The sequence below is a fragment of the Bacteroidia bacterium genome, assembly GCA_039924845.1.
Classification (GTDB): domain Bacteria; phylum Bacteroidota; class Bacteroidia; order DATLTG01; family DATLTG01; genus DATLTG01.
Window position 1 is genome coordinate 1 of record JBDTAC010000086.1, and the last position, 57,671, is coordinate 57,671.

Sequence of the window (57,671 nt, forward strand, 5' to 3'; positions counted from 1 at the left end):
AAAAACTGTTTATGGTTTTCAACCTTAGTCTCTAAAAGTTCGAATCTAAAAGAAATTTACAAGGTATTGGAAGAAATGAATGCACTTCAAGTAAAAACAATCCCGATGGAAACGGGTAATAAATCTACTCGAATTGTAGCTTGGACATTTCTCTCGAAAGAAGAACAAAAAAAGTGGAAAGAAACGAGATGGAAATAATTCACAATCAGAAAACGATTGACAAATTCTAACATAAATAACAGACTTCGTTAAGCGTAGCGTCTCGCTACGCTTTTATTAATCGGCACCTTGCCGAAATATATTTCATAAAATCAATACTTGTATCTTTGAGATAAAAATGACAATAGGTTATCAAATAAAAGAACAAGATCAGCTGTATTTCATTACACTACAAGTGGTAAAGTGGGTGGATATTTTTACAAGACAATGCTATCGAGATATAATCATCACAAATTTGGCATATTGCCAAAAGAACAAAGAGCTTCAAGTATATGCTTGGGTTATAATGAGTAATCACATTCATTTATTAGTCCGCAGTCAAAAAGAAGAGCTTAGTTCAATTCTAAGAGATTTTAAAAGCTATACAAGTAAAAAAATAATAGAAGAAATAAATAGCTGTAATGAAAGTAGAAAAGAATGGATGTTAAAACTATTTAAAGATGCTGCATTTAAGCATAAAAGAAATTCGGAATATCAATTTTGGACACATGAAAACCATGCAGAACACATCTACTCCAATAATTTTATGGAACAAAAGTTAGATTACATTCATAATAATCCTGTTAGAGCAGGTCTTGTTGAAAAGCCAGAAGAATACAGCTATTCAAGTGCAAAAGATTATGCAGGAGAAAAAGGATTATTGGAAATAGAAACAGTAATGATAAAATGGAAAACTTACAAATAAGGCTCGAAGCCTTGTTAAAAGAAAGCGTAGCGAGACGCTACGTTGAACGAAAGAAATGAAATAATGTATTAATAATCTAAATCACAAAAGATGAAAAGAATTATTATATTTCTACTACTGAACTTTGCCGCTTTGGGCTTAGGCGGACTTTTTACAAGCAAGGGCGTTCCTTCTGAATGGTACATTCATTTAAACAAAGCTCCATGGACACCGCCTGGTTGGGTATTTGGTGCAGCATGGACATTGATTATGATTTGTTTCGCTTTTTATATGTCCAGCTTGTGGAAATACTCTGTAAGCAAGAGTTTGATTATTGCTCTCTATGTTATCCAATTGATGTTAAACATCTCGTGGAATCCCATCTTTTTCCAATTTCACGATGTTTTATTTGGACTCATTGTTATTACATTACTCACTCTTTTAATTGGATTCATACTCGTTTATTATCATTCCATTTTAAAGATAAAGTCTACGCTTATAATGCCGTACTTTTTGTGGCTATTAATTGCTACGTCATTAAACGCCTACATTCTAATCTATAATTAGAACTCGAATAATATGAATTTCTTAAGAAAGCATTGGTTTGACATTGGAGGATTTTTAGCCATTATAACTTTGCTATTTATCTATTTCAATTTTAAGACACTTTCCAACTTTCAACTTTTAATGTGGCTAAGTTTGGTTACGCTTTTTTTCCATCAATTAGAAGAATATCGAATTGTAGGAACGTTTCCAGGAATGATAAATACGGCAATGTTTAAAAGCGAAATGCCCGACCGCTACCCTTTAAACTCAAACACGGCTCTTTATATCAATGTAGTTTTAGGTTGGCTATTGTATTCACTTGCAGCGCTGTTTTCCGAAAAAGCCATTTGGTTATGTATAGCTACCATGCTGATTTCATTTGGTAATATAATTGCACATACATTTCTTTTTAATATCAAAGGGAAAACTTTTTATAATGCAGGAATGGCAACCTGTTGGCTACTTTTTGCGCCTTGCATTTATTTTTTTATAACAATCATTTATAATGATCATTTGGTTACCAATAAAGACTATTTAATTGGGATTATACTTGGTATCATTCTAAACATATTCGGAGTTTTAAAACCCATTGTTTGGTTTGCTGATAAAAACACAAGCTATATTTTCGAACAACGTAATTTGTTATTGAAGGATAGAAAAAACATCCAATAGAATTAATTTTACATCTTCTTTCTTTTGTCTTACAAACAAATGAAAGAAGCAAAGAAAAATTCAAGGCTTGGCTTTCTCATTTCATTTTAGCTTCCTGAAAGCTATTCATCGGGTGATTTCCTCACATCCGTTCGGAACTTCCCGAATTCATCACGCTTTCATTTTGCTAAAATTTTATTCGAAATCCGATGCCATTGTTACATTCAACCTCTTTCCCGGACCTTCTCCGAAGGAGAAGAAATAATGAAGGATTTAAAACCGACATCGGATGGCTTGGATTTCTCATTACATTTTAAAAACCTCTCCTTTATTAGGAATCCGATACCGAAAAAGTATTTTCGAAAAATATTTTTTGAACGTGTGTTGGCAATGAAAGCATACGATGCCGTGTTGCTTGTGTGTGAGGAATTATGCTTTCTTGATTTTTTTTTCTTTTTGGATTAAGCCAAAAAGATAATAAAAGAATAAATTGCTACTTATGTTCTTCTGACTTGAAAAAGAACGTAGCTCTTTAATTCGAAATCCGATGCCGCTATTTGAGCTTACAAACTTACCAACCTAACAACTTAAAACTCTCGAACTTAATAATCTATATTGTTGCAAGGAAAATATGCCTTATTTTTGAAACGTAAAGCGAAAATTTTTTTGTTGACTATCTCGCTTTTTATAATGTAATAGATGTAATTGCTCAGGCAATGCTACCGTGACCTAAACGTAACTTAAAAACAAGAATGAAAAAATATTTATTGCTTCTTTTAGTCGTACTGAACTTGTTTCAGAATCTCAACCTTAATGCACAAACCAAAGAAGGCGAAACACTTCTTGACAGTTTGCAAACAGCATTAAAAAACTACGATGCCAAACGTACTGCATCAAATAAAACTACTTATGACAAAGGCGATACCCTGAAGGTAAATATTTTAAATAGTTTAAGCTGGAAGCTAATGAACACAGGCGACTACGCCAAAGCAAAACAAAATGCTGATGATGCCTTGGCTATCTCCGAAAAAGTTGATTTCAAAAAAGGAATAGCAAATGCTTACAATATCATCGGAGTTATTTATGATGATCAAGGCAATTACCCTGATGCCTTGAAAAATTATTTTGCAGCTTTAAAAATAAGAGAAGACATTGGCGACAAAAAAGGAATCGGAAGCTCATACAATAACATCGGAATGGTTTATAGAAACCAAGGCAATTACCCTGAAGCTTTGAAAAATCATTTCGCTTCTCTGAAAATATATAAAGAAATTGGGTACAAACATGGAATTGGTAGCTGTTACATTAATCTTGGAATTATTAATTTGGAACAAGGCAATTACGCGGATGCTTTGAAAAATAATTTTGCAGCTTTAAAAATAGAAGAAGAAATTGGCGATAAAAATATAATTGATCTTACATACAATAACATCGGACTTGTTTATGACGATCAAGGCAATTATCCTGCTGCTTTGAAAAATTATTTTGCTGCTTTAAAAATAGCTCAAGAAATTGGCGACAAAAAAACAATTGCTGTTGCTGAAAATAACATCGGAGATAATTATGACAATCAAGGCAACTATCCCGATGCCTTAAAGAATTATTTTACGGCTTTAAACATAAATAAAGAAATTGGCGACAAACATGGAAGTGCTACCTGTTATATTAATATTGGAAAAGTAAATACTAAACTCAAAAAATTTACTGAAGCAAAAAAATACTTGCTTCAGGGGCGTTCACTTGCAATTGAAGTAGGAAGTAAAGAATATATTAAACAAAGTTACATCTGTTTGTCAGAATTAGACAGCGCCACCGGCAACTGGAAAGATGCCTACCTGCATCATAAATTATACATCCTCTACCGCGATAGTTTGGTGAATGAAGAGAACACCAAAAAAATAGTACAAGCTCAAATGCAATATCAGTTTGATATAAAGGAAGCCACTACAAAAGCAGAACAGGATAAAAAAGATGCAAAAGTAGGAGAAGAAGAAAAAAAACAAGCATTAATACGCAATGGTTTTATTGGAGGCTTTGCATTAGTATTAATACTTGCAGGTGTAAGCTATAGAAGTTACCGAAGAAAAAGAAAAGACAATGTGCTTATTACAAAACAAAAAAAGGAAGTAGAAAAACAAAAACAGTTGGTAGAGGAGAAAAACAGAGAAATAACTGCAAGTATTAATTATGCTTTAAGAATACAAACAGCCATACTACCTTCTAATCGTATTGTTCAACAATATTTAGAAAACTCATTTATCGTTTACAAACCCAAAGACATAGTAGCAGGAGATTTTTACTGGATGGAAACTACAGAGGATTTAGTTTTGTTTGCCGCTTGTGATTGTACAGGACACGGAGTGCCAGGTGCAATGGTTTCGGTTGTTTGTCATAATGCACTTAACAGAGCAGTACGAGAGTTTGGTTTAACAAAACCATCTGCAATACTTGATAAAACAAATGAATTAGTAAAAGAAAACTTTAGCAAAAGTGAAGATGATATTAAAGATGGAATGGACATCTCGCTATGTGCTTATTATCCAAAAACAAAAACATTACAATGGTCGGGTGCTAACAATCCATTGTGGTTATTTAAGAATAACGAACTAATAGAAACTCGTGCAGACAAACAACCGATAGGCAAAAGTGAAAACAACAAACCATTCACCAACCACGAATTTAAATTAAACATTTGTGATACTATTTATATTTTTAGTGATGGTTTTTCCGACCAGTTTGGCGGTGAAGGAGAAAAGAAATTGACTAAAAAGCGTTTCAGAGAATTACTCTTATCCATCCAAAACCAAACAATGCAACAACAAGGTAATACATTAGATAAATTTATAACCGAGTACAGAAAGGAAATGGAACAAACAGACGACATCCTTGTAATGGGTGTGAAAATAGGAAATAGATAACAGTCCCCATTTGCTGAATAGACCCAAAGCCACTTCCAATTTATCGCAAGGCAAAGTTATCTGAAGCATAGTCATACCCACCTGAATTACTGGCACGCACATCTGAATTACAGGCATACACAGATGATTTATAGACATACCCAGATGAATTATAGGCATACACAGATGATTTACTGGCATACCCACCTGAATTATAGGCATACACAGATGATTTATAGGCATATTCATCTGAACTATAGGCACATTTAGCAAAAAGAGAAGCCTTAAAAACTAAACCACACAAAGGATTCACTACTTTTTAGGAAAATTTAACATCTCCAAAGCAATAATCAATTAGCTACCCGCGTTTTTGGACATATTAACAATTTAAACCAAATAAAAATGGGTAAAAGAACAGTAAGAATAAAGGTACCGCGCCATAGGCCGGGAGATTTATTGCGTCTCGCTCAACGTATTTTAGAAAAGAGCACAATTGATGGAGTTAGCTGTCCAATCACTCCAGCGGATTTGGCAAACATGCAATCGCTTATCGATTCCGCGTTAGTTGCCCGAAATCACAGCATCGAGCTGCGCGAAGAAAGTGAAGGCGAAATGCAAGTAGCCCGTGCAGCTATGGGTACTGAGAAGGGGCAAACATCCAGTACTCCGAATACTATTAGTTACCTCGTCTCAAAAATGCGAGATGTGTTAATAGCTACCTATCGTGGTAGAGAGGAGCAGCTTAGCCAGTACGGCTTTAATGTAGTAGTTAATGCCTACGTCCCGAAAGGCAAAGGGAATAAGTCTGTTACCTGACAGATTCGCTTTGTGTATCTGTAAACCACATCCTAAAAGGATGTGGTTTCTTTTTAATATGAAAAGAGGAGGTGTATTTTTCAATAAAATAGCTTACTATTGTAATTGAAATGGCAATCGGATGAAAAAAATATTTCTCATTTTTATTTTAGGCACCGTATTAGTGGCTTGTAACAAAGACCAAAGCGATTCGCAGCCTCCTGTGATTACGATTTCCTCCCCTTATCCAAATCAACTCTTTCATGTAAACGATACCATTATCATAACCGCTAAGGTGAGCGATGAAACACAACTAACAAGTATTTCTATATCCTTAGAGAACGCACAATTGGCGCGAGTAATGCCCTCTGTAAACATTCCTGTAGTATCCAAAAACATGAACTTCACCGATAGGTATGTATTGTCTGAACAGCACTTGTTGTCGGGCATTTATTATGTTACCGTAACCGCTTCTGATGGCTATAACCTTATCAGTGGCTTTCAGAAGATTTCCATTATTGCATCGCCACGCAAACGTATGGGCATTTACGCCCTTACACAACCTTACAGCAGCCAAATAAATGTAGTGAAGATTGATACCCTGTTTCACGCAGCTCAACAAACATCGCTGCTCTCCGATTATTCCGGCTCCGTAATGAATTCCTATTATCAGCAATTAACCATTGCAGGCAGTTACACAGGGCATTTGAATGCGATCAACCTTTCTACAAACACCACGCAATGGTCGCATCCTTCGGGTTCTGGCTCTACACCTTATTTTGAAGGCATTTACAACGATGACACCTTGAGTTATGTGCCGCTCTATAACGGACAAATTTACGCCTATGATGCAAACGGAATGCAGGCTTTTTCAGCAACTGCCGACCCCAACTATTATGGCACACAGCTTTACAAACAAAATGGGATGTTATTTGTTGCGGAGAAATACATTACAGGTACTTCCTACAAATTAGTAACCTATTATTGCCCCTTTGGGGCTAATTTACAAGAAGCTGCGATGCCAATGAACGCCATTGCCATTTGTCCGAAAGACAATAACGATATTTTCGTATTCGGTAACAATGCCGGGCAGGGCGTAATGGAACTATACACCATCAATAACAATGTGTTTTACAGTCCGCAAACATTACCCGCGGGAAAACTGCTTTCTGCCGTAGCCATTGATGCCGATGATTGGCTGCTGGGTTGCGATAACAACACGGTTTATAAATACCAATATTCCATCAACAGTTTAACGGCATATATTACCAATGCACGCGCGTATCACTTGTTGTACGACGACTTAAACAATCAAGTAATTGTAGCGACTAAGAATACCGTTTCGGAGTACAATTATACCACCGCAGCAATGGTGAATACGGTTTCTGTAACGGATTCCATTATCAACATTCATTTGCTTTTCAATAAATAGTTTTTGGGAGATATTGATTTTATCGTTTGAAAAAATTATTTTTCAAACAGGTATTTTCGGTTGTGGGACACTGGGTTTACTCACCATGTAAACGCCAAAAAAGATAAAGATAGCTGCAATTATTTTGAGGAGATTCAATTCGTCTTTCCCGAAAAACAAAGCGATTAAGGTTGCGAAAACAGGTTGTAAATAAATATACGAACTAACAATGGACGGACTTAGTTTTTCCAAGGCATAGGTGTTTAAAAAATAAGTAATAAAGGTTACTACCACTACCACAAACAAAATACAACACCAAACGGAAAGAGAGATATGCGCCCAATGTACCGCCAGCGCATCGGAATACCCAAACGGAATAACGTAAATCATTCCGAATAAAAACATCCATTTCATAATGGCTGTTGCCGGATATTTCCTCAATAAAGGTTTTGCGAGTACAAGGTAAATAGCCCAAGAGACGGAATTCAACAATACCAATAAATCGCCTTTAATTGTTTCGGAGCCGAAAGAAAAGTTTTTTTTGAAAAGTAGTAGAATAGTTGCGCCGATAATGCCAAACAGTATTCCGGAAAATTTCCGAGAAGAGATGCGCTCTTTTAAGAAAAAGGCGGAAAATAAGGCTACTATAATCGGATTCGAAATCATAATAATGGACGCATTAACAGGCGTTGTGATATTTAATCCTTTAAAAAAGAGCAATTGGTTGGCGGCGGCTCCAAACAGTCCGAGCAACATTAATTTCGGAAAATCTTTCTTCTCTATTTTCACTGTTTTGTACATAAGTGAAAACAACCAATACAGAAATGTGGCGCCTACTACGCGCACGAGAATAAACCCGAACGGACGAATGTAATCGGGCATTACTTCTTTGGCAATGGTATAATTGGCAGCGTAAAAAATAGTTACAAAAAACAATGCCAGATGAGCTTTTAAAGCGTTGTTTTTCATTATAGGATTGCTTTTACAGCAGCAATGGTTTGTTTGGCATTACCAATAAAAATACGATTATCCACCACAATAACAGGACGTTTTAGAAACGTATATTCTTCTAAAATATAGTTGCGATATTCTTTTTCGCTGAGCGCTTTTTCTTTTAAATTCAAGGCTTTGTATTTCATCGCCGTGCGACTAAATAAAGCTTCGTAGCTGCCACTCAATTCTTTTAATTGATCCAATTGGGCTGGACTTATTTTTTCGTTTTTTATATCTTGAAAAATAAAATTATCAGCTGCTAAATCAAGCTCTTTGATAATTCGCTGACAAGTAGAACAAGAGGATAAAAAGAATATCTTTCGCATGTAATTAGAAGTAAGCTGCAAATGTAGAAAACTAAATGTGCGTAAAAAAAGCGTCTCGAAAAATTAATTTTTCGAGACGCTTTTTTAAGGACAAAACGGGTTGTTATTTCACTACCACCAAACGTTTTGTTAAAGAAGCATTGCCTGCATAAAGAGTGTAAGAATAAACACCATTTGGCAAACCAGCTACATTCAAATGGATGGAATGTTTTCCAGCTAATTGATCGCCTTGATTTACAGTCATCATTAATTTACCTGTAACATCGTAAATTCTCATAAAAACAGCAGAATGATTAACCAATTCATAATTCACTGCCGTTGTTTGATTGGCAGGATTTGGAATGTTTTGATACAATTTCAAATTTCCATTAGACGAAAGTTCAGGAACTCCCAATGGGGCTAAAATATTCAAGCGAATAAAAGGAACGTTGTTTATATATCCCCAGCTTGGAGTTGAGCCACCAGCAATGTAAACAAATGATGTTTGTATTGGTTGTTGTGTAACCGCATCATTCGCAACAGCTACTTTACCAGAAGAATTACCTCCCACTAAAATACCCGCAAAATACTTTGTTCCTGCTGTAAGTACAGTAGGAGGTATTTGCAAAGTAACCCACTGTTTAGTAGTAGAAGGCCCGCCAACATTGTATTGATTTCCGGTAACTATATTATTAAACGCACTGTCTAATAATACAGGAGAAAAGAATGATCCGTTTGCAGAAGAATCCGTTACAAAAACAGAAATAGACGTTGCTGTAGCTCCGCTTGGGAAATAAAATAAATTAGCCAATTGAGAACCATCAACATTACCATTTGTAAACTGAGCTGGACTGATAAATCCAACACCTGTAGTGTCTCCGTTATCACGTGCATAAACAGAATCTGAAATAGAAAAACGATCTCCTACAATGATGTTGTTAGAGCTATCCAAATCCGTTTGAGTTTGACTTACGCTGAAAGTAGTAGTATAGCTTTTGCCATTAACAGCCGACGGTGTAAAAGTAGTTGGAACTGCTACTGTATCTGCCATTGAAGATGGGAAACTGGCTATAGCCGGAGAAGATTGATTAAAAACAGAAGTAGAACCATCGGAAACATTTGCGTTCAATATCACATTCGTTTCTGTATTCACACCTGAGTTAAACAAAGCACCACGGAATGTAATCGGAGCTACTTGACTCATTGGTGTTTGTGTGTAAAAACCTCCATTTTGATACGAAAAATCAGAATAGGCAGTATTCAATGCCATATCGTCTGCTGGTTTGTCAATGATAGATACATCATCTACTTCCCAAGAATAACCACATCCTGGACCGTTAGCTAAAGAACTCGGGCTGTAAAACTCAAAACGAATCCATACGGTAGATTGTCCTCCCGCAGTGGGTGTAATATCTACTTTTAACGTTGTCGGATTCACTCCGTTTCCACCTCCGCAATACGCATTTCCGACCATACTTGCATTTACTGGATATTTTACCCAAGTGGTACCATCGTTACTTACAAAGACGAAAGTACTGTCTGAAAATCGTTTATACCACTCTTGAAAAACCAAACGCACATTTGCGTGTGCCGATAAGTTAATTGAATTTGCAGTAGTTAAATCTGCTATTTCGTTGCCGCTGCAATCTTGGTTAGAATCAAACCAAGCAAAACCGTTGGCTGCTGTAGTAGAATTTATTTTTCCGATACCATAACCCCCAGAGTTGGTTGGTCCAGCAGTTCCAATTTGCCAATTACCGTAAACAGAATCTGCAGTAAGTGCGTTTCCTGATCTTACCCATTTGGATGGAACGGAAAAATCATCCGACCATATTGCCCCAGCCAAGGTAGCAGGAGGCGTATTTTTTTTCAAAAAATGAGCAGACGGAGTTGTTGTTTTGTGGTGCTTCGCCGTGCTTGATAGTTTTGCTTCTGGCTTGTGTTGCGCAAAGGCAAACGTACTAAAAGCAATGCTCGCAGTTAATAATGTAATTTTTTTCATAGGGGGTTTTATTTAGTTTAAAAATAGAATTTCTGCAAAGGTAAACTATTTTTCCAAAACGGTTATTGATATTTAATGAACCAAAAATAAAGGCACAAAAAAAGGGCTTCGAAAAATTAATTTTTCGAAGCCCTTTTTAATCTATTAAAAAATTATTTCACAACAACCATTTTGTTGGTTAATCTGTGATCGTCTGCTTTCAAAGAATAATAATAAGTACCAGCAGCTAAATTAGCTACGTTTACTTGGATGCTGTGTTTTCCAACAACTTCTGCACCTTGATTCATATCCATAACAAGTCTTCCTGTTACATCGAATACTTTCAAATCAACATTTTTTGCTGCATCAGCTAATTGATAACCAATAGTTGCAGTGGATGTTGAAGGGTTTGGATAACATTGTCCTAATGTTAAGCCTTCGATAGTACGACCATCATTGATACCAGTAGTGTTGTTAAAAGTAACCATTGCTACCATGCGGATATCCTGAATATATGTTGGTTCTTGTGTTGTACCACATGTATATCCAATATTTTGTCCTGCAGCGTTAGGAAGTTGACCGTAAGTAGCAAATTGTGCAAATTGAACAAAACTATTAACCGTGATTGCTGGTGTTTTAATAGGGTTGTAAAGTGTTGTTACTGCGTATGGACTACTGCTACAAGTAATAGATCCGAATCCAGCTACAAAACCGAGTGTATCCATTTTGCTTCCAAAATATTGTACTTGTACTGCAAATTTAGCTGCTCCTGTTATTGCTTGGTTAAATCCAAAAGCAACCATTCTTTGCTGAAGCCAATTTCCAGTAAGTGGAGAGCTTGGAGGGATTATCATTGGATTTACTGCAATTGGCGCTCCTGTAGGATAACCGCCTGCATTTACAGGAATTAAACTAACAACTAAAGTATCAGCCATTCCAGAAGCATTGCTTTGTCCTAAACTGATATAAATTGAATCTACCACTAAACCACTAACTACTTTTTGTGCATAACCTACTTGATTGTTAGAATCATAAATAGAGTCAAATGCAGTTAGGAAATAATTCAACGGAGTATTTGTTGCAGAACTATCTGCAGGCCATTTGTAATGCGCATTTATGTTCCATGCAAATGCCATGTAAGTACCAGCTGTGTACAAAATCGAATCTGCTGATTCATAATTGATGTAAACAGTTGTTGCTCCTTGAGTGGAAGGAGGCTGGTGATTTCTTCTTTGTGCTTTCACAGGTGTTATGCTGTGTGCTTTGTAAAGTTTAGGAGTAGCGAGATGCAAAGGAGCTACTTCCTGTGCGAACGTGGCAAGACCCAAGGATACAGCCACAACAGTAGTAATTAATTTTTTCATGTTTTATTTTTTTTAGTTTTGTTTGATTTTAATTATTTTTTAATTCTCTATTGACGTGCAAATATAGTCAGAGTTTAATTACGTCCAAATTTTTTAACAAAAAAATTATGCTAATTCTTTTTCTGTCTGATAATTCTCTATTGGCGGACAGGCACAAATTAAATTCCGATCGCCATGCGCATTGTCCACACGCGCTACACTTGGCCAAAATTTACTTTCTTTTACCCATGTTAGTGGATACACCGCTTTTTCGCGCGAATATGAATGCGCCCAAGTGTCAGTTATCACGGATTTTGCTGTGTGAGGCGCATTTTTTAAAACATTATCTTCCTTGTCTGCTTTGCCCGAAATAATTTCATCAATTTCTTTTTTGATGGAAATCATCGCTTCGCAAAAACGATCTAATTCTTCTTTCGATTCACTTTCGGTTGGCTCTACCATTAAAGTATCATGTACCGGAAACGAAACCGTTGGCGCGTGAAATCCATAATCCATTAATCGTTTTGCGATATCGCCTACTTCTATTCCTGCTTCGCGTTTAAACGCGACACAATCCAAAATCATTTCGTGTGCACAACGTCCATTTTTTCCACTGTAAAGTGTTTTATAATTATTTTTTAATGATTCTTTGATGTAGTTGGCATTCAATATCGCTAATTTAGTTGCTTCAGTTACGCCTTCTCTACCAAGCATTTTAATATAACCATACGAAATTAAAAGTATCAATGCACTTCCGTAAGGTGCTGCCGAAACTGCCGAAATCGCTTTCTCACCACCTGTTTTAATAAGCACATGTCCCGGAAGAAACGGCACTAATTGTTTTGCCACACCAATTGGTCCCATTCCCGGACCGCCGCCACCGTGCGGGATTGCAAATGTTTTGTGTAAGTTCAAATGACAAACATCTGCACCAATATTTCCTGGACTTGTTAAACCAACTTGCGCATTCATATTGGCGCCATCCATATAAACTTGTCCACCATTTTCATGGATAATATTCGTAATTTCAATAATACTTTCTTCGTAAACGCCGTGTGTGCTCGGATAAGTAACCATTAAACATGATAAATTATTTTTATTAGCAATGGCTTTTTCACGCAAATCGTTTGCGTCAATATTCCCTTTTACATCACACTTTACAATAATTATTTTCATTCCTGCCATAGCTGCACTTGCCGGATTGGTACCATGTGCACTTGCTGGAATCAACGCTACATTTCTATGCGCATCGCCACGTGATTGATGGTACGCTTGAATTACCAATAATCCTGCATATTCGCCTTGTGCGCCACTATTCGGCTGAAAACTCATTTTTGCAAAGCCAGTTATTTCAGATAAATTTCTATCCAATTCAGCAATTATTTCCTGATAACCTTGCGCTTGATCCACAGGAACGAAGGGATGAATGTTCGCAAATTCATTCCAAGTAATTGGATACAATTCCGACGCAGCATTTAATTTCATCGTACAAGAACCTAAGGAAATCATCGAATGCGTGAGCGACAAATCTTTATTTTCCAAACGTTTTATATAACGCATCATATCTGTTTCGGAATGATATTTATTAAAAACAGGATGTGTTAAAATAGAAGACTTTCTGTACTTAATTTTTGCTGTTTGATCAAAAATGTTTTTTTCAGAGATTTCAGAAATATTTTTTCCAGAAGCCTTTGCAAATAGTTGCACAATCGCATTTACATCTTCAGTATTGGTGGTTTGATCTACCGAAATAGTAAGTGCGTTTTCGAGGTATCGAAAATTTATTTTTTCAGTCTCTGCTAAAATTTTTATTTTAGAAGGTTTGATATTATTTATTTTAATCGTGTCAAAATAATTTTCCGAAGAAACATCAAATCCTAATTTTTTTAATTCGCTTGCTAAAGTAGCAGCCGTTAGATGCACTTGTTCCGCAATTCCCTTCAAACCTTCTGGTCCGTGATAAACTGCGTACATACTTGCCATAATCGCCAACAAAGCTTGAGCGGTACAAATATTGGAAGTTGCTTTGTCTCTACGAATGTGTTGCTCGCGTGTTTGCAATGCCATTCGCAAAGCCGCATTTCCTTGCGCATCTTGCGACACGCCAATAATACGTCCTGGAATAATCCGTTTGTATTCTTCGCGACAAGCAAAAAATGCCGCATGCGGTCCACCATAACCCATCGGCACACCAAAGCGTTGCGTATTGCCAACAACCACATCTGCGCCCCATTCGCCAGGAGGCGTTAATAAAACCAAACTTAAAATATCAGCAGCAACGGCAACAGCACACCCGTTTGCTTTTGCGATTTTTACAAATTCTGCGTAGTCATTTACAATTCCATCAGCTGTTGGATATTGCAACAAAATGCCATACATTTTTTTATTGAAATTTATTTTTTTGACATCGCCAATAATTAATTCAATTCCTAATGGAAGTGCGCGTGTTTTAAGTGTATCAATGGTTTGCGGATAACATTCGTCCGAAACAAAAAATTGATTTGCTTCATTTTTCATTGCTTCGCGCGAACGATTATTATACAACATGGTCATTGCTTCTGCCGCGGCGGTTGCTTCATCCAACAAAGAAGCATTGGCGATTTCCATTCCGGTTAAATCCATAATCATGGTTTGGAAATTAAGCAAAGCCTCCAGACGACCTTGTGCAATTTCTGCCTGATAAGGTGTGTAAGCGGTGTACCAACCCGGATTTTCCAACACATTTCGTTGATTCACCGCTGGAATAATCGTATTGTAATAACCTAATCCGATATACGATTTGAAAACTTTATTTTTGGAAGCCAAAACGCGCAAATGTTTTTGATAATCGTATTCGCTCATTCCTGCAGCTAAATCAAGCGGTTTTTTTAAGCGAATGTTCGCGGGAATCGTTTGATCAATCAATTCATCCAGCGATTGTACGCCAATTTTTTTCAGCATTTGTGTTATTTCATTTTTGCGCGGACCATTATGGCGCGCAGCAAATACATCTTTCATCATGTTTTCCTTTTTTTTAAGAAGCACAAAGATAATGAGAATTGCAATTTGTATTTCATTGTTAAAAACAAAAATTAGTACTTTTCGCAGCTATTTATCAAATTGATTAGCTTTACCAAGAAATTTTTTTTCGAAGAGATGAAATACACAAACTTTTTTTTATTCGTTTTCTGCTTTTTTTTCGGGTTTTCTGTTGCTATTTCTGCACAACAAAAATCCTACAGCGCTTCCACTGACAGCATTCTATTGTTAAACGGGAAACAATTTGTTACTCATATTGTGGACACGCTGAATGGTTTAGTAACACTCAAAAATCCAAACGGCAATAAAAAAAATATTTTACTCGAGAAAGACCGTATTTACCAAATTAATTTCGGCAACGGCACAAAAAAAACATATTATAAGCAAGATTCATTGGAGGAAAATTATTTTACAGTAGCGGAAATGGGCTATTTTATCAAAGGAGAACAAGATGCGCGCAAAGGCTTTAAGCCTTGGTGGACAACGGTAGGCGGCGGTGTTAGTGGTTTTGGAGGAGGTTTGGTCGCAAGCATTTTAGCTCCTGTACCCGTTTTTGTTTTTTTTATTGCGTCTGGAATTCCAAAAGTTCGAATTCGGCATGAAACGGTTTCCAACATCGAATATTTAAAACACGATACCTACATTATGGGATACGAGCGCGTTGCCCGCAGTAAAAGAGCTTTCAATGTTTTAAAAGGCGGACTAATTGGCTTGGCTGTCGGAATATTTGTAGGGATAAAATATGTGAAATAATTCTTGGAGAGATGTTGTGCGATGAAAAAAATAACCGATTTTGTTCTGTTTACAAATATTTTCGTAGCATTATCGGTAGTCAGCTTGGTTTTTGAAACGCAACTTATTACAAAACACACCATTTCTGATTTTAAATTTCCTATTTTTCTTTTTTTTTCAACCCTTTTTTTATACGATTTTCATCGAATATTTCGGATGAAAACTTCGGTTTCTGATTTTGCATTGCCTCCTCGTCACCAATGGCTTCTTGAAAATAAAATTGCTTTTCGTTTTGTCTTTTTTTTCGCTTTGGCGGGAGAAATTTTTTCCTTAATTTATTATATCAATTGGATGACTTTTCTATGCCTGATTCCGATTGGCGGAATTTCGTTTGGATACACCGTTCCGTTTATAAAAACAAAGCGCGGTTGGATTCGCTTGCGCGATATACGCGGACTAAAAATATTTTTGATAACACTCGTTCTCGGCTTAGTTACCGTTGTACTTCCCGTAGTTGCATACGCTAATCTTTCAGCGCTTCTTCGTCCAGAAATCATTTTTATTTTCATTCGCCGAATGCTTTTTATTTTCGCCATTACCATTCCCTTCGACATTCGCGATGTGGATTACGATCGACAAAATAATATTGAAACCTTACCTGTTTTATTTGGTATTCCGCGCGCTAAAAAAATGGCAATTTATAGCCTTGCCGCTTTCGCGGGATGCGTCATTTTACAACTTTTTATATTGCCGAAAATGTCTTCGTTATACGCTGTAGCACTGATTATTTCTATTGTTCCAACTTCCATTTCAATTTTAAAAACAAAAAAAAGCAGCAGCGATTATTTTTTTTCTTTCGCTGTTGAAGGCATGATGATTGTGCAATGCTTTTTAATTATTGCCGCGTATATAATTGAGCGATAATCAAGCCTTTCAAAAAATATTTTTTTGAGATAGAACAATAACCCAAGTCGAAAAAATATTTTTCGAAGCAAGGCAATTCCGTTACGCCAAGCGCACAAAAGATATTGAAAAAAAAGTACAACAATCGTACAATTAATTTCGAAAAATAATACATCCAACGCGGAGATTTTGAAATATGAAAATCACAAAATAACCATTTCCCTTGCGGAGATAATTTTTCATCCAATCGCTGCATCATTTGCTGTAATTCGTTTCCAGAAAAAAAATCCAGTACAAAAGGCGTAATAATCAAATCGAAAAAATAATTTTTCGGAAGGTCTTTTTCGGAGCCGCAATGAAAAATAATAGAATAGTTTTTTTTAGGAAACTTTTTTTCGACACGTCTTTTTGTTTCCGAAATCATCTTGTCAGAAACATCCAAATAATAATAATTTGTAGTTGTATTTTGTTTTAACAATTCGATTAATAATTTTCCATTCCCCCCACCAATTATCAATACAGACGAGGCTTTATTGATTTCTGACAAAAAATAAATTTGCGATTCGAAAATTTTTTTTCCAAAAAATAAATGGGCTAAACTTTGGTAAATCGGAGCCAGAAAATTAATTCCTTTTCGTATCCGATCTTGTTTTTGCATTTGAAAAATTATTTTTTCAAAGACGCTAAAATGCTTGCAATTATTTTTGCCGATTTCAGCAAATCATCTTCTGTGTGGGCTTCTGAGACAAATCCGACTTCGTAACCAGAAGGTCCGAAATAAATTCCTTGTTCTAAAAGCAATGCGTGCATTTGTTTAAAATGAAACATACTCTCTGCATCAATATCTTCGGCAGCTTGAATTTTTTCCTTGTCGGTAAAGGCAATCCAGAAAATACTTCCAATAGAAAATATTTTTATTTTGATTATTTCTAATTTTAAATTGGAATTAATTTCTGCGATTAAAAATTGTGTTTTTCGTTCTAAATCTTGATAAAAATTGGGCTTCAAACATTCAGTTAATTGCACAATTCCTGCTGCCATTGCCACTGGATTTCCGGATAATGTTCCTGCTTGATACACATCTCCATCAGGCGAAATTTTTTTCATTATTTCCGCACTCGCGCCATACATTCCAACTGGCATTCCACCACCAATAATTTTTCCGTACGTAATAATATCTGGAGCAATTTTATAATGACCGGCAGCACCTTCAAACCCAATGCGGAAACCGCTTATCACTTCATCAAAAATTAATAATGTCTCGTTTTCGGTACAAATGTTTCGCAAAAATTCTAAGAAACTTTTATCCTGCAAAAGCAATCCGTTATTGGCAGGAATCGGTTCAATAATTACACACGCAATTTTATTTTTAAATTGAGCGAATGCTTCTTCCACCGCTTTTTTATTGTTGAGCGGTACCACAATTGTTTCTTTCACAAATGCTTCGGGAACGCCAGCTGACGAAGTATTTCCGAACGTTACCAAACCTGAACCAGCTTTTACCAATAGGGAATCACTATGTCCGTGATAACAACCTTCAAATTTTAAAATTTTATTTCGTTTTGTATAACCTCGCGCCAAGCGGATAGCAGACATAACCGCTTCTGTTCCGGAACTGACAAAACGAATTTTTTCAACATATTTATTATTCGATAAAATGATTTCTGCCAACTGATTTTCGAGTGCCGTAGGCGCACCAAATGAACTTCCTTTTTCAACGGTTTTTTTAATTGCTTCCACTACTTTTGGATGCGCGTGTCCTAAAATTAAGGGACCCCAAGAACAACAATAATCTATAAATTCATTTCCATCAGCATCCCAAATTTTACTGCCTTTTCCTTTTTCAATAAACAAAGGAGTTCCGCCAACAGAGCGGAAAGCACGTACTGGAGAATTCACTCCGCCCGGAAAATATTTTTTTGCTTTTTCGAAAAGTTCCGCTGATTTTTCCCGTTTCATAAGTGCTATCAATTTAGGCTGCAAATATATATCTTTGAGGCGTATAAATTTTCATAAACACGATTTTAAATTTCCAAAAAATATTTTTTTGATGACCTATAAAAATACGCTTGAATTTGCTTTGCAGCAAGACAAAGAAGATGCTTTAAATTCTTATCGTGAAAAATTTTATTTCCCGCAAATGCACGGGCGCGAAGTAGTTTATTTTACAGGAAATTCACTCGGACTACAACCAAAATCTACGCAAGATGCTATTTTGAATGAGTTGGAAGATTGGGCTACTTTTGGTGTAGAAGGACATTTTCACGCACGAAATCCTTGGCTTTCGTATCATGAACAATTTGCGAAACCGCTCGCAAAAATTGTGGGCGCAAATCCTACAGAAATTATTGTGATGAACCAATTGACGGTGAATTTACATTTGTTGATGGTGAGTTTTTATCGTCCTACAAAAACGCGCTATAAAATTTTGTGCGAAGCAAAAGCATTTCCATCCGATCAATATGCCTTGACTTCGCAAATAAAATTTCATGGATTAAATCCAGATGATGCGATTATTGAAGTTTCTCCGCGCGAAGGCGAGCATTGCATTCGGCACGAAGATGTGTTGAAAGCCATCGAAGAAAATAAAAATTCTTTGGCGTTGATTTTAATTGGCGGTGTTAATTATTACAACGGACAAGTGTTCGATATGAAAGCAATTACCGAAGCTGGACACAAAGCTGGTGCTGTTGTTGGTTTCGATTTGGCGCACGCAGCCGGAAATTTAAAATTGCAGTTGCACGATTGGAATGTTGATTTTGCATGTTGGTGCAGTTACAAATATTTAAACTCTGGTCCAGGTGGCGTTTCGGGCGTTTTTATTCACGAAAATAATTTGAATAATCCGGAGACAATTCGTTTTGCAGGTTGGTGGGGGCACGATAAAAATTCGCGTTTTAAAATGGAAAAAGAATTTGTTCCGATGCCAACTGCCGAAGCTTGGCAAATGAGCAATGCGCCTGTTTTATCAATGGCTGCACACAAAGCTGCTGTTGCTATTTTTGATGAAGTAGGAATGGATGCGCTCACAAAAAAATCAGAAAAATTAACGGGATATTTAGAATTTGTGTTGGATGAAATCAATCAATCGCTGCTACAAAAATTAGAAATTATTACGCCACGCGATAAAAAACAAAGAGGGTGCCAACTTTCTATCATCGCACATGGACGCGGAAAAGAACTGTTCAACAAAATAACACAAGCCGGAGTAATTGCGGATTGGCGCGAACCAAATGTGATTCGTGTTGCTCCCGTTCCGCTGTATAATTCGTTTGAAGATGTTTTTAGATTCGGAGAAATTTTGAAAAATAATTTGTAAAAAATAAAAAATGAGTAAGAAAATAACCATTGTTGGAGCAGGATTAGTAGGTTCTTTATTATCCATTTATTTGGCAAAGCGCGGACATAAAATATCGCTTTTCGAACGGAGATCGGATATGCGAAAATCACAATTGTCTGCCGGAAAATCTATTAATCTCGCGTTGAGCGACAGAGGTTGGAAAGGTTTGGAAGGTATTGGAATTGCGGATGAAATAAAAAAGATTGCCATTCCGATGTACGGGCGTTTTATTCATCACAAAGATGGTTCAACGGCTTATCAACCTTATGGAAAAGAGAATCAAGCAATTTATTCTGTTTCGCGTGCCGAAATAAATATGCGCTTAATAGATTTGGCGGAGCAACAGGAAAACGTAAAAATTTATTTTGACGAACGTTGCACGCACATTGATAAAAACGCGTTGGAAACAGAATTTGAAAATGCCGAAACAAAAAAAATAACGAAACAAAAAAGTGATTTGCTTTTTGGATCAGATGGCGCCTTTTCCGCTTCACGCTTGGCAATGCAATTACACAGCGACCGATTTGAATACAACCAACATTATATTTCCGCAGGTTATAAAGAGTTAATTATTCCGCCGGGTGAAAATGAAAAATTTCTTATCGAAAAAAATGCTTTACACATTTGGCCTCGTGGAAGCTTTATGATGATTGCACTTCCGAACTTAGACGGGAATTTCACTTGTACTTTATTTCTTCCTTTTGAAGGAGAAAAATCGTTTGAAAAATTAAAAACAGATGAACAAATTCTCAATTTTTTTAACGAAGAATTCCCAGATGCCGTTCCGCTAATGCCGACATTGTTACAAGATTTCAAGCAAAATCCAGTTGCTTCCTTGGTTACTGTAAAATGTTTTCCTTGGACGTTTGACGAAAAAATTGCTTTGATTGGCGATGCGGCTCACGCCATTGTGCCGTTTTACGGACAAGGCATGAACTGCGGTTTTGAAGATTGTGTAGTGTTAAATAATTTGATGGAAAAATACGCTGAAAATTGGGAAACTATTTTTCACGAATATGAAAATTTACGTAAACCGGATGCCGATGCCATTGCCGATTTAGCGATTATGAATTTTGTGGAAATGCGCGATAAAACGGCTGATCCAAAATTTTTAGTACAGAAAAAAATTGAAGCGCGTTTCAGTCAAAAGCACCCTGACAAATGGATTCCACTTTATTCGATGGTTACGTACAATCCGCAAATACGCTATTCTACTGCTTTACGCGAAGGTGAAAAACAAGAACGCATTATGCAAAAAGTGATGAAGCTCGAAAATATTGAGCAAAAATGGGACAGCGATGAAGTAGAAAATTTGATGTTGGAAAATTTGAAAAAAGCTTAATGCTTCTTAAACCAAAAACGGATTATTCATTCGCTCAAAACCAATGGTGGTTGGTTTTCCGTGTCCTGAATAAACGGTTATGTCATCTTCCAAAATCAATAATTTTGTTTTGATACTTTCAATAAGTGTTTCGTAATTTCCTCCCGGAAGGTCTGTCCTACCAATGCTTCCATAAAATAAAACATCTCCCGAAATAAGTATTTTTTTCGCTTTATTGTAAAAAGAAATACTTCCTGGCGAATGTCCAGGCGTAAATAAAATATCAAGCGAAGTGTTCCCGAAAATTATTTTTTCGCTTTCAGTTAAAAGCTGAATCGGTTCCGGAGAAGGCTCTGTTTCTACTCCGTACATTTGTCCAACTCGTTCCAGCGAATGTAAAATTTCCAATTCGTTTGAATGAATTTCTAAACCAATTTTATATTTTTCAGAAACAAATTTATTTCCCAAAACGTGATCAATATGACAATGCGTGTTGATGAGTTTTACAGGATTTAATTTTTCTTTTTCGATGTAATCGCTGAGAATTTTTTTTTCAGATGCGTTGCTGCAACCTGGATCTACAATAATACATTCCTTGGTTTCATCAAAAATGATATATGTATTTTCCTGAAAAGGATTTAATGTAAAGGCTTTTATTTGCATTTGAAAAATTTATTTTTTTATAGTTAAAGAGCCTCATCCTCAGCCCTTCTCCAAAGGAGAAGGGAGACGTTATGCAATCGGCTTTTTTTTGTTTATTTCCTTTTTATTCCATAGTATGCGTATGTCAGCCCTGTTATTATTACCCATATGATTAAAAAAACCACAAACACTGCTAAATACTCCCATCCATTACCAGCACAGTATAACCAACACCAAAAATAATAATAGCGGGCAAAGTATAAATCATTTCAAATATCTGTCTAAATAAATTTTCATTAGTTGCATCCATAAAACCATAAAAAGACCAAATACAGGATGTTGAAAAATACAATGAAGTAATTATAAAAGATGTCAATATAATTTTCTTATGCTTCATTTTTTGTTAAATGTGGTAACTAAACGTCCCGTTTATCTCATAAATTCCAGTACGAATATACTAATTTTACTTGTATTTTATTGCTTACAAAATTAGGTAATTTTTCATCTAATTCTTTCCTAATTTGAAATCCAAAAATCCTTAGTAACTTAGTCGCTTAATTTTTTTTGGTGAAAAAATATTTTTTTGATACGCCTTTTTCTGCATCGCAATTTGCGCTCCAATTTTCAAGCATTTTTTTGTTGTGTATTTTATTTTTTTCATCTCCTGCAAAAGCGCAATTTTACACAGGTTCTCAGCAAGATTTCGGACAAAACCGCGTGCAATACGAACCTTTTTTATGGACGTATTATTCGTACGATAAATACGATGTTTATTTTTATCAAGGCGGAAAGGAAATCGCTTCTTATGTCTCTCAATCTGCGAAAAAAAACTTAATACAATTGCAAGCTTTGTTTGATTATCAATTGGACAACAAGGTTGAATTTTTAGTGTACAACAAACAATCAGAATACCAGCAAAGTAATTTAGGATTATCTTCGGAAGAGGCATACAATACGGGCGGTGTAACGCATTTTGTGGGTTCTAAAATCCCACTTTATTTTGATGGTGATTATTTACATTTAGATCAACAAATACGTGCAGGCATGGCGCAAGTGCTTCTCAATCAGATGATGTTCGGCGGCAATTTGAAAAACATGTTGAAAAATTCGACGCTGCTTGCTTTGCCCGATTGGTTTACGGAAGGCTTGATTTCATACGCTTCTACGGGTTGGAACGTAGATATAGACAATCGTGTAAAAGATGGAATTTTATCCGGCAGGTACAATAAATTTAATCGTCTTACTGGCTTAGATGCGCTTTACGCAGGGCATTCCATTTGGAAATACATTGCAGATACTTATGGAGAAGCTGTGATTTCAAATATTTTATACATGACGAAAGTAAGTCGTAGCGTGGAAAATTCTTTTTTATTTGTATTGGGAATTTCTACGAAAGATTTAGCGCACGAATGGCTCTACTCTTATCACAATCAATATTTGAAATTGGATAGCATTCAAAAAAATCCAACCAATTTGCCTTTATTAAAAAAACCAAAAGTAGCTCGCATTTATTATAATTTAAAAATTAGTCCGGATGGGCAATACGCAGTTTATACAACGAATGAACTCGGTCAGCAAAAAATTTGGTTGTACAATATGCAAACCAAAAAAGCGAAGAGAATTTGGAAAGCTGGCTATAAATTAAATCGTGTTATTGACGTTTCTTATCCTTTATTGGCGTGGCATCCAACCGGAAAACTTTTTTCTATCATTACGGAAAAAGAAGGAAAATTAATTTTGTCCACCTACACGATTGAAACCAGAAAAATGGCTTCGCGAAGAATTGTAAACTTTGATAAGATTTTAGATTTCTCTTATTCGGATGACGGAACTAAATTTGCGATGTCGGCAGTGCAACACGGGCAATCTGATATTTTTGTTTTCACCGTTGCTTCCAATGGATACGAACAAATTACGAACGATGTGTACGACGATTTACATCCGAGATTTATTCATCATTCCAAAGGAATTATTTTCACTTCCGATCGTAGCAACGACACCCTAAAAACGTTGAAGCCGAATGATTATCACGGAATGCAGAAAAACGACGACGTGTTTATTTACAATTACGCTTCGCATTCCAACGTATTAAAACGCATTACCAATACGCCTGATATTGACGAAACATATCCTGCGGATTATGACAGTTCGCACATTTGTTTTTTGAGTACTGCGAATGGAATTCGGAATCGTTATGTTGCCGGAATAGACAGTGTGATTAGTTATATTGATACTTCCGCTCATTATCGTTACGTAGTAAAATCATTTCCAATTACGAATTATTCAAGAAATATTGAAGAACAAGAAGTGAATTTAACTGCTAATAAATATACGGAAATTATTTTTGACAAAGGAAAATATTTATTGGAAGTGGGCGATTTAAAACCATTTACATCACTCACGCCAATGGATTTGAGAAATACCGATTATCGCAAACAACAACTTTTTGACGACAAAAGACCAATTGGCAATAAGGTTCATCCTGAAAAAACAACTACCCCCTCCCCTACAAAAATACAAGTTACCACCATTGATTTGTCGCACCCACAGCAGGATACCGCTACTCATCCTAAAATTAATATTGATGATTATTCTTTTGATGACACTCCTCAACAACAAGCGGAGAAGTCTAAATTGCAACAACTTCAACAGAAAAAGGATACTTCTCAAACCGTTCAAAATAAAATTAAAGTTCAGAAAAAGGATTCTGTGAATCCTTTTAAACTTTCGTTGACCAATAATTATCGCATCACCTATTCGCCCGATTACATCGTAACACAAATTGGAAATAATTTTTTAAACAGCACCTACCAAACCTTTACAGGCGGCGGAAGTCCGATTTATTTGAATCCGGGATTTTCTGGCTTTTTTAGTGTTTCGCTGAGTGATTTATTTGAAGATTATCGCATCACTGCAGCCATGCGCCTTTCCGGCGATTTTAATAGCAATGAATATTTGCTGAGTTATGAAACTCGCGTGAATCGTTGGGATAAACAACTTGTTTTTCACCGACAAGCTTTTCTGGGAATCAATGGTAATAACGGATTGGAGAAAATTTACACCAATGATGCGCATTATGTGTTGAAATATCCATTTAGCGAAGTAGCTTGTATTAAAGGAACGGCGGGCTTCCGAGAAGATCAATTGGTAACATTGGCAGTAGACGATCCAAGTTTGCAGCAACCAAATGCCTACCAAACATGGGGTAATCTGAAATTGGAATATATTTTTGATAATACCATTAACAAAGGATTAAATTTATACAATGGCTTTCGCGGAAAAGTTTTCGGAGAATTTTACCGTCAAATCAATCAAGCCAATACCAATATGTTTGTGGTAGGTTTTGACGCGCGTTATTATCAAAAAATTCACCGTGATTTTATTTGGGCAAATCGTTTTTCGGGCAGCACTTCTTTCGGACAAGAAAAATTAATTTATTATATGGGCGGTGTGGACAATTGGTTTTCGCCCAGTTTTAATACAAATATTAATATTGCAACCGACCAAAATTATGCCTACCAAACCTTGGCAACTCCTTTGCGTGGCTTCAACCAGAATATTCGAAACGGAAATTCTTTCCTGCTTTATAACAGTGAATTGCGTTTCCCGATTTTTAAATACTTTGCCAATCGCCCTTTGCGTTCGGATTTCATCAATAATTTCCAAATCATCGGCTTTACGGATATTGGAACTGCTTGGACAGGCCCTTCGCCGTATTCCGCCACCAATTCACTTAACACAACCATTATTCCTGGCAACCCTATTACCATTACATTGCAAACACAACAAAATCCAATTGTTGGTGGTTACGGATTTGGTTTACGTAGCCGTATATGGGGTTATTTTGTGCGCGTAGATTGGGCTTGGGGTGATGTGGATGGCGTGATTCAGCCAGAAATTACATATTTATCTTTTAGTCTAGATTTTTAATGACACACGCAAAAACAAAACATACAAGTACAAAAACGTGGATGATCCTCATCGCTATCGGGCTTACAGCTGGGGCTTTAAGTGGATTGATTGGCATTGGCGGTGGAATTATTATTGTGCCATCGCTTGTTTTTTTTCTCGGATTTTCTCAACACGAAGCACAAGGTACCAGTATCGCCCTCATGCTTCCACCCATCGGAATACTTGCTGTCTATAATTATTATAGTTCCGGAAATTTGAATGTGAAATACGCCATTATCATTGCTTGTGCTTTTGTAATCGGTGCTTTTTTCGGATCAAAAATGGCGATTGCAATGGACGAAAAAAAAATTAAAAAAATATTTGGTGTCCTGATGTTGGTAATTGCCGTGAAAATGTTTTTTTCCTAAAAAAGGTGTTTGAAAAAATAATTTTTCAAACACCTTTTTTGGTCTTATTTTTTCTCTTCAAAAAATTATTTTTTCGACTGCATTATCATCACATAACGCTGTGTTTCTTTATATTCCTGATCGCTTAATTTGGCTTTCTTTGCCATTTTCGGGAAAATATCATTCCATTGATCTACGGTAAATTTATTGGGGATTTTCAACTTATGGCATTCTCCACATTTTGCGGTATAGGTATGGTATCCCTGTTGCAAATCATCCGAAGTTAAATCGCTATACTGTATTTGACCGCGCTGTAAATCATCGGCTGTAGGTGCATCCGCCGAATTTGTATTTTCTTTAACTATTTTTTTGGTGGTGGTACAAGCATGTAATACGAGCATTGAAATACTGATGAAAAAAATTGCTTTTGTTGCTTTCTTCATAACGAATTTAAAATGTTTGAAAAATTATTTTTTAAAGTCTATTTTTTATTTGCTTTTTGTGCTATCCACTACTGATGCAGAAGTTGCTGTTGGTTTTATATACACTTCTGAGAAATCTCTGTACAACATCGGATTGGCGTACAAGTTACGAACCCGCCATTGTTCTAAACGGTAATTTTCATCGTACCACAACACCATAACAGGTGCATCGTCTATCATAATTTGTTCTGCTTTTTGAAAATCGTCATAACTTTCTTGAGTTGTTTTTGCTTCTTTACCAGCTTCAAACCATTTGTCGAAATCTGCATTTTTATACCGAGCTGTATTTGGATACGAAGGTTTATCTATGCCATCTGGCACAGTTCCTCCATATAGTGTAGATAAAAATGTTTCAGGATCCGGAAAATCGGCAACCCAAGCAGAACGAATAATATCGCCTTTTGCATATTTTGCATCTTGTATAGATTGTTCAAATGAAACAACTTCAAAATCCACATTTACATTTAATACTTCCTGTAATTCTTTTTGAATTTCAATGGCCACATTGGTATTTTTTGCCCCTCCGCTGTTGAGTTCAATCTTTACAGCTGGAAAATTTTTCCCATCTGGATAACCAGCTTCTGCCAACAATTTTTTTGCTTTATCAGCATCGTGTGTATAGCCTTTTATTTTTGTAATGTCATATCCTTTGAATGTAGGAGGGCATATTCCATTTACGCCAGGTCCGTAAGCTTCTCCTTTTAAAACTTCATCAATAATTTTATCGCGATTAATCGCATACGAAAATGCTTGACGTACTCTTTTGTCATTGAAAGGTGCGCGTGTTATGTTAAACTCATAGTATTGCGTAACCATTTCCGGAATTCGATCCAATACATATTTTGGAGGTTGTTTTTGAAAATCTGAAATTTGACTTTCCACAATTTCTTTGATAGATTCGGAAGGCAAGCCTAAAATAAGGTCTGTTTTCCCAGCTTCGAAGGCTTGTAATTCTGCTCGTTTTGTGGGGAAGGTAAGTATTTCAACAGAATCTAAGAAAGGCAAGATATTTCCGAGCGTATCCGTTCCATGAAAATTAGGATTACGTTTTAAAATAAGTTGATTGTCTTTTGAAGGCTCTGTGTAAACAAAAGCTCCTGTTCCATTTTTTATTTTAGTACCGTATTTTTCAAGTGCTTCTTTGGCGATGATAAATGCACCCGGATTTGTAAGTGTATATAAAAAGGACGAATTTGGTTTGAGTAATTTTATTTGAACGGTGTAATCATCTATTATTTTTACGCCTTCTAAATCATAGGAAGGTTTTCCTGTTTTGCTATCTTCAAAATATTTGTCGGCACCAGCTACATTATTTTTAAAAGTAGAACCAAAATTGTAATTATCCGGTCCTGCAGTACACAATTTTTCAAAAGAATACAATACATCGGAAGCCTTTAGTTCCCGACCTTTTCCGCCTGCAAAGCACGAATCATCTTGAAAATGAATTCCTTTTTTTAAATGAAAAGTATAAACCGTTCCTGTTGGATCAAGCTCCCATTTTTCTGCGATGGCAGGAACAATAGTAAGATCCTTCGTATTAAATTTTATCAATCCTTCGTAAATCTGGTCTGCAATAAAGGCAGAAACTTCATCTGTAATATTATATGGATAAAGCGTTTGAAGCCCTTCGGTTTCTCCTAACTTCAGCGTTCCTCCATAAATACGGTCGCCTTTAGCCGTTAGTTTAGAGTTGGTATTTTTTGTCCCCGCGCCATTGTTACAAGCGGTTAATAATGTCGCTATAGATAGCGCAAAGAAGCCGATTTTTTTCATACGTTTCATTTTCAGTTTTTCAATCAGTCTGTTAGGCAATGGTTGATGCGCTAAAAAAGCGATTTTCATCTCGCAAGATTACGATTTCTTTGACAAATGAACAAATGAGTATAAAAAAATCAAAACCAAAAACAGACTAAAGGGCTATAAAACAGGACTAAACAAATTATTTTTCAGTTAAAAAATAAAAATATTCATTTTTTGCTTTGATTTTCTAAAATAAGGTTATAATATTGCATCCGAAAAATACAAAACACAAAATTGAACATTAACACGATAAATATGAGAAAAGGTTTTTTATCACTGCTGCTTTTAATGCTTGTGGTACCTTTTTGCTCGTACGCCGGAGTGATTGTTTTAGAAGGCAATTATCAAGGAAAAAATTTGTATGTACAAAATCCCTTTGCCAGCAGCGGAGTGGGTTTTTGTGTAACGCAAGTAACGGTGAATGATCAAGTAACTACGGATGAGATTGCTTCCAGCGCATTTGAAATTGATTTTAAAAATCTTCAATTAAAATTAGGCGATAAAGTGGTGGTGAAAATTACACACAAAGATGATTGCATGCCGAAGGTATTAAACTCCGAAGTATTAAAACCAAAAAGTACGTTTGAAGTAACTTCTATTGCTATTGATAAAAATGGATTGTTAAAATGGAATACAAAAGGAGAAACGGGTAAATTATCTTATACTGTGGAACAATTTCGTTGGAATAAATGGGTACCCGTTGGCGAAGTCGATGGAATTGGAACAAGTGGAGACAATCAATATTCATTTAAAATTACACCACATTCTGGGAAAAACAAATTCCGAGTGAAACAAGTAGATTATACTGGACAACCACGCGTATCACAACCAATCGAATATCAATCAACCGTTCCAGAAGTAACATTTGCTCCGGCGAAAGTTTCTAAAACAATTGATTTTAGTGATGCCACGATGTATGAAATTTATGATCAATATGGAAACATTGTGAAAAAAGGTTTCGGGAAACAAATAGATGCATCAAATATGGTGAAGGGCGTTTATTACCTCAATTACGATGATAAAATGGGTAATTTTATTAAAAAATAAGAATAACCTTTTGAAAAAATAATTTTTGATAGCCCGAATTTTCGGGTTATTTTTTTTATACCAAGTAAATGAAAAAAATAGAACACATTGGAATTGCTGTAAAGGACATCGAAAAATCATCCGATTTATTTGCTAAATTATTCGGTAAAAAAGCTTATAAAAGAGAAAACGTAGCGAGCGAAAATGTGCTCACCGCTTTTTTTCAAACAGGAAACAGTAAAATAGAATTACTTCAAGCTTTAACAGAAGAAAGTGCCATTGCTCAATTTATCGCCAAAAAGGGCGAAGGCATTCATCACATCGCCTTTGAAGTGGAAGATATTTATATGGAAATGAAACGCCTCGAAAGCGAAGGCTTTACGCTGCTTTCCGCCGAACCTAAAAAAGGTGCTGACAATAAACTCATTTGCTTCCTGCATCCAAAATCTACCAACGGCGTATTAATCGAACTGTGTCAGGAAATAAAAAAATAAACGTTCAAAACCAATTCTGAAAAATTATTTTTTGTTGGGCGTTTCCGCAAGCGGTCGGGCTTTTCGTTACAAGTCCTCATTGCGCTTCACTTCATTGCGGGCTTTTCACTGCAATCCCTAACGCAAAATCTCCTTCTGAAAAATTATTTTTTTGAAGGAGTTTTTTTAAGCTATTTTTTGCTCCGAAAAATTATTTTTTTAACTAAATAATCGCTTCTAAAAATCCAATCCGTTTTTTTTCTCGTATGTGGTGATATAAGTTTTTAATTTTTAACCTAAAATCTACAAAAAAATGAGAAAAATTACAAAAATAATGATCGTAGTTGCAAGTGCGCTATTGTCATTGAATGTAGGAGCGCAAGGCTTAAGCAGCAGATTGCTGGTTACCGCGAATCTTACAGGAGCACAAGAAACCCCATCTGTTGCAACGTCGGCATCAGGAGTTGCCAGTTTTATGCTGAATCCAACACAAGATACCATGTGTGTGAGTATGGCGTTTAACGGACTAAGTGGTGCTATTACAGGAGTTCACGTTCATGTAGGAACTCCAGGTGTTGCAGGTGGTGTTATCACTAACCTGACTCCTTCTGTAACGGGAAATCAGCTTCATGCTTTTTTAACAGGAGCAAATTTAACATCGGCAATGGTGGCAAATTATTTGGCGGGTAATTATTATGTAAACGTACACACAGCTGCTAATCCAAATGGGGAAATCAGAGGACAATTAAATTTAGAATCGGATTACAATTACACCATTAACGCAAATGGCGCACAAGAAACACCTTCAGTAACTACATCAGCGTATGCTTTTGGATCCATTCATTTAAGTCAAGATCAAACTGTATTAACGCTTAACTTGATTGCAAACGGATTAAGCGGAAGCATCACAGGAGCGCATCTTCATTACGGAAAAGTGGGTGTTGCAGGTGGTGTTGCTATTAATTTTTCATCCGATGTATTCGGAAACATTGTAAGTGGAAACGTTAAAACAACTCCTGCTTTCTTAGATAGTTTGGCGATTGGACATGTTTATTTTAATATTCACACAGCTGCTAACCCTGGTGGAGAAATCAGAGGACAAGTTTTGACGAATACAACTCTTTCTTTTGATGCCATTATGCAAGGTTCAAACGAAGTTCCTTCAGTTACAACAAGTGCCGTAGCCATTGCCAATTTGCAATTAAATACTGCGATGGATACTTTATGGATAAATGGTGTTGCAACAGGATTAAGCGGAAAAATAACAGGATTGCATTTACATTCAGGAGCAGTGGGTGTTGCAGGCGGCGTATTGGAAAACTTTTCAACGGATACTTCCGGACAACGTTTCTCAGGATATGTAGCAGGCTCAGCAAACATTACCAATGCTATTGTACAAGCTATGTTAGAAGGATTAACTTATGTAAACATTCATACCGTAGCTAATCCAAATGGAGAAATTAGAGGGCAGGTATACGAATACGCCCGACAAGGATTTACCATTACTGGAGATGGCGCACAAGAAACTCCTTCTGTTACAACCAATGCTTACGGAATAGGAAGTGTTTCTATTGACGTAGCGGGGACAAGTGCTCACTACATGGTTGCGGTGAATAATTTGAGCGGAGCTTTATCAGCCGCACATTTTCATCAAGGTACGGCAGGAAATGCAGGAGGCGTACTTTATACAATTCCTACTTTTATGCCTGCTGCGAATGCTAACAGTACTGCCGTTGGTTTTTGGACAGACAGCACAGCTACTACCCCTTTCACGACAACCATCGCCAATTATTTTTTCAGCGGGGATGTTTATTTGAACGCCCATACAGCTGCTGATCCGAATGGAGAAATGAGAGGACAACTTATTTTTGGTTCACAATGCTCCAGTGGTGGTTTGGGAATTGCTGAAAATTTAATTATGCCCGAATCATTTAACGTATATCCAAATCCAAGTAACGGCTTGTTTAACATCGCATTAAATGCAAACCAAGCGTATAGCAATGGTTTCGTAAAAGTGTATAATTTACTCGGACAACAAGTTTTTTCTGAAACAGTAATTGTTTTAAAAGGGCAAAATAATTATTCTTTAGATATATCTAAATTGAATAGCGGAATTTATATGATCAGCATTCAAGAAGGTTCAAAAGAAGTAACGCAACGCATTATCAAAAATTAATTTTAAAGGTTAGTTTTAATTAATTTCAGACGTTTTCTGAACGAAAAGAGGCGGGGAAACCTGCCTCTTTTTATAAAACCAAGCAACTTAATTTTTCGTATATTATCTCTGAAAAAGAAAAGAATTTCAATTTCAAAAAAATAATTTCATGAAACGATTTTTTACAACTGTTCTGATTGCGATTGCCGTATTTTTGATGCACGCTTGTACCAATCACAAAGCAGACCTGCCGCAGCCAATAAACCAAACCAATACATTGGTGAGTTATAAAAACGATATTCATCCACTTATAGTAACGTATTGCTACGGACAAGGAACGCAAACTTGCCACGTAACTCCCTCTAATCAAGGCTCGAATGGCGATTTTACAACCTATGCTGGTTTGTATGCAAAAGTACAAAACGGGAGTTTGAAAGTTCGCGTTTTTCAAACAAATGGAGGGATGCCACCTTCCTATTCATCTGGACCGACTTCGCTTACGCCACAAGATTTAGCAAAATTTAAAACCTGGGTACTTACCGAAGGCGCTCCTAATAATTGAATCGGAAAAATTATTTTTTGTTGGACGTTTCCGCAAGCGGTCGGGCTTTTCGTTACAAGTCCTCATTGCTCTTCACTTCATTGCGGGCTTTTCACTGCAATCCCTAACGCAAAGTCTCCTTCTGAAAAATTATTTTTTTGAAGCCGTTTTTTGCTCCGAAAAATTATTTTTTGAAACGCGCAATTGATGGATAAAAAATAAAGTGGCTGCAAATAAAAAGAAAGCGCCCGTTTGATGCAAAACCGCAATCACCACAGGAACAGAATAAATCAGCGTTAATACGCCCAATAAAAATTGACAACAAACAATAATAAGCAACGTATTTGCTGCTTTTTTTTGCAAAGTCGTCAACACTAATTTTCTGGATTTCAGCCAAACAGAAATCACCAAAATAACCACCAAATAAGCGTTGTAGCGATGTATAAATTGTACACCCGGAATACCTTCCGTAAAATTTTTATACCACGGACTCAATGCCGTTACGCCATTATCAATCCATTGATTGCCCATTTTCGGAAACGTAGGATCAAAATAACCGGCTCGCAAACCCGCTACAAATGCGCCGTACATAATTTGTATCACCAATACTCCGAATAAAACGAATGCTAAATTTCGTAAGCTGATTAATTTTTTATCTCGATTAAAATGATTCGGAAAAATTTCGTCGAGTGCCACCCAAAACGTAAATCCAAAAACCGTAAACGCACTTAATAAATGCGCTGCCAGCCGATAATGACTTACGTGTGGATTTTTTATTAAGCCGCTGCTCACCATGTACCAGCCCAATAATCCTTGCAAAGCGCCCATCACTACAATAATTAATAATTTGTAAAGTAAGGGCTTCGAAAATTTTTTTTTCAAAAGGAAATAAAAAAATGGTATGATAAAAACAATTCCGATAATACGCCCCAAACTACGATGCGCATATTCCCACCAAAAAATACTTTTAAAATCATTCAACGTAAATTGATTGTTAATTAATTTGAATTCGGGAGTTTGTTTGTAGATATTGAAATGATCTTGCCATTGAGCTTCCGTCACAGGCGGCGTTGTTCCCATAAACGACCAATCTGCGATAGATAATCCGGAGTGTGTTAAACGCGTAATGCCGCCGATAACGACCATTAAATAAATTAGCAAACAGCCACTAAACAACCATATAATAATTGGTCTTTTCGTTTTATCCATCTTCGAAAAATTATTTTTTTGAAAGGCAAAAATACGAATTGTTATTATAGCTGATTTTATTTTTTGAAGAGAAAAGTCTGGCGCATAAAAAAGCCGCAATTAAAATTTAATTACGGCTTTTTCTATGACAGTTATAATTATTATTTATCGTCTCCTCTTCCTGTTGCAGCAATTTTGGGTATAACATTGTGCTTAGGAGGATTGTTGGTAGCCTCCTTGTCGGCAGTTTTCAATTCTTGCTTAGGAGCTAGAGTTTGCTTATCAGTTGCTACTGTTGTGCTTTTAGAGTTAGGAGCAATACTTGGCTTTTCTTGATTCTGTTGCGCAAAAGCACTAACTGAAAAAGCGAGAACGAAAAATGTTATACAAATAGCTTTCATCATTTTTATTTTTATTGGTTAAACACCGTAATTGTGCAATGCTCTTGGTCTGGAAAAGACACGTTATAAATAGCTACTCCAGGTGTTCCTGTTATGGCAACTGTTTCATACTGTAAGGTCATCGTGTTGTTCACTCCTGTGTTTACAGCAACTGTTTTACTGAAGGAGACACACCACTCTGTGATAGAAGCTCCTCCAAATGAATCATACACTCCTGCATTATCAGAAGTACCTCCCACGGACACACCATTAATTAAAATCCGAAAAGAAACCTGACTCATACTACCAGTATATGCCAAGCCAGAAGCAGTGATGGTTACATAAGTTGTTCCTTTTGTGGGAGTAAAATTAATCGTAGCTAAATTTGGAACGGTTGTCCAGGCGGTGGTCGTCATTAAATTATCCCCAGTTTGTGTAGCCGACAAAATAGTTGCAATTGCTCCCGTCGGACCTGTTGGTCCAGTAGCACCATTTGTTCCATTTGTTCCATTAGCACCATTTGTTCCATTTGTTCCATTAGTCCCGTTTGTTCCATTGGTACCAGCTGTTCCTGTCGCACCCGTCGCACCATTAGTTCCGTTTGTACCATTCGTACCAGCTGTTCCAGTCGCACCTGTTGGTCCAGCAGGTCCAGTAGCACCCGTCGCACCAGTAGGTCCTGTTGCGCCAGCAGTTCCAATACCTGTTGCACCAGTTGCGCCAGTTGCGCCTGGTGCACCCGCAGGACCTGTCGGTCCGACAGAACCTGAAGTGGCATTGCAAAGAGAAACCCATTTAGGAATAACTGCATTCCAATAAAAGAAACAAGCAGAATCAGTATCATATACCAACAAGGCATTTGCTGGTGTTACAATAGCCAAACGTTGAACTGCTGTCATTCTGGGAACAAGCATCCCTTGTGAAGAAGATTTTAATTCTAAAATAGAAGTAGGTGCCGGTGCACTTGTACCGATACCCACATTGTTTTGAGCGTTTATGTTTGTAGTGGAAAAACATCCTACAATAATTGCGAAAAACAAAACGATGTGATTAGTAATTATTTTTTTCATAAAGAGAGAAATTAAAGATTAATAAATCTTATTCTAAGAACACATAAAAATATACTGGTAACAAAGATATAACCTTTTTTGAATAAAAAAAATTTTTGTTTAAAAAAATAAATCTATTTTTTTCAAAACATTTAGCCGCACTTTTGTACCTAAAGGAAGAGTAAAATTTTTGGTAATATGTCCGGCAGGAAATCCAAAACAAATGGGATAATCGTATTCTTTTACTGTGTCAAAAATAATTTCTTCGGCAGTTTTTCCGAAAGGAATCAAATTGTCTTTCATGCCCGACATACCACCGACAATAAGTGCTGCAAGGTTTTTTAGTTTTCCGGAACGTTTTAAATTCAACATCATTCTGTCAATATGATAGAGATATTCATCCAAATCTTCAATAAATAAAATTTTATTTTCCGTATTGATATCTGACACACTTCCTGTTAAAGCATATAATAAAGAAAGGTTTCCGCCTGTTAAAATTCCTTCTGCATTTCCCATTCTGTTCAAAGGATGTGATTCAAAAGTATAAGAATTTTTTTCTCCAAATAATGATTTACGAAGCGTTTCGAGCGATTCTGCATCTTGCGAAAAATTAATCGGCATCGTAGCATGTAAAGTTTGACAATTAAAATTTGTATGAATGTGCGAATGCAAAACAGTTACATCGCTGTATCCAATTATCCATTTCGGATTTTTTTGAAACGATTTAAAATCAAGAGAATCAATAATGCGTAATGTTCCGTAACCGCCTCGCGCACAAATAATCGCTTTTACTGAAACATCGTTTAGCATTTCTTGAAAATCATTCGCACGCTCTTCATCTGTTCCAGAAAACTGGTTACAGATTCTAAAAATATTTTTTCCGAGTTTCACTTTTAAGCCCCACAATTCAAAAGTAGTTATGGCTAATTTTAATTCGCTTTCACTTATTTTTCGAGCAGGAGCAACAATGCCAATTGTATCGCCTTTTTGCAGATAGGAAGGATTTGTCATGCGTTTTGTATCAGTAACAAATTAGTATCTTTGGGCGCAATTTAGTAAAAAATTGGCGAGAAAATTTATCAAAATCAATTGATTTAATTCATATAACTGAATATTAATTTTGACTTTTAAAAGACATTTGGTTACTGCCGCTTTGCCTTACGCAAACGGACCTGTTCACATCGGGCATTTGGCGGGTTGTTATTTGCCAGCAGATATTTACGCACGTTATTTACGCTCAAATGGTGAAGACGTAAAATTTATTTGTGGCTCGGATGAACATGGCGTCCCTATTACTATTAAAGCAAAAAAGGAAGGAATTACTCCGCAACAAGTGGTAGATAAATACCATAAAATAATGGGCGATGCGTTTAAGGAATTTGGAATTTCCTTTGATATTTATTCGCGCACTTCTTCTAAAATTCATCACGAAACAGCAAGTGATTTTTTTAAAAATCTGTACGAAAAAAATATTTTTACAGAGGAAATTACCGAACAATATTTTGATGTTGCTGCAAATCAATTTTTGGCGGATAGATACATTGTAGGAACGTGTCCGAAATGCACCAATGAAAATGCTTATGGCGATCAATGCGAAAAATGTGGAACAGCTTTAAGTCCGATGGAATTGATAAATCCGCGTTCTACTTTATCCGGTGAAAAACCTGTTTTGAGAAAAACAAAAAATTGGTTTTTGCCATTGGATAAAATGCAACCTGAAATTGAAAAATACATTGAATCGCACAAAGACTGGAAAGCCAATGTTTACGGTCAATGTAAAAGTTGGCTTACGCAAGGTTTGCAACCGCGCGCAATGACGCGCGATTTAGATTGGGGTGTAAAAGTTCCGATTGAAGGTGCTGAAGGAAAAGTGCTGTACGTTTGGTTTGACGCACCAATCGGATATATTTCGGCTACGAAAGAATTACTCGGAGATAAAAAATGGGAGAAATATTGGAAAGACAAAGAAACCAAATTGGTTCATTTTATCGGAAAAGATAATATTGTTTTTCATTGCATTATTTTTCCTGCAATGTTGATGGCGCATGGAGAATATATACTTGCAGAAAATGTTCCGGCAAACGAATTTTTAAATTTGGAAGGCGATAAAATTTCCACTTCGCGCAATTGGGCAGTTTGGTTGCACGAATATTTAATTGATTTTAAAGACAAGCAAGATGTGCTTCGTTACACGCTTTGCGCGAATGCTCCTGAAACAAAAGACAACGATTTTACGTGGAAAGATTTTTTGGCGAAAAACAATAATGAGTTGGTTGCCATTCTCGGAAATTTTGTGAATCGGACATTGGTTTTAACGCATAAATATTACGAAGGCAAAGTTCCCGTGGTGGATGAATACACGAAGAATGATATTTTATTAAAACAAGAAATTACCAAATTTCCTGAAAAAATTTCGGTAAGTATTGAGCATTATCATTTTCGTGAAGCATTGGCAGAAGTGATGAATTTAGCACGTTTAGGAAATAAATATTTAGCCGATAACGAACCCTGGAATCTGATGAAAACAGATGAAAAAAGAGTACGTACGGTGATGAATTTATCTTTGCAAATAGCCGCAAATTTATCTGTTTTGATGGAACCTTTTTTACCTTTTTCTTCCAAAAAATTGGCGAACATGTTGAATCTAAATCAAGATTTAAAATGGAACGATGCTTCGCGAACCGATTTACTTTTGGCTGGACATAAAATCAACGAAGCTTCTTTGTTGTATGAGAAAATGGACGAGAGCGTGATTGAAGTGCAAATTCAAAAATTAGCCGATACAAAAAAGATGAACCAATCACTTAAAGTTGCTGAAATAACACCAGCAAAATCGAATATTAATTACGATGATTTTAGTAAAATGGATATTCGTACCGGAACTATTTTGGAAGCCGAACGCGTTCCGAAAACAGATAAGTTATTAAAACTTTTAATTGATACAGGCATTGACAAAAGAACTGTTGTGTCAGGAATAGCCGCGTTTTATGAACCTGAAAAAATTATCGGTCAACAAGTAAGTATTTTAGTGAATCTAGATCCGAGAAAAATAAAAGGAATTGAAAGTCAGGGCATGATTTTAATGGCAGAGAACAGCAAAGGAGAATTGAGTTTTATCGCACCTACAAAACCGACGATCGAAAACGGAAGCATCGTAAAATAATTTTTTCGAATCAAAAATATTATTGGCATCGTAGTTCAATGGATAGAATAGAAGTTTCCTAAACTTTTGATGTGGGTTCGATTCCCGCCGGAGCCACTACTTTATAATATAATTAGTTTGTTAATCAAATATTTATAGATGTTTTTTATTTATTGTGGGACAGTTTAACGCTATTTGCCCCTTAATTGTGTTCAAATAATTTTACGTTACTCATTTTTGCTAATAATCTTCTGATATACCCCCATATTATCAAGTATTTTTTAGTTTGAAAAAAATGGTTTATTAATTCAAGTGTAATAAATCCAACCAATATCGCTATTCCGCTTTGTAGCCATTCTGGAATTTCATTGACAGTAATTTTTTTTCGTCCCATTAATCCAAAAAGATTTCCAAGCCCTCTTTTTTCTAAAACACGGTGAGAAAACATAGCTGTTACCCACATTCCAACAATAAAACCAATAAGGTTACCAAGTGTCTGCGTGAGTATAAAGGCTTTAATTTTCTGTTTAGTGAACCGCCCAAAAAATGTTAGTGACGTATTCTGCTTAATGGATTGTTCTATACTATTTTCATCATCCCACAATTGTTTTACTTTATAAAAAAACACGTAGTTCTTTTCATCCTTATTTAACCATTCGGAGAATATTTCTTTCTCCTCATCAGAGCCTCCTCCGCTCAAATGTTTTAAAAGCATTCTCCATATTTTCTGTTCTTGCATAAATAATTATTTTAATATCCTTTAATGATTTTTTTTTAAGCTACAAACGTAATTCTATTTGTTCACCTTCGAAAAATTATTTTTTTGAAGCCTCTTTTATGACATAAATTACTGCCTCAAAAAATTATTTTTTTGAAGACGATTATTTTTCACGTAATTTTATCTCGAGAAGTAAAAAAAATCTTAAAAATAAAACCATGAGCATTCGCAGACCTTTCAATTTTAAAAAATGGATTGATGAAAATCGTCACCTTTTAAAACCTCCTGTAGGTAATAAAGTGGTGTATGAAGATACCGAGTTTATCGTGATGGTTGTGGGCGGACCGAATTCTCGAAAAGATTATCATTGGAATGAAAGTGAAGAATTTTTTTATCAATTGGAAGGCGATATTTTAGTGAAAATTCAGGAAGATGGAAAAGCCATTGATGTTCCAATTCATGAAGGAGATATTTTTTTATTACCTCCTAAAACACCTCACAACCCTTGTCGCGGTGCCAATACCATTGGCTTAGTAATGGAACGCAAACGCAAAGATTTTGAAAAAGATGGACTGCTTTGGTTCTGCGAAAAATGCAATCATAAATTATATGAAAAATATTTTTCGCTCACAAATATCATGACGCAATTTCAAGAAACTTTCCAAGAATTTTACGCCAGCAAAGACCATCGCACGTGTAAAAACTGCTGCCACGTAATGGAACCGCCTCCTGTCATAAAATAAAAATAGAATTTTAGGGCTTCAAAAAATAATTTTTCGAACGTATGTTAAGTATTGATATTCACACGCACATTTTGCCGGAACACATTCCGAATTGGAAAAAAAAATTCGGCTACGGCGGTTTTATCCATTTAGATCATCACAAACCTTGCTGCGCAAGGATGATGAGAGACGATCATTTTTTTAGAGAAGTAGAAGACAATTGTTGGAGCGCCGAAAAACGAATGCAAGAATGCGATCATCATCACGTAAATGTGCAGGTTTTATCAACCGTTCCGGTGATGTTTAGTTATTGGGCAAAAGCATCGGATTGTTTGGAATTAGCTCAATTTTTAAACGATCACATTGCCAGAATTGTACAACGTTATCCAAAACGCTTTATCGGTTTAGGAACCTTGCCCTTGCAAGCGCCCGACTTAGCAATAATAGAATTGGAACGTTGTAAAAAAATAGGATTGGCAGGCATTCAAATAGGCTCGCACGTAAGCGAATGGAACTTAAATGCACCCGAATTATTTCCTGTTTTTCAAGCTTGCGAAGAATTGGGAATGTCCATATTTGTGCATCCTTGGGAAATGATGGGACAAGAAAAAATGCAACGTTATTGGCTACCTTGGCTGGTTGGAATGCCCGCTGAAACTTCGCTCGCCATTTGCTCTATGATATTTGGCGGCGTGTTTGAACGTTTACCGAAATTGCGCGTTGCTTTTGCACACGGTGGCGGCTCGTTTCCTTCCACTATTGGTCGCATTGAACACGGTTTTAATTGTCGTCCCGATTTGGTAGCCATTGATAACAACGTAAATCCGAAAAAATATTTAAAACATTTTTGGTTGGATAGTTTGGTGCACGATGCCAAAGCACTCGATTTTATTGTAGATTTAATGGGCTCCAATCGAATTGCGCTTGGCAGCGATTATCCCTTTCCTTTGGGCGAAAATAATCCAGGAAATTTAATTCATTCCATGCCTTACGACGATTCCAAAAAAGCCCAACTTTTGCACGGTTCAGCCCTTGAATGGCTGGATTTGTCGAAAGAGCGTTTTATTGGTTCTTAGAATGAAAATAATAATCGTAAATTTGTGAGGCAATCTTTTTTGCACAAGCAAATGAGCGATTCTATAAAACACGAGTGCGGTATAGCACTTATCAGGCTTCGAAAGCCACTTTCCCACTATCAGGAAAAATACGGAACTCCTTTATATGGCATCAATAAATTGTATTTGTTGATGGAGAAACAGCACAATCGTGGACAAGATGGCGCGGGCGTTGCTAATATTAAATTGAATGTAAAACCCGGAACCCGCTATATTAGCCGTTATCGCTCTACTTCTTCCAAAGCTATTCAAGAAATATTTGAAAAAATAAATTCCAAATTTGCGGAAATTCAGAAAAATAAACCAGAAAAATTAAACGATTCCGATTGGTTAAAACGCAATGTAGCTTTCTCTGGAGAATTATTTTTGGGACATCTCCGTTACGGAACGTATGGCGGAAATAGCATTGAAAATTGTCATCCGTTTTTACGTCAAAACAATTGGATGACACGCAATTTGGTGGTAGCTGGAAATTTTAATTTGACCAATGTTGATGACCTTTTTGAGGAGTTGATAGCTCTTGGACAACATCCAAAATTAAAAAGAGACACCGTTACGGTGATGGAGAAAATTGGTCATTTTTTAGATGTGGAAAATGAAAAATTATTTCACGAATTCAAAAAAGAAGGATACGATAATGTTGATATTTCTAAGTTAATCGCGGAACAATTAAATATCCAAAAAATATTAAAAGATGCCAGTAAAAGATGGGATGGTGGTTATACTATCGCCGGGTTGTTAGGACACGGGGATGCTTTTGTAATGCGCGATCCACTTGGTATTCGTCCGGCTTTTTATTATGTAGATGATGAAATTGCAGTGGTGGCTTCTGAACGTCCCGCTTTGCAAACTGCTTTTAATATTGGTATTGATAAAATTCACGAAATAAAACCCGGACATGCCTTAATTATAAAGAAGAATGGAGAGGTTTCAGAAAAAGAAATCAATCCTTCACCTGAGAAAAAAAGTTGTTCGTTTGAACGCATTTATTTTTCTCGTGGCAACGATACTGATATTTACAAAGAGCGCAAAGAATTAGGCAAATTACTTTGTCCGCCTGTTTTAAAAGCGATTGATTACGATTTAGAAAATACCGTTTTTTCATTTATTCCAAATACCGCAGAAATAGCGTTTATGGGATTAGTAGAGGGAATGACACATTATTTGGATGGCGTAAAAAAACACGAAATTCTGAAAATGGGAAGTGCAGTTGCCGATCCGAAATTATCTGAAATTTTAGCGATGCGACCGAGAGTTGAAAAAATTACGTTGAAAGATGCGAAGCTGAGAACCTTTATTACCAATGATAACAATCGCGACGATATGGTGGCGCACGTTTACGATACTACTTATGGCGTTATCCGGAGAGGCATTGATAACTTAGTAGTGCTGGACGATTCCATTGTGCGCGGAACAACATTAAAGCAAAGTATTTTGCGAATTTTAGATCGTTTAGGACCAAAAAAGATTATTGTGGTTTCGTCTGCTCCGCAAATTCGTTATCCAGATTGTTATGGAATAGATATGGCTAAACTATCTGATTTCATTGCTTTTCAGGCGGCTGTTGAATTATTGAAAGATAATTTCAAGGAAAATTTATTAGACGAAGTATATGAAAAAGCGAAAGCACAAGACGAGCTTCCGAAAGAAAAAATTGTGAATGTGGTGAAAGAAATTTATGAGCCATTTACGGCAGCACAGATTTCTAAAAAAATAGGCAGTTTATTAAAAATAGAGAATATAAATGCCGAAGTAGAAATTATTTATCAATCGGTGGAAGGCTTGCACAATGCTTGTCCGGAACATACTGGCGACTGGTATTTTACCGGAAACTATCCAACTCCCGGAGGAAACAAAGTGGTAAATCGTTCCTTTATTAATTTTATGGAAGGTAAAAATGTCCGCGCTTATTGATGAATATGGGAGCTTTGAAAAAATATTTTTCGAAGCACTTCCAATGAATTGTAAAGCGCCATGGCTCATTTCTATTTGTAACTACTCGGAAATATTTTTGAAAAATCTATTTGAGTCAAAAAAAGTAGTATCTTCGCGCGGATAATATAAAAAGAGAAATAATGGCAAATCACAAATCCAGTATCAAGAGAATTCGTTCCAACGACGCAAAACGCACTAAAAATAGGTATCAAGTAAAAACGGCGCGTACCGTTATCAAAACATTAAAAACGGGAACCGACAAAAAAGCGGCAACTGAAACTTTACCTAAAGTAGTAGGTATGATTGATAAATTGGCAAAGAAAAACATCATCCATAAAAACAAAGCTGCTAATTTAAAATCAAAACTCACAAAACACGTGAATGCAATGAAATAAGCAATTTACGGTTAAAATTTATAAAAAGCCTCGATTTTAGCGAGGTTTTTTTATGAAAATAATTATCGGTTTTTTAAGCTTCAAAAAATTAATTTTTCAGACTGCCTTTTCTTTCTTTTTAAAATCGCATTTACCACGATAATTGATAAAATAAAAAGTGCGCCGAGGTAAAATCCAATCGTCATGTGCTCGCTTTCTCCAAAAATAAAATACGCTAAAATAATGCTGTAAACAGGTTCGAGATTCACGCTCAAAACTACGGTAAACGGGCTAATTTCTTTCATTACTTGTACGCTAATAATAAATGTAAAAGCCGTACAAATACTGCCTAAGACCAATAAATAAATACTGTCTCTCATTGAAATTTGAAAAAACGAAGCAGTAAAATGCTGCGTCGCTAAAAAGTAAATACTTAATCCTAAAAATCCGCCCAACATTTCGTAGAAAGAAATCAATACAGGATCGTGTTTTTGTTGCATTAATTTTCCGTTTAAAACGGGGAAGAATGATGCGAAAAAAGCAGATGTAATTCCGTAATACATACAAGTTGAGTATCCTTTTTGAAGATTAAAAATGAGAAAAATCCCAACGATTACAAGCAACCCAAAAATCATCTCGTAAAAAATAATTTTTCGTTTGTAAATAATCGGCTCAATCAGCGAAGTGAAAAAAGTAGAACACGATAAGCAAACCACTGCTACGGAAACGTTTCCAGCTTTTATGGAAGCATAAAAAAACAACCAATGCAAGGCGATAATTAATCCAATTCCGAAATAGGTAAATAATTTTTTTGTGGAAATTTTAGTTGAAAGGCGTACTGTTTTTAAATAGAAAAAAATAAACACGACACCAATCAACATCCTGTACCATACTAAAGCAGAGGAAGGCAGCGTAATTAATTTTCCGAGAATTCCAGTAAATCCCCAAATAAAAATGGTGATGTGAAGTAAAAAATAATTTTTGTAAGCGCCTTTAAACAAGAGGAAATAATTAGGAAATAGAAAATAAATGTGCAATCAAAAAAGCGGCAGAAGCGGCAACAATGCCAATTACAGTGGTTTTCAAGGCGCCTTTTAAAGGTGATTGTTCAGTGAGTTTACTTTTCATATAACCAAAAGTGAGTAAACAAATCAATGTAATCCCTGATGAAACCAACAATCCGACGGAAGGCGTTTTGGTAAAAACATATCCCAGCAAGGGAATTGAGCCGCCAATAATATAGGCAACGCCAATGTTTAAGGCGCTTTTTTTCGCACGTTCTCTGTCGGGTCTTTCCAAACCTAGTTCGTAACGCATCATAAAATCAACCCATTTGTGTTCGTTTTTTGCCAACTCATCCACAATAATATGCTGCGATTGTTCCGACAAACCGTACTCCGCAAAAATTTCACGCACTTCCTTTTTTTCGGTTTCGTAAAATTCTTTTATCTCGATGTATTCTCGTTTTAATTCGGAATCGTAATGCTCAATTTCTGTTTGTCCTGCCAAATAACCACCCAATCCCATAGCAATGGAACCTGCACAAATTTCAGCAATTCCAGCTGTAATGATTATTGAATTTTGATGAACGGCACCGCTCAAACCTGCAGCCAAAGCGAAAGGAACAGTTAGTCCATCCGACATTCCGATGACAATATCTCGTACTAAATTCGATTGTTTGAAATGTTTTTCGTGGTGCATCTGTGCGAAAAATAATTTTTTATTCCCACCAAAAATAGACAATTTTGTAGAAATAAATTACCGTGAAAGATTTTATTTACCTCGATTATAATTCCACTACTCCCGTTGATAAACGCGTGTTGGAAACAATGTTACCTTATTTTTCCGAAAAATTCGGCAATGCCGCCAGTAACTCACATGCTTTCGGCTGGATTGCCAACGAAGCGGTTGAATCAGCTCGAAAAAAAATTTCTCAACTTATTAACTGTTCCGCACAAGAAATTATTTTTACTTCGGGAGCTACGGAAGCGATAAACCTTGCTATCAAGGGCGTTTTCGAAGCGTATCAAAAAAAAGGAAATCACATTATTACCGTTACAACGGAACACAAAGCCGTTTTAGACACGTGTAAAAATGTAGAAAAGCGAGGCGCACGAATTACGTATTTATCGGTGGATAAAAATGGAATGATTGATTTAGATGAATTGAAAAAAAATATTTCTGACAAAACTATTTTAGTTGCAGTAATGCTTGCAAACAATGAAACAGGTGTCATTCATCCGATAAATAAAATAGCAGAAATAGTTCACGAAAAAGGAAGTTTATTGCTATGCGATGCCACGCAAGCTGTCGGAAAAATTCCGATGGATGTACAAAACGATGGAATTGATTTGATGTGTTTATCGGCACATAAATTTTACGGACCAAAAGGAATTGGCGCTTTGTTTGTGCGCAGAAAAAATCCCCGCGTTTCGCTTATTCCTCAAATGGATGGCGGTGGACATGAACGCGGATTACGCTCAGGAACTTTAAATGTCCCAGCAATTGTAGGACTCGGGAAAGCTTGTGAAATAGCACAAAACGAAATGAAAATGGATACTGAAAAAATTATTTTTTTACGCGACTATTTAGAAGAAAATATTTTGGGTATGGGAAATTTTTCTGTAAACTGCAATATCAATAACCGTTTGCCAAATGTGAGCAATATTTGTTTTAGCGGATTTAAAGCCGATGAACTAATTTCGAAAATAAAAACCATTGCGTTAGCAACCGGTTCTGCCTGCAGCTCCGCTATTGCCGAACCTTCGCACGTTTTAAAAGCAATGCACTTGAGCGATGAAGATGCTTACGCTTCCATTCGTTTCAGCTTAGGAAAATACACCACAAAAGAAGAAATTGATCTCGTAATAAATGCTTTTGAAAAAATATTTTTTTGAAAGAGTTTTTTTGTTTCTCGAGAAATAATTTTTCATTTATGATTTCAGTCATAAAATAATTTTCATAGCAGCAGTAATTTTGATTAACCAATAAAAATTACTACCATGAAAATCCTTGATTTTACGGAGCAAGATCTCCAAACCAATCACTTCGGAATTATTTCATTTACGCTCATTGTTCAAAGTTGCATTGGCTCTATCGCTTGCGCGATGTTGTTGGCTGCACATTTATCTACTTTCTGGCTAACTACTTGCATATTCGCAACAATGGGTGCGGACGTTTCGGTTATTTCGCAAGCTCCCACCAAATGGGTTATTCGTGCTTTTGTGGCATGCGTTTTAATTAATCTATTGATTATGCTGCTCTGCGTTATTTAAAATAAAAATTATGGAACCAAATAATATTATTGAAGCAATCGAAGAAAAATACAAAAATTTGGGTGAAAATCCAGATACGTATTTGAAAGGGTTATTACACGCAAAGCCTATTAATTATTGGGATTATATAGGTGTCGAAACTTTATTATCCTTACAGAAACCTAGAACCAATTTTAAGGACGAAGAAATTTTTATAATGTATCATCAAGTTACGGAATTGCTTCTTAAATTAGTGTTGCACGAGGTGAAACAAATTTCGGGTGATAACAATCCTTCTGAAGAAATAATGATTTCCAAACTCGATCGCATCAATCGTTATACATCCATGTTAATGACATCGTTCGACATTATGAAACACGGAATGGATTACGATGATTACAATACTTTTCGCTTAACATTAGCTCCCGCAAGCGGCTTTCAGAGCGCACAATTCAGACACATCGAATTATACAGCACACGCTTAGAAAATTTGGTGAACGAAGCAGGTAAAAAACGTTTGTCTACACAATCGAGTATCGAAGAATATTTTGAAAATATTTATTGGAAAGATGCTGGATTGAACCGAACAACCGGAAAAAAGACACTCACACTTCGACAATTTGAAGAAAAATATTTAAAAACTTTTATCGCCTTAGCGCAAGATTTAAAAGGAAAAACAATTGAAGACAAAGTGTTGCAGTTTGAAAATCCATCCGAAAAATTAATAGAGAAATTACGAAGTTTTGATCACATTTATAATGTTGAATGGCCTATTGTTCATTTAGAAACTGCTCGCTTTTTCTTAGATAAAAAAGGGGAGAATAAAGCCGCAACAGGCGGATCAGAATGGAAAAAATATTTACATCCACAGTTCCAACAACGTAAATTTTTCCCACGCATTTGGACAGATACAGAAATAAAAAAATGGGGAGAAGAAACGATTTTAAAAACTATTTAATCATGGAAACATTAACAAAACCTGAAGTTGTATTGCTTAAAACAGGAAACAACTTTAAAGTATTAGAAGTAAAAGGAATTGCAGGAATGGAAATGCCGGAACATCACACCACCAATGAAGCAACACTACTTATTACGGAAGGTAGTGCCGTTTTAAAAATGGATGGAAAAGATATTTTACTCCAAAAGGATGAAGTATTTTTTGTTCCTGCAAATAAAAAACACAGCCTGCTAATAAAAACAAAATTTAAAGCAAGAGTAGTGATGGCGAAAGATTGCGCTATTGAATTTAGTAAATTTTAAAACAGAAATCATGAAAACAATAACCGAAGAGACAATTGCCGAAATGGTAAGAGAAGATTATCGCACAGCGAAAATTTTCAAAAAATACAACATTGATTTTTGTTGCAAAGGAAATATTTCCTTAGAAGCGATTTGCTTAGAAAAGAATATAGATACTGAAAAAATTCGAGCTGAATTAACGGCTCTGCAAAAATCGAAACAGAATAGAGACATTGATTATAACTCTTGGCATTTAGATTTATTGGCAAATTATATCGAGAAAAAACACCATCGGTATGTGGAAGAAACCACTCCTACACTAAAATCTTTTTTAGATAAAATTTGCTCGGTGCACGGAAATAAACATCCAGAACTTTTCCAGATCAATAAACTATTTCATGAATCTGCCGGAGAGTTTGCGGTACACATGAAAAAAGAAGAATTAATTATTTTTCCGTTTATCCGAAAAATGGTAGCCGCAGAAACTGCAAAAAAAGGAATGGAGAAACCAAGTTTCGGCAGCATCGAAGATCCGATTGAAATGATGAAACACGATCATGTTGTAGAAGGCGAACGCTTCGAGAAAATTGCTGCTTTAAGTAATAATTACACGCCACCTGCGGATGCTTGCAACACCTACAAAGTAACCTTCGCCTTGCTCAAAGAATTTGAAGAAGATTTGCATTTGCATGTCCATTTAGAAAATAATATTTTATTTCCAAAAGCAATCGAACTCGAAAAAAAATTCGATCATGGATAAGTCTGATATAAAGGCAATTGACGACGTGCATTTGTTGGTTCATTCTTTTTACAACAAAGTGAGAAAAGATATCCTTTTATCACCTATTTTTGATGCAGTAATAAAAACAGAAGATTGGGATTTTCATCTTTCGAAAATGTGTGAATTTTGGAATAGCATATTATTAAACACACGCAGTTTTAGAGGCGATCCGGCAGGTAAGCATTTGCCACTACCAATAAATGCACAACATTTTTCGAGGTGGCTCTTTTTATTTTCTGAAACTGTTGACGAATTATTTTCGGGTGAAACAGCCGAAATGGCAAAAAGTAGAGCTTTCGGAATTGGTAATGTAATGCAAGCGATGAAGGGAATTCAATAACATAAAATGGAAGCAACTAAAAAACCGATTCAGAGACACAATTCACTCAAATCAATCAGCAGAGAACATCACGAGGGTTTGCTTTTGTGTTGGAAAATAAGAACAGGATTCAGAAATACGATTGCCATTAAACGAATAAAGAATTATTGCGATTGGTTTTTCGAACATCAGTTATCGCCACATTTTAAAATCGAAGAAAAATATCTTTTCCCCATTTTAGGAAGGGAGAATGAACTGGTGAAAAAGGCACTTTCCGAACATCGAAGATTAAAACGATTATTCGAAAACACTACTGATTTGGAAAAATCTTTGAATCACATTGAAGAGGAATTAGAAGCGCACATTCGTTTTGAGAAACGTATTTTATTTAATGAAATACAAAATTCCGCTACAAAAGAAGAATTGAAAAATGCAGAACAGCAACATCTCGAATTGAATCTAAATCAAGAAAAATTAAAGGATTGGGGCGATGTGTTTTGGGAACACTCAAAAACCTCTGCTACTACTTTTTAAAATCAGATGTAAAAAATTATTTTTTTGATACACAATGATTCCGGAGAAAATACTCATCGAATTTGGTGCGCAGGAAAAAAAATTTTCGAAAGGAAAATTTATTTTTTCAGAAGAAAGTGAAGTACTTTTCTTTTATCAAATAAAAACAGGAATCGTTAAGATGTCAAATTTTAGTGAGGATGGGAAGGAATTTGTGCAAGGCGTTTTTAAAGACGGAGAAAGTTTTGGTGAACCTCCATTGTTCGATGAATTTCCATATCCGGCAAATGCTATTTCAGAAGCAGAAACTATTTTATTCCGACTTCCGAAAGATTTTTTTTTCGAATTACTAAAAAATAATTTCGACATTCATCTTAAATTTACCAAAACACTTGCTTCGCGAATTTCTTACAAAGCAATGCAGATGAAGGAATTTGCCAACTTCAAACCGGAACATCATATTTTAACATTAATTGATTATTTCAAAAAGAAAAATAATTTTTCTGGAGACGGAAAATATCAATTGACACTTACGCGACAAGAAATTGCATATCTTACTGGCTTGCGTGTGGAAACGGTTATTCGCACCATCAAGCATTTAGAAAGAATCGGCGAATTGGAAATCCGAAAAGGAAAAGTTTTCCGTTAGAAAAATTATTTTTTGAAAATCAATTCGTAAAGTAAGTGTGAATGATATAAAAAACTTAACAAATTATGTAACACCAAATGCTGCTGCGCCACTCATCTTTGCATAAAATATCAAACATAAAAAAAGTAGTTACACTAGCGCTTGCAGGAGTAGTATTATTACCGACTTCCTGTGGAGTAGAAGTAGAGAACGGACAGACTTACCACCTTATACAATGAAAATAAAGAAGAAAATAATAGTTGTAGGTGGCGGATTTGCAGGAATCCAATTGGTCAGAAAGTTAGACGAAAATCTTTTTGATGTTCTTTTGATTGATAAAATAAATCACCATCAATTCCAACCTTTATTTTATCAAGTTGCCACTTCTCAACTTGAGCCATCAAGCATTTCATTCCCGCTTAGAAATATTTTTAAGAACAAGAAAAATGTTCAGATTCGTTTAGCTGAAGTTCAAAGTGTTGATGAGAAAAACAATAAAATAACTACCTCTATTGGCGATTTTACGTATGATTATTTGGTGATGGCAATAGGTTGTACCACCAACTTTTTTGGCAATCAAAATATATCGGATAACGCACTAACACTCAAATCTACTTACGATGCGATAACTGTTAGAAATCATATTTTGCTGACTTTTGAAAAAATAATTTCTGCGACTGAAGAAGAAAAAGTTGCTCTATTAAATCTCGTAATAGTTGGTGCCGGACCCACAGGCGTTGAGCTTTCAGGCGCATTTGCAGAAATAAAAAATAATATTTTACCGAAAGATTATCCGAGAATTAATTTTTCAAAATTCAAGATTTTACTGATTGAAGGAAGTAAAAATACCTTGAATAATATGAGTGATCAATCGAAAATAGATTCTAAAAATTACTTGAAACAATTAGGAGTTGAAATAATTACAGAGACTTTTGTGAAGGATTACGATGGCACTGTTTTAATATTAAATAATGGCGAAAAGATTAAAACAAAAACAGTCATCTGGACAGCAGGAGTTACGGGAAATAAAATAAGCGGATTTCAGGAAAATATATTTGCTAACGGAAACAGATTTAAAGTAAATCGGATAAATAAAATTTCTGGAAGTGAAACTATTTTTGCCATTGGAGACATCGCATTTATGGAAACGCCTCTTTATCTCAAAGGTCATCCGCAAGTGGCGAACGTTGCTATCAACCAAGCAAAAATACTGGCGAAAAATTTAAAATTTATAGAACTAAATAAACCAACTATTGATTTTGAATACAAAGACCTCGGATCAATGGCTACAATTGGCAGAAACAAAGCAGTTGTTGATTTACATTTGCTTCATTTTAAAGGTTATTTCGCTTGGTTGGTTTGGATGTTTCTTCATTTGATGTTGATTTTAAGCGTGAAAAATAAACTCATTATATTTATCAATTGGGCTTGGGCTTATGTTACAAAAGACAGTTCTTTACGTTTGATTCTTTATCAAAATAAAAGAACGAATTACAAAAAGGGCGGAGATTAAGAATTTCCTCACAAAATAAAAAATAAAAACTATAAAAATAAAATTATGGAAAAGCAAATTGTAAAAATCCACTCGATAGAAAAAATTACCCGCGATGTGGTAAAAATTATAACCGATAAACCTGCAGGATATAAATTTAATCCGGGACAAGCAACAGAAATTGCCATTAACAAAAATGGTTGGGAAGAAGAAAAAAGACCCTTTACTTTTACCTGTTTGCCCGAGGATGATTACCTCGAATTTGTCATCAAAACATATCCTTCGCACAAAGGTGTTACCAATGAATTGTTGCGACTAAAAAAGGGCGATGAGTTAATTATAGGTGAAGTATTTGGAGCAATTTCATACAAAGGAGAAGGTGTGTTTATAGCAGGTGGCGCAGGAATTACGCCTTTCATTTCTATTTTCAAATATCTTAAACAGAAGAAAGAAATCGGAAATAATAAACTCGTATTCGCAAATAAAACCAAAGCTGATATTATACTTGAAAAAGAGTTTACGAATTTATTAGGTGATGCGTTTATCAATATTTTATCTGATGAAAAAACAACGAATCATCATCACGGAATGATTACTGAAAATTTTCTTAAATCAATTATTACCGATTTTCATCAGCAATTTTATATTTGCGGACCTCCTCCAATGATGGATGCAGTGCTAAAACAATTAAAAAATTTGGGCGTTGGCGAAAACGCAATGACGGTGGAAATATAAGAAACAAAATGGCGAAGACTGAAAATAAAACAATCTGGACAATCGGTCATTCCACACATAGTTTCGAGGAGTTTGTTGCTATGTTGCACGTCTTTGAAATAGATTTGCTTGTAGATATCCGAAGCTTTCCGGGTTCAAGACGTTATCCGCATTTTAATAAAGAAGCATTAGAAATTTCGTTACCGGAAAATAAAATTCAATACGTCCATTTGAAAGACCTTGGCGGTAGAAGGAAAGTGAATCCCAATTCAATTAACACAGCTTGGCGATTGGCTTCTTTCAGAGGCTACGCGGATTATATGGAAACCGATAATTTTAAAAAAGCGATATGCGATTTGGAGGAAATGGCTTTAAAACAACGCACTGCTTATATGTGTTCCGAAGCTGTTTGGTGGAGATGTCATCGCTCACTTGTTTCCGATTTCTTGAAACTTCGCGGCTGGACAGTACTACATATAATGAGCGCCACAAAGGAAATGGAACATCCTTACACTTCTCCTGCAAAAATTGTGGAGGGCGAGTTGCAGTACAATTGAATCATTAAAATAATTACAGCTCACGCTTTCGCGGATGGGCAGTATATTTGACGAGATTTCAACTCTCGATTGCGTGTGCAGAAAGTATTTCCTAAAATTTATTGAACTTGCGCTTGGCTTCCGTTTCGAGTACGTGTGGCGAATTTAATACCAATCATTAGTTCGTAGGTTCCACTGCTGTATTTGCGGATATCAGTAGTAGTAAAATCGTACGCGAAGCCGAACATCAAATTCTTTTTAACAGTATATCCAATCATCGCCGAAATAGCATCCATGGTACGGTAATCAGCACCTATCCACATTTGGTCTTGATAAATAAGTCGCAAACCTGCATCCACTTGTACGGGAGCCGGATACACATATTTCACCATCGTGGTGGGTTGTAAATCAAAGTTATCTGATAATTTAATTTTATAGCCTGCTGTGGCATAGTAATGAGTAGCAAGGTCGCTAAGCGGGGTGTTGGTATTATCGAAAAACTTTAATTTGTCTTGCAACAACTGTGGTGCAGACACACCCAAGTAAAAACGGTCGGAGTATAAGTACATACCAAAGGCAAAGTCAGGTACTAATGTGGACTGCAATTGATCGCTTAACACTAAATCACCTGGATCACGCAATGTTATTTTAGAACCATCAATGGCAAATTGTTGTAGCCCTGCAGATAACCCAAAAGACAATCGTAAATTTTCTGATAATCGGATATGATAGGCATAACTGGCTTCAAAACCTGTTCTTCGGGTAGGACCTGTATTATCGGTATAGAGGTATCCTCCTAATCCCATGTTTTTCCCTCTCCAAGGTCCGTTCACACTAAGCGTATATGTTCGGGGCGCATCTGTAATGCCTTCCCATTGGTATCTATTATTAGAAGCTGCTTCGTAATAAGGCAATGTTCCTGCTACTGCAGGATTTAGTACAAAATCATTCATCATGTACTGACTAAACATAGGTAGCTGCTGAGCTTGTACTTTCACAAAGCCAATTACTAATACGAGCAATACGATACGTTTTTTCATCTTCTTATTTTTAACGTAGTATGGTTATAGGTCCTGTATATACATTAGGGAATCGAGGATCGTTCAGATTAATAATGTAATAATAGGTTCCAACTGGTAATGGCTTGGCATTATAAGTACCATCCCATTTGGTGATGTATCCAGGAGAACTAAATAGTAATTCGCCCCAACGATTATATATCTCAACCAAACATTTTGGGAAATATTGGATGTTATCAATAATCCACGTATCGTTTTTACCATCTCCATTCGGTGTAATCCCATTCGGGAAGCTGATTTCAGGTAATACAGTAATTGTTACAGAGTCTCTTTCAGAACAACCGCTCGCATTGGTAACAGTTACCGTATAAGTAGTTGTTGTAAGAGGTGTAGCAACTGGATTAGCAGCTGTTGAATCGCTCAATCCTGTTGTAGGATGCCAAGAATATGTAGAGCCCGGAGGGCCGGTAGGACTGCCTCCAATAGTTATACTTGTATAGATGACTATTGTTTGATTAGCTCCCATATTGACAACTGGTAAAGGATTAGAAGTAACAGATACAGTATCCGCATCTGGACAAGTTCCGTTGGTAGCAACTACTACATAATCCGTAGTACCTGTTGGTGGATTTACTGAAACTGATTGCGTATTGGCAATAAGTACCATGCCCGGTAATTGAAACCATTGGTAAGTTAATCCACCTACATTTCCAGTTGCTTTTAGTGTAATATTTCCAGATTGACAGAAAGAAGTGTCGTTTCCAGCTTCTACCAAAGTGGTAACAGCGGCGGTTACTATTGCACTGTCTTTAATACTACATCCGTTTGCGTCCGTTACCGTAAGAATGTAATCGCCTGGTAAAATATTCATTAGACTTTGTGTGGTAGCCAATGAGCTTCCAGACCATTGGAAAGAGTATGGAGGAGTACCGCCGCCAACGGTTTCCGTGATAGAGCCATTATTTGCGGTATTACAAGCGGTGTTTACTACTATATGGGAAACTGTGATTGGAGTTGGGTTAATAAGTATAAATGTTTGTTGCGGAGTAGCACAACCGTTGGCATCCGTAACTGTAACCGAATAGGAACCAGCACATAAATTACTGGCTGTAGCAGTGGTGCTAATGGCTGGGTTCCAAACGTACGTAAACGGCAGTGTGCCTCCAGAAGGAATCACTGTAATAATACCGTTACAAGAACCAGCACACTTAGGTTGAGATACAAATGTCTTACTAAATGTAATGGATGTTGGTGTTGTGATTGTGAATACGAGTGTACGCACGCAGCCTGCATTGTCCGTTACTTTCAGAGAATAATTTCCAGCACACAATCCATTATCGGTAGCACCTATTTGACCGTTACTCCATGAATAAGTATAAGGAGAAACTCCGCCGCTGACCATTGCAGTGGCTGATCCGTTACAAGTACCATTGCACGTAATATTAGTAGTAGTAATATTTACTGTTGGGCTTGTCGGGTTATTGACTGGAATTGCAAAAGTTTGTTTACAACTCGATGCGTCCGTTACTGTTACGGTGTATGTTCCGGCACAAAGGCTGTTAATTGTCGCTGTGGTTTGAGCTCCCGGAGCCCACAAGTATGTATAAGGCGCTGTGCCACCCATTGGATTCACCGAAATACTGCCGTTACAAAGTCCGCAAGGAGTACTGCTTACACTTTGATTGATTGTAAAAGCCTGATTGGATGTTATAATGACTGTTTTAATAGTTGAGCAGCCCGCTGAATCAATTACTTGTACATTGTAGATGCCAGCACATAAACTATTTACCGAATTGGTTGTTTGTCCACCTGGTATCCATAGATAAGTGTATGGAGCACTTCCTCCAGAAGGAATGGCAGTAGCAGTTCCGTTGCAAGTTCCAAAACAAGTGGCATTTGTAGATGTAATCGTTACGGTTGGACCTCCGCTACTGTTTACCGTAATTGTTGTTGTGGAAGTACACCCTTTGTTGTCCGTAATATTTACATCATATACGCCAGCGCAAAGTCCGTTTGCGGAAGAGCTTGTTTGTCCGCTACTCCACATATATGTATAAGGAGCAGTTCCGCCAGAAGGCGCAAGTGTTATTTGTCCGTTACACATTCCACAAGTAGAAGCTGTAACAGTAGGATTTGCAAGTATTGTTGAGTTTTGTAGTATGGTGGCTAATCCAGCTGCTGTACAACCGTTCGCATCCGTAACAGTTACGGTATAATTACCAGCACACAAGGCGCTTGCTGTTGCAGTGGTTTGAGATTGAGAATCATTCCATTGGTAAGTATAAGGACTTGATCCACCAGCGGGTGTTATCGTTGCAGAACCATTGCAGATCCCATTACATCCTGCAGGCACAACACTTACAGGAGCTGTTAAAATAGTTGTTGGTACAATTGCAACCGAATCTTTAAATGTACACGCATTTGCATCTGTAATATTATAAACATATTCTCCCGGACACAAATTAGAAAGCGAAGATGTAGTTTGTCCTGTATTCCATGAATAGGTATAAGGCAACGTTCCTCCAGAAACAGTGAGAGTAATAGATCCATTGCAAACTCCCGCGCAAGTTGCTTTCACAGTCGTAGGTGTAGTATTGAGCGGTCCTGGTTGTACAATAGTAGTACTGTCAATTCGGATACATCCATTCGCATCCGTTATTTGAACGAAATATTTTCCCGCACATAAATTGGATACTGCATTGGATGTTTGCCCACCTGGTGTCCAAGAATAGGTATATGGAGAAACTCCCCCAGAAGGAACATCTGTAATTGTTCCGTTGCAGGATCCATTACAAGAAACATTCGTTTGAGTCATCATATCTCCTGAAGGTCCACTCGAATTACTTAATGGAATTACAAGTTTGCTCGAACAGCCATTTGCATCTGTAACAGTTACCGTATAAATACCCGCACACACATTGTTAATAGTGGAAGTTGTTTGTCCTCCAGGAATCCACGAGTAAGTGTAAGCGCCAACTCCTCCGGAAGGAACAGCTGTAATGGCGCCGTTACAGGTACCGCAATTTGCGGCAGCAGTTGTCGGTGTTATCGTAAGAACAGAAGGGTTTGCAATCGTAACCATTTCTGTGTCGGCACAAGAATGTGCATCGGTAACAATAAGAGTATATATACCAGCACACAATCCGTTTATGTTTTGCGTAGATTGGTTTCCAGGTAACCATTGATACGTGTATGGAGAAGTACCTCCAATGGGATTAGAAGATGCTGTCCCATTACAACTTCCAACACAAGAGGGGTCAGTATGAGTAATGTTTTCAGTAATTGGTAATGGTGCTGTGATTGTTACGTTTTGATTGGCACTACATCCATTCGCATCCGTTACAACCAGATTATAGGATCCAGGACAAAGATTATTTGCATTTTGAGTAGTTTGTCCATTACTCCAAGAATACGTATAAGGACTTGTTCCACCAGTTACAGTCGGATTAGCCATTGCATCACAACTGGCATTACAACTTACCACAGCATTAGGAATAGTAATTGCTATTTTAGCGGGTTGTGTAATAACAACTGTATTTTGTGACGTACAACCATTCGCATCTGTAACCGTAAGTGTATAAGATCCGGCACAAAGAGTATTGACATTTTGAGTGGTTTGTCCGCTTGTCCAAGAGTAAGTATAAGGGCTTGTTCCACCAGTTACAGTTGGATTAGCCGTCCCATCACATGATAAATTACACTTTACATTTGTATAAACAACAGAAGAAGAAAGTAAAGGAGGTTGTGTAATAACAGCTTGCTGCGTAACAGTACATCCATTGGCATCTGTAACTGTGAGCGTGTAAGTACCAGGGCATAGATTTACATCACTTGGTTGTGTGGCTCCATTCGACCAACTGTATGTATAAGCCCCTGTTCCACCTGTTACATTCGCTGTTGTTTTCCCATTGCAAGAACCATTACATGTTACGTTGGTAGCAGTGATTATTACACTAAGAGCAGTTGGTTGCACAATATTTATCACCACAGCCGTATCACATCCTTTTGAATCCGTAA

Annotated in this window: 54 protein-coding genes and 1 tRNA gene (1 of these 55 running past the window's edge); 34 read left to right on the top strand and 21 right to left on the bottom strand. The window is 36.3% G+C overall.

The annotated features are described in order from the left end of the window. From ABIZ51_10025 to ABIZ51_10045, 5 genes are all read left to right on the top strand, one after another. On the top strand, positions 1-198 hold a 198-nt coding region (locus ABIZ51_10025), incomplete at its 5' end, for an RlmF-related methyltransferase (GenBank protein ID MEO7089116.1). Positions 199-337: 139 nt separating this feature from the next. Then, a complete protein-coding gene (locus ABIZ51_10030; GenBank protein ID MEO7089117.1) occupies positions 338-904 on the top strand; it encodes a transposase in 567 nt (188 codons plus the stop codon). 90 nt (positions 905-994) lie between these two features. Continuing rightward, the gene (locus tag ABIZ51_10035; protein ID MEO7089118.1) at positions 995-1,450 is read left to right on the top strand and encodes a TspO/MBR family protein; all 456 of its coding nucleotides are present in this window, start codon (positions 995-997) and stop codon (positions 1,448-1,450) included. A 12-nt stretch (positions 1,451-1,462) separates the two neighbouring features. Beyond that, entirely contained in the window at positions 1,463-2,101 is a 639-nt protein-coding gene (locus ABIZ51_10040; protein ID MEO7089119.1) for an HXXEE domain-containing protein, read from the top strand. A gap of 731 nt (positions 2,102-2,832) precedes the next feature. After that, entirely contained in the window at positions 2,833-4,998 is a 2,166-nt protein-coding gene (locus tag ABIZ51_10045; protein MEO7089120.1) for a tetratricopeptide repeat protein, read from the top strand. A 40-nt stretch (positions 4,999-5,038) separates the two neighbouring features. On the opposite strand, the gene ABIZ51_10050 is transcribed toward ABIZ51_10045, so the two are convergent. Continuing rightward, positions 5,039-5,281: a hypothetical protein gene (locus ABIZ51_10050; GenBank protein MEO7089121.1), complete on the bottom strand. Its 243-nt coding sequence runs from the start codon at positions 5,279-5,281 to the stop codon at positions 5,039-5,041. 98 nt (positions 5,282-5,379) lie between these two features. On the opposite strand from ABIZ51_10050, the gene ABIZ51_10055 reads away from it, so the two are divergent. Both ABIZ51_10055 and ABIZ51_10060 read left to right on the top strand, forming a co-directional pair. Then, complete coding sequence (locus ABIZ51_10055) at positions 5,380-5,793, top strand: hypothetical protein (protein MEO7089122.1); 414 nt, start codon at positions 5,380-5,382, stop codon at positions 5,791-5,793. Between the two features lie 121 nt (positions 5,794-5,914). Continuing rightward, a complete protein-coding gene (locus ABIZ51_10060) occupies positions 5,915-7,204 on the top strand; it encodes a hypothetical protein (protein ID MEO7089123.1) in 1,290 nt (429 codons plus the stop codon). A gap of 42 nt (positions 7,205-7,246) precedes the next feature. On the opposite strand, the gene ABIZ51_10065 is transcribed toward ABIZ51_10060, so the two are convergent. The 5 genes from ABIZ51_10065 to gcvP form a co-directional block, all read right to left on the bottom strand. Beyond that, complete coding sequence (locus ABIZ51_10065; GenBank protein MEO7089124.1) at positions 7,247-8,152, bottom strand: DMT family transporter; 906 nt, start codon at positions 8,150-8,152, stop codon at positions 7,247-7,249. Beyond that, on the bottom strand, positions 8,152-8,502 hold the full coding sequence (locus ABIZ51_10070; GenBank protein ID MEO7089125.1) for an ArsC/Spx/MgsR family protein: 351 nt from the start codon (positions 8,500-8,502) through the stop codon (positions 8,152-8,154). The genes ABIZ51_10065 and ABIZ51_10070 overlap by 1 nt, the downstream gene beginning before the upstream one ends. Positions 8,503-8,605: 103 nt before the next feature. Next, complete coding sequence (locus tag ABIZ51_10075; protein MEO7089126.1) at positions 8,606-10,483, bottom strand: T9SS type A sorting domain-containing protein; 1,878 nt, start codon at positions 10,481-10,483, stop codon at positions 8,606-8,608. 152 nt (positions 10,484-10,635) lie between these two features. Continuing rightward, positions 10,636-11,826, bottom strand: coding sequence for a T9SS type A sorting domain-containing protein (locus tag ABIZ51_10080; protein ID MEO7089127.1), 1,191 nt, complete (start codon positions 11,824-11,826; stop codon positions 10,636-10,638). 105 nt (positions 11,827-11,931) lie between these two features. Further along, entirely contained in the window at positions 11,932-14,805 is a 2,874-nt protein-coding gene (gene gcvP, locus ABIZ51_10085; protein ID MEO7089128.1) for an aminomethyl-transferring glycine dehydrogenase, read from the bottom strand. A gap of 135 nt (positions 14,806-14,940) precedes the next feature. Here gcvP and ABIZ51_10090 point away from each other — a divergent pair, with 135 nt between their 5' ends. Next, positions 14,941-15,576 carry a hypothetical protein gene (locus ABIZ51_10090; protein ID MEO7089129.1) on the top strand — a complete coding sequence of 212 codons (636 nt, stop codon included), beginning with the start codon at positions 14,941-14,943 and terminating at the stop codon, positions 15,574-15,576. Positions 15,577-15,771: 195 nt separating this feature from the next. Next, positions 15,772-16,479, top strand: coding sequence for a UbiA family prenyltransferase (locus ABIZ51_10095; protein MEO7089130.1), 708 nt, complete (start codon positions 15,772-15,774; stop codon positions 16,477-16,479). Here the strand turns inward: ABIZ51_10095 and ABIZ51_10100 are convergent. Together ABIZ51_10100 and hemL are read right to left on the bottom strand one after the other, a co-directional pair. Further along, positions 16,451-17,116, bottom strand: coding sequence for a class I SAM-dependent methyltransferase (locus ABIZ51_10100; protein MEO7089131.1), 666 nt, complete (start codon positions 17,114-17,116; stop codon positions 16,451-16,453). The genes ABIZ51_10095 and ABIZ51_10100 overlap by 29 nt on opposite strands. An 8-nt stretch (positions 17,117-17,124) precedes the next feature. Then, complete coding sequence (gene hemL / locus ABIZ51_10105) at positions 17,125-18,417, bottom strand: glutamate-1-semialdehyde 2,1-aminomutase (GenBank protein MEO7089132.1); 1,293 nt, start codon at positions 18,415-18,417, stop codon at positions 17,125-17,127. A 91-nt stretch (positions 18,418-18,508) separates the two neighbouring features. Between hemL and kynU the strand changes: the two genes are divergently transcribed. Together kynU and ABIZ51_10115 are read left to right on the top strand one after the other, a co-directional pair. Beyond that, complete coding sequence (gene kynU, locus ABIZ51_10110) at positions 18,509-19,777, top strand: kynureninase (GenBank protein MEO7089133.1); 1,269 nt, start codon at positions 18,509-18,511, stop codon at positions 19,775-19,777. Positions 19,778-19,787: 10 nt separating this feature from the next. Next, positions 19,788-21,140, top strand: a complete 1,353-nt coding sequence (locus tag ABIZ51_10115) for an NAD(P)/FAD-dependent oxidoreductase (protein ID MEO7089134.1) — start codon at positions 19,788-19,790, stop codon at positions 21,138-21,140. A 6-nt stretch (positions 21,141-21,146) separates the two neighbouring features. Here ABIZ51_10115 and ABIZ51_10120 read toward each other — a convergent pair whose 3' ends face one another. Then, positions 21,147-21,782, bottom strand: a complete 636-nt coding sequence (locus ABIZ51_10120) for an MBL fold metallo-hydrolase (GenBank protein MEO7089135.1) — start codon at positions 21,780-21,782, stop codon at positions 21,147-21,149. 172 nt (positions 21,783-21,954) lie between these two features. Beyond that, complete coding sequence (locus ABIZ51_10125; GenBank protein ID MEO7089136.1) at positions 21,955-22,158, bottom strand: hypothetical protein; 204 nt, start codon at positions 22,156-22,158, stop codon at positions 21,955-21,957. 170 nt (positions 22,159-22,328) lie between these two features. On the opposite strand from ABIZ51_10125, the gene ABIZ51_10130 reads away from it, so the two are divergent. After that, a complete protein-coding gene (locus tag ABIZ51_10130) occupies positions 22,329-25,691 on the top strand; it encodes a hypothetical protein (GenBank protein MEO7089137.1) in 3,363 nt (1,120 codons plus the stop codon). Beyond that, positions 25,691-26,080 carry a sulfite exporter TauE/SafE family protein gene (locus ABIZ51_10135; protein ID MEO7089138.1) on the top strand — a complete coding sequence of 130 codons (390 nt, stop codon included), beginning with the start codon at positions 25,691-25,693 and terminating at the stop codon, positions 26,078-26,080. Before ABIZ51_10130 ends, ABIZ51_10135 begins: the two co-directional genes overlap by 1 nt. A gap of 65 nt (positions 26,081-26,145) precedes the next feature. Here the strand turns inward: ABIZ51_10135 and ABIZ51_10140 are convergent, their stop codons facing one another. Beyond that, positions 26,146-26,502, bottom strand: coding sequence for a cytochrome c (locus tag ABIZ51_10140; protein ID MEO7089139.1), 357 nt, complete (start codon positions 26,500-26,502; stop codon positions 26,146-26,148). Positions 26,503-26,547: 45 nt separating this feature from the next. After that, entirely contained in the window at positions 26,548-28,383 is a 1,836-nt protein-coding gene (locus ABIZ51_10145; protein ID MEO7089140.1) for an ABC transporter substrate-binding protein, read from the bottom strand. 213 nt (positions 28,384-28,596) lie between these two features. Here ABIZ51_10145 and ABIZ51_10150 point away from each other — a divergent pair, with 213 nt between their 5' ends. The 4 genes from ABIZ51_10150 to ABIZ51_10165 all read left to right on the top strand — a co-directional run bounded on the left by ABIZ51_10150 (position 28,597) and on the right by ABIZ51_10165 (position 32,557). Next, positions 28,597-29,388, top strand: coding sequence for a hypothetical protein (locus ABIZ51_10150; GenBank protein MEO7089141.1), 792 nt, complete (start codon positions 28,597-28,599; stop codon positions 29,386-29,388). A 68-nt stretch (positions 29,389-29,456) separates the two neighbouring features. Then, entirely contained in the window at positions 29,457-29,861 is a 405-nt protein-coding gene (gene mce / locus ABIZ51_10155; protein MEO7089142.1) for a methylmalonyl-CoA epimerase, read from the top strand. 292 nt (positions 29,862-30,153) lie between these two features. Beyond that, entirely contained in the window at positions 30,154-32,016 is a 1,863-nt protein-coding gene (locus ABIZ51_10160) for a CHRD domain-containing protein (GenBank protein ID MEO7089143.1), read from the top strand. A gap of 148 nt (positions 32,017-32,164) precedes the next feature. After that, positions 32,165-32,557, top strand: a complete 393-nt coding sequence (locus ABIZ51_10165) for a hypothetical protein (GenBank protein MEO7089144.1) — start codon at positions 32,165-32,167, stop codon at positions 32,555-32,557. 129 nt (positions 32,558-32,686) lie between these two features. Here the strand turns inward: ABIZ51_10165 and ABIZ51_10170 are convergent, their stop codons facing one another. The 4 genes from ABIZ51_10170 to ABIZ51_10185 all read right to left on the bottom strand — a co-directional run bounded on the left by ABIZ51_10170 (position 32,687) and on the right by ABIZ51_10185 (position 36,164). Continuing rightward, positions 32,687-33,745, bottom strand: coding sequence for a COX15/CtaA family protein (locus ABIZ51_10170; GenBank protein MEO7089145.1), 1,059 nt, complete (start codon positions 33,743-33,745; stop codon positions 32,687-32,689). A 140-nt stretch (positions 33,746-33,885) separates the two neighbouring features. Continuing rightward, complete coding sequence (locus ABIZ51_10175) at positions 33,886-34,128, bottom strand: hypothetical protein (GenBank protein MEO7089146.1); 243 nt, start codon at positions 34,126-34,128, stop codon at positions 33,886-33,888. 8 nt (positions 34,129-34,136) lie between these two features. Further along, positions 34,137-35,174: a hypothetical protein gene (locus tag ABIZ51_10180; protein MEO7089147.1), complete on the bottom strand. Its 1,038-nt coding sequence runs from the start codon at positions 35,172-35,174 to the stop codon at positions 34,137-34,139. 99 nt (positions 35,175-35,273) lie between these two features. Continuing rightward, entirely contained in the window at positions 35,274-36,164 is an 891-nt protein-coding gene (locus ABIZ51_10185) for an LD-carboxypeptidase (protein ID MEO7089148.1), read from the bottom strand. Between the two features lie 106 nt (positions 36,165-36,270). Here ABIZ51_10185 and metG point away from each other — a divergent pair, with 106 nt between their 5' ends. Continuing rightward, positions 36,271-38,316 carry a methionine--tRNA ligase gene (gene metG, locus ABIZ51_10190; protein MEO7089149.1) on the top strand — a complete coding sequence of 682 codons (2,046 nt, stop codon included), beginning with the start codon at positions 36,271-36,273 and terminating at the stop codon, positions 38,314-38,316. 24 nt (positions 38,317-38,340) lie between these two features. Continuing rightward, positions 38,341-38,412, top strand: a tRNA-Arg gene (locus ABIZ51_10195). An 85-nt stretch (positions 38,413-38,497) separates the two neighbouring features. On the opposite strand, the gene ABIZ51_10200 is transcribed toward ABIZ51_10195, so the two are convergent. Next, positions 38,498-39,034 (bottom strand): hypothetical protein, encoded by a 537-nt coding sequence (locus ABIZ51_10200; GenBank protein ID MEO7089150.1) that lies wholly within the window; start codon positions 39,032-39,034, stop codon positions 38,498-38,500. Positions 39,035-39,231: 197 nt separating this feature from the next. Between ABIZ51_10200 and ABIZ51_10205 the strand changes: the two genes are divergently transcribed. From ABIZ51_10205 to rpsT, 4 genes are all read left to right on the top strand, one after another. After that, positions 39,232-39,756, top strand: a complete 525-nt coding sequence (locus ABIZ51_10205; GenBank protein ID MEO7089151.1) for a 3-hydroxyanthranilate 3,4-dioxygenase — start codon at positions 39,232-39,234, stop codon at positions 39,754-39,756. A 41-nt stretch (positions 39,757-39,797) separates the two neighbouring features. Next, positions 39,798-40,811, top strand: coding sequence for an amidohydrolase family protein (locus ABIZ51_10210; protein ID MEO7089152.1), 1,014 nt, complete (start codon positions 39,798-39,800; stop codon positions 40,809-40,811). Between the two features lie 51 nt (positions 40,812-40,862). Next, positions 40,863-42,764 carry an amidophosphoribosyltransferase gene (locus ABIZ51_10215; GenBank protein MEO7089153.1) on the top strand — a complete coding sequence of 634 codons (1,902 nt, stop codon included), beginning with the start codon at positions 40,863-40,865 and terminating at the stop codon, positions 42,762-42,764. Positions 42,765-42,925: 161 nt separating this feature from the next. Then, the gene (rpsT, locus tag ABIZ51_10220; GenBank protein ID MEO7089154.1) at positions 42,926-43,180 is read left to right on the top strand and encodes a 30S ribosomal protein S20; all 255 of its coding nucleotides are present in this window, start codon (positions 42,926-42,928) and stop codon (positions 43,178-43,180) included. Between the two features lie 80 nt (positions 43,181-43,260). On the opposite strand, the gene ABIZ51_10225 is transcribed toward rpsT, so the two are convergent. Next, positions 43,261-44,160 carry an EamA family transporter gene (locus ABIZ51_10225; protein ID MEO7089155.1) on the bottom strand — a complete coding sequence of 300 codons (900 nt, stop codon included), beginning with the start codon at positions 44,158-44,160 and terminating at the stop codon, positions 43,261-43,263. Positions 44,161-44,170: 10 nt separating this feature from the next. Next, complete coding sequence (locus ABIZ51_10230) at positions 44,171-44,860, bottom strand: VIT1/CCC1 transporter family protein (GenBank protein ID MEO7089156.1); 690 nt, start codon at positions 44,858-44,860, stop codon at positions 44,171-44,173. Positions 44,861-44,922: 62 nt separating this feature from the next. Between ABIZ51_10230 and ABIZ51_10235 the strand changes: the two genes are divergently transcribed. The 11 genes from ABIZ51_10235 to ABIZ51_10285 all read left to right on the top strand — a co-directional run bounded on the left by ABIZ51_10235 (position 44,923) and on the right by ABIZ51_10285 (position 52,656). Next, entirely contained in the window at positions 44,923-46,056 is a 1,134-nt protein-coding gene (locus tag ABIZ51_10235) for a cysteine desulfurase family protein (protein MEO7089157.1), read from the top strand. 105 nt (positions 46,057-46,161) lie between these two features. Then, entirely contained in the window at positions 46,162-46,434 is a 273-nt protein-coding gene (locus ABIZ51_10240; protein MEO7089158.1) for a hypothetical protein, read from the top strand. 10 nt (positions 46,435-46,444) lie between these two features. After that, positions 46,445-47,371 (top strand): tryptophan 2,3-dioxygenase family protein, encoded by a 927-nt coding sequence (locus ABIZ51_10245; GenBank protein MEO7089159.1) that lies wholly within the window; start codon positions 46,445-46,447, stop codon positions 47,369-47,371. A 2-nt stretch (positions 47,372-47,373) separates the two neighbouring features. Then, positions 47,374-47,673, top strand: coding sequence for a cupin domain-containing protein (locus ABIZ51_10250; GenBank protein ID MEO7089160.1), 300 nt, complete (start codon positions 47,374-47,376; stop codon positions 47,671-47,673). A 10-nt stretch (positions 47,674-47,683) separates the two neighbouring features. After that, positions 47,684-48,412 carry an iron-sulfur cluster repair di-iron protein gene (ric, locus tag ABIZ51_10255; GenBank protein ID MEO7089161.1) on the top strand — a complete coding sequence of 243 codons (729 nt, stop codon included), beginning with the start codon at positions 47,684-47,686 and terminating at the stop codon, positions 48,410-48,412. Beyond that, positions 48,405-48,773, top strand: a complete 369-nt coding sequence (locus ABIZ51_10260) for a group III truncated hemoglobin (GenBank protein MEO7089162.1) — start codon at positions 48,405-48,407, stop codon at positions 48,771-48,773. The genes ric and ABIZ51_10260 overlap by 8 nt, the downstream gene beginning before the upstream one ends. A 6-nt stretch (positions 48,774-48,779) precedes the next feature. Then, positions 48,780-49,286, top strand: a complete 507-nt coding sequence (locus tag ABIZ51_10265) for a hemerythrin domain-containing protein (GenBank protein ID MEO7089163.1) — start codon at positions 48,780-48,782, stop codon at positions 49,284-49,286. A 34-nt stretch (positions 49,287-49,320) separates the two neighbouring features. Further along, positions 49,321-49,914, top strand: coding sequence for a Crp/Fnr family transcriptional regulator (locus ABIZ51_10270; protein ID MEO7089164.1), 594 nt, complete (start codon positions 49,321-49,323; stop codon positions 49,912-49,914). Positions 49,915-50,128: 214 nt separating this feature from the next. After that, positions 50,129-51,406, top strand: a complete 1,278-nt coding sequence (locus ABIZ51_10275; protein ID MEO7089165.1) for an NAD(P)/FAD-dependent oxidoreductase — start codon at positions 50,129-50,131, stop codon at positions 51,404-51,406. Between the two features lie 45 nt (positions 51,407-51,451). Further along, positions 51,452-52,120 carry a flavodoxin reductase gene (locus ABIZ51_10280; protein ID MEO7089166.1) on the top strand — a complete coding sequence of 223 codons (669 nt, stop codon included), beginning with the start codon at positions 51,452-51,454 and terminating at the stop codon, positions 52,118-52,120. Positions 52,121-52,128: 8 nt separating this feature from the next. Continuing rightward, positions 52,129-52,656 carry a DUF488 domain-containing protein gene (locus ABIZ51_10285; GenBank protein ID MEO7089167.1) on the top strand — a complete coding sequence of 176 codons (528 nt, stop codon included), beginning with the start codon at positions 52,129-52,131 and terminating at the stop codon, positions 52,654-52,656. A gap of 98 nt (positions 52,657-52,754) precedes the next feature. On the opposite strand, the gene ABIZ51_10290 is transcribed toward ABIZ51_10285, so the two are convergent. Both ABIZ51_10290 and ABIZ51_10295 read right to left on the bottom strand, forming a co-directional pair. Next, the gene (locus ABIZ51_10290; GenBank protein MEO7089168.1) at positions 52,755-53,675 is read right to left on the bottom strand and encodes a type IX secretion system membrane protein PorP/SprF; all 921 of its coding nucleotides are present in this window, start codon (positions 53,673-53,675) and stop codon (positions 52,755-52,757) included. Between the two features lie 10 nt (positions 53,676-53,685). Then, positions 53,686-57,671, bottom strand: partial view of a gliding motility-associated C-terminal domain-containing protein gene (locus ABIZ51_10295; protein MEO7089169.1) — the end only. 4,372 nt of this gene lie beyond the right edge of the window; 3,986 of the gene's 8,358 nt are visible here — the last part of the coding sequence; its start codon lies beyond the right edge, outside the window — the gene reads right to left on this strand; its stop codon occupies positions 53,686-53,688.

Excerpts from the sequence above, each read along its gene's own strand:
- ABIZ51_10250 (MEO7089160.1), top strand. The coding sequence starts at position 47,374 with ATGGAAACATTAACAAAACCTGAAGTTGTATTGCTTAAAACAGGAAAC.
- ABIZ51_10115 (MEO7089134.1), top strand. The coding sequence starts at position 19,788 with ATGAGTAAGAAAATAACCATTGTTGGAGCAGGATTAGTAGGTTCTTTA.
- ABIZ51_10170 (MEO7089145.1), bottom strand. The coding sequence starts at position 33,745 with ATGGATAAAACGAAAAGACCAATTATTATATGGTTGTTTAGTGGCTGT.
- ABIZ51_10230 (MEO7089156.1), bottom strand. The coding sequence starts at position 44,860 with ATGCACCACGAAAAACATTTCAAACAATCGAATTTAGTACGAGATATT.
- ABIZ51_10070 (MEO7089125.1), bottom strand. The coding sequence starts at position 8,502 with ATGCGAAAGATATTCTTTTTATCCTCTTGTTCTACTTGTCAGCGAATT.
- ABIZ51_10270 (MEO7089164.1), top strand. The coding sequence starts at position 49,321 with ATGATTCCGGAGAAAATACTCATCGAATTTGGTGCGCAGGAAAAAAAA.
- ABIZ51_10040 (MEO7089119.1), top strand. The coding sequence starts at position 1,463 with ATGAATTTCTTAAGAAAGCATTGGTTTGACATTGGAGGATTTTTAGCC.
- ABIZ51_10285 (MEO7089167.1), top strand. The coding sequence starts at position 52,129 with ATGGCGAAGACTGAAAATAAAACAATCTGGACAATCGGTCATTCCACA.
- ABIZ51_10135 (MEO7089138.1), top strand. The coding sequence starts at position 25,691 with ATGACACACGCAAAAACAAAACATACAAGTACAAAAACGTGGATGATC.
- ABIZ51_10080 (MEO7089127.1), bottom strand. The coding sequence starts at position 11,826 with ATGAAAAAATTAATTACTACTGTTGTGGCTGTATCCTTGGGTCTTGCC.
- ABIZ51_10175 (MEO7089146.1), bottom strand. The coding sequence starts at position 34,128 with ATGATGAAAGCTATTTGTATAACATTTTTCGTTCTCGCTTTTTCAGTT.
- ABIZ51_10065 (MEO7089124.1), bottom strand. The coding sequence starts at position 8,152 with ATGAAAAACAACGCTTTAAAAGCTCATCTGGCATTGTTTTTTGTAACT.
- ABIZ51_10185 (MEO7089148.1), bottom strand. The coding sequence starts at position 36,164 with ATGACAAATCCTTCCTATCTGCAAAAAGGCGATACAATTGGCATTGTT.
- ABIZ51_10125 (MEO7089136.1), bottom strand. The coding sequence starts at position 22,158 with ATGAAGCATAAGAAAATTATATTGACATCTTTTATAATTACTTCATTG.
- hemL (MEO7089132.1), bottom strand. The coding sequence starts at position 18,417 with ATGAAACGGGAAAAATCAGCGGAACTTTTCGAAAAAGCAAAAAAATAT.
- ABIZ51_10140 (MEO7089139.1), bottom strand. The coding sequence starts at position 26,502 with ATGAAGAAAGCAACAAAAGCAATTTTTTTCATCAGTATTTCAATGCTC.
- ABIZ51_10150 (MEO7089141.1), top strand. The coding sequence starts at position 28,597 with ATGAGAAAAGGTTTTTTATCACTGCTGCTTTTAATGCTTGTGGTACCT.
- kynU (MEO7089133.1), top strand. The coding sequence starts at position 18,509 with ATGACCTATAAAAATACGCTTGAATTTGCTTTGCAGCAAGACAAAGAA.
- ABIZ51_10290 (MEO7089168.1), bottom strand. The coding sequence starts at position 53,675 with ATGAAAAAACGTATCGTATTGCTCGTATTAGTAATTGGCTTTGTGAAA.
- ABIZ51_10120 (MEO7089135.1), bottom strand. The coding sequence starts at position 21,782 with ATGCAAATAAAAGCCTTTACATTAAATCCTTTTCAGGAAAATACATAT.
- ABIZ51_10145 (MEO7089140.1), bottom strand. The coding sequence starts at position 28,383 with ATGAAAATCGCTTTTTTAGCGCATCAACCATTGCCTAACAGACTGATT.
- mce (MEO7089142.1), top strand. The coding sequence starts at position 29,457 with ATGAAAAAAATAGAACACATTGGAATTGCTGTAAAGGACATCGAAAAA.
- ABIZ51_10060 (MEO7089123.1), top strand. The coding sequence starts at position 5,915 with ATGAAAAAAATATTTCTCATTTTTATTTTAGGCACCGTATTAGTGGCT.
- ABIZ51_10280 (MEO7089166.1), top strand. The coding sequence starts at position 51,452 with ATGGAAAAGCAAATTGTAAAAATCCACTCGATAGAAAAAATTACCCGC.
- ABIZ51_10035 (MEO7089118.1), top strand. The coding sequence starts at position 995 with ATGAAAAGAATTATTATATTTCTACTACTGAACTTTGCCGCTTTGGGC.
- ABIZ51_10205 (MEO7089151.1), top strand. The coding sequence starts at position 39,232 with ATGAGCATTCGCAGACCTTTCAATTTTAAAAAATGGATTGATGAAAAT.
- ABIZ51_10045 (MEO7089120.1), top strand. The coding sequence starts at position 2,833 with ATGAAAAAATATTTATTGCTTCTTTTAGTCGTACTGAACTTGTTTCAG.
- ABIZ51_10210 (MEO7089152.1), top strand. The coding sequence starts at position 39,798 with ATGTTAAGTATTGATATTCACACGCACATTTTGCCGGAACACATTCCG.
- ABIZ51_10240 (MEO7089158.1), top strand. The coding sequence starts at position 46,162 with ATGAAAATCCTTGATTTTACGGAGCAAGATCTCCAAACCAATCACTTC.
- ABIZ51_10090 (MEO7089129.1), top strand. The coding sequence starts at position 14,941 with ATGAAATACACAAACTTTTTTTTATTCGTTTTCTGCTTTTTTTTCGGG.
- ABIZ51_10055 (MEO7089122.1), top strand. The coding sequence starts at position 5,380 with ATGGGTAAAAGAACAGTAAGAATAAAGGTACCGCGCCATAGGCCGGGA.
- ABIZ51_10165 (MEO7089144.1), top strand. The coding sequence starts at position 32,165 with ATGAAACGATTTTTTACAACTGTTCTGATTGCGATTGCCGTATTTTTG.
- ABIZ51_10030 (MEO7089117.1), top strand. The coding sequence starts at position 338 with ATGACAATAGGTTATCAAATAAAAGAACAAGATCAGCTGTATTTCATT.
- ABIZ51_10100 (MEO7089131.1), bottom strand. The coding sequence starts at position 17,116 with ATGCAAAAACAAGATCGGATACGAAAAGGAATTAATTTTCTGGCTCCG.
- ABIZ51_10215 (MEO7089153.1), top strand. The coding sequence starts at position 40,863 with ATGAGCGATTCTATAAAACACGAGTGCGGTATAGCACTTATCAGGCTT.
- ABIZ51_10160 (MEO7089143.1), top strand. The coding sequence starts at position 30,154 with ATGAGAAAAATTACAAAAATAATGATCGTAGTTGCAAGTGCGCTATTG.
- ABIZ51_10180 (MEO7089147.1), bottom strand. The coding sequence starts at position 35,174 with ATGAAAAAAATAATTACTAATCACATCGTTTTGTTTTTCGCAATTATT.
- ABIZ51_10075 (MEO7089126.1), bottom strand. The coding sequence starts at position 10,483 with ATGAAAAAAATTACATTATTAACTGCGAGCATTGCTTTTAGTACGTTT.
- ABIZ51_10275 (MEO7089165.1), top strand. The coding sequence starts at position 50,129 with ATGAAAATAAAGAAGAAAATAATAGTTGTAGGTGGCGGATTTGCAGGA.
- ABIZ51_10200 (MEO7089150.1), bottom strand. The coding sequence starts at position 39,034 with ATGCAAGAACAGAAAATATGGAGAATGCTTTTAAAACATTTGAGCGGA.
- ABIZ51_10095 (MEO7089130.1), top strand. The coding sequence starts at position 15,772 with ATGAAAACTTCGGTTTCTGATTTTGCATTGCCTCCTCGTCACCAATGG.
- gcvP (MEO7089128.1), bottom strand. The coding sequence starts at position 14,805 with ATGATGAAAGATGTATTTGCTGCGCGCCATAATGGTCCGCGCAAAAAT.
- rpsT (MEO7089154.1), top strand. The coding sequence starts at position 42,926 with ATGGCAAATCACAAATCCAGTATCAAGAGAATTCGTTCCAACGACGCA.
- ABIZ51_10245 (MEO7089159.1), top strand. The coding sequence starts at position 46,445 with ATGGAACCAAATAATATTATTGAAGCAATCGAAGAAAAATACAAAAAT.
- ABIZ51_10265 (MEO7089163.1), top strand. The coding sequence starts at position 48,780 with ATGGAAGCAACTAAAAAACCGATTCAGAGACACAATTCACTCAAATCA.
- ABIZ51_10260 (MEO7089162.1), top strand. The coding sequence starts at position 48,405 with ATGGATAAGTCTGATATAAAGGCAATTGACGACGTGCATTTGTTGGTT.
- ric (MEO7089161.1), top strand. The coding sequence starts at position 47,684 with ATGAAAACAATAACCGAAGAGACAATTGCCGAAATGGTAAGAGAAGAT.